At 31.9% G+C, this 50,873-nt stretch carries 50 protein-coding genes, 1 pseudogene and 2 riboswitches; of the genes and pseudogenes, 7 read left to right on the forward strand and 44 right to left on the reverse strand.

Annotated features, from left to right (window positions below; genetic code table 11):
* Nucleotides 1-181: 181 nt before the first annotated feature.
* From B3N22_RS03305 to B3N22_RS03330, 6 genes are all read right to left on the reverse strand, one after another.
* Complete coding sequence (locus tag B3N22_RS03305) at nt 182-610, reverse strand: hypothetical protein (protein WP_286904836.1); 429 nt, start codon at nt 608-610, stop codon at nt 182-184.
* Nucleotides 603-809, reverse strand: a complete 207-nt coding sequence (locus B3N22_RS03310; protein WP_286904838.1) for a helix-turn-helix transcriptional regulator — start codon at nt 807-809, stop codon at nt 603-605. Before B3N22_RS03310 ends, B3N22_RS03305 begins: the two co-directional genes overlap by 8 nt.
* A gap of 241 nt (nt 810-1,050) precedes the next feature.
* Complete coding sequence (locus B3N22_RS03315) at nt 1,051-1,704, reverse strand: hypothetical protein (RefSeq protein ID WP_286904839.1); 654 nt, start codon at nt 1,702-1,704, stop codon at nt 1,051-1,053.
* 682 nt (nt 1,705-2,386) lie between these two features.
* Complete coding sequence (locus tag B3N22_RS03320; RefSeq protein ID WP_286904841.1) at nt 2,387-2,800, reverse strand: hypothetical protein; 414 nt, start codon at nt 2,798-2,800, stop codon at nt 2,387-2,389.
* Entirely contained in the window at nt 2,790-3,668 is an 879-nt protein-coding gene (locus B3N22_RS03325) for an ImmA/IrrE family metallo-endopeptidase (protein WP_286904843.1), read from the reverse strand. The genes B3N22_RS03320 and B3N22_RS03325 overlap by 11 nt, the downstream gene beginning before the upstream one ends.
* Complete coding sequence (locus B3N22_RS03330; protein WP_238907555.1) at nt 3,661-4,008, reverse strand: helix-turn-helix transcriptional regulator; 348 nt, start codon at nt 4,006-4,008, stop codon at nt 3,661-3,663. Before B3N22_RS03330 ends, B3N22_RS03325 begins: the two co-directional genes overlap by 8 nt.
* A 203-nt stretch (nt 4,009-4,211) precedes the next feature.
* Here B3N22_RS03330 and B3N22_RS03335 point away from each other — a divergent pair, with 203 nt between their 5' ends.
* Nucleotides 4,212-5,684 carry a P-loop ATPase, Sll1717 family gene (locus tag B3N22_RS03335; protein WP_286904847.1) on the forward strand — a complete coding sequence of 491 codons (1,473 nt, stop codon included), beginning with the start codon at nt 4,212-4,214 and terminating at the stop codon, nt 5,682-5,684.
* A gap of 273 nt (nt 5,685-5,957) precedes the next feature.
* Here the strand turns inward: B3N22_RS03335 and B3N22_RS03340 are convergent, their stop codons facing one another.
* Both B3N22_RS03340 and B3N22_RS03345 read right to left on the reverse strand, forming a co-directional pair.
* Complete coding sequence (locus B3N22_RS03340; protein WP_286904849.1) at nt 5,958-6,482, reverse strand: hypothetical protein; 525 nt, start codon at nt 6,480-6,482, stop codon at nt 5,958-5,960.
* A 4-nt stretch (nt 6,483-6,486) separates the two neighbouring features.
* Entirely contained in the window at nt 6,487-7,686 is a 1,200-nt protein-coding gene (locus B3N22_RS03345; protein WP_286904851.1) for an AAA family ATPase, read from the reverse strand.
* Between the two features lie 515 nt (nt 7,687-8,201).
* Between B3N22_RS03345 and B3N22_RS03350 the strand changes: the two genes are divergently transcribed.
* Complete coding sequence (locus tag B3N22_RS03350; protein WP_047000142.1) at nt 8,202-8,570, forward strand: plasmid mobilization protein; 369 nt, start codon at nt 8,202-8,204, stop codon at nt 8,568-8,570.
* Nucleotides 8,563-8,814 carry a hypothetical protein gene (locus tag B3N22_RS03355; RefSeq protein ID WP_242849778.1) on the forward strand — a complete coding sequence of 84 codons (252 nt, stop codon included), beginning with the start codon at nt 8,563-8,565 and terminating at the stop codon, nt 8,812-8,814. The genes B3N22_RS03350 and B3N22_RS03355 overlap by 8 nt, the downstream gene beginning before the upstream one ends.
* Before the next feature lie 477 nt (nt 8,815-9,291).
* Here the strand turns inward: B3N22_RS03355 and B3N22_RS03360 are convergent, their stop codons facing one another.
* The 17 genes and pseudogenes from B3N22_RS03360 to B3N22_RS03440 all read right to left on the reverse strand — a co-directional run bounded on the left by B3N22_RS03360 (nt 9,292) and on the right by B3N22_RS03440 (nt 24,906).
* On the reverse strand, nt 9,292-10,017 hold the full coding sequence (locus B3N22_RS03360) for a TVP38/TMEM64 family protein (protein WP_047000141.1): 726 nt from the start codon (nt 10,015-10,017) through the stop codon (nt 9,292-9,294).
* A gap of 65 nt (nt 10,018-10,082) precedes the next feature.
* Complete coding sequence (locus B3N22_RS03365) at nt 10,083-11,429, reverse strand: sensor histidine kinase (protein ID WP_047000140.1); 1,347 nt, start codon at nt 11,427-11,429, stop codon at nt 10,083-10,085.
* A 4-nt stretch (nt 11,430-11,433) separates the two neighbouring features.
* Nucleotides 11,434-12,104 (reverse strand): annotated as a pseudogene (locus B3N22_RS03370) (response regulator transcription factor).
* A 159-nt stretch (nt 12,105-12,263) separates the two neighbouring features.
* Complete coding sequence (locus tag B3N22_RS03375) at nt 12,264-12,878, reverse strand: L-2-amino-thiazoline-4-carboxylic acid hydrolase (RefSeq protein WP_047000138.1); 615 nt, start codon at nt 12,876-12,878, stop codon at nt 12,264-12,266.
* 8 nt (nt 12,879-12,886) lie between these two features.
* The gene (locus B3N22_RS03380) at nt 12,887-13,543 is read right to left on the reverse strand and encodes an L-2-amino-thiazoline-4-carboxylic acid hydrolase (RefSeq protein ID WP_047000137.1); all 657 of its coding nucleotides are present in this window, start codon (nt 13,541-13,543) and stop codon (nt 12,887-12,889) included.
* Nucleotides 13,544-13,564: 21 nt separating this feature from the next.
* A complete protein-coding gene (locus B3N22_RS03385) occupies nt 13,565-14,161 on the reverse strand; it encodes a class I SAM-dependent methyltransferase (protein ID WP_047000136.1) in 597 nt (198 codons plus the stop codon).
* Nucleotides 14,162-14,267: 106 nt separating this feature from the next.
* A complete protein-coding gene (locus B3N22_RS03390; RefSeq protein ID WP_047000135.1) occupies nt 14,268-15,002 on the reverse strand; it encodes a protein kinase domain-containing protein in 735 nt (244 codons plus the stop codon).
* A gap of 322 nt (nt 15,003-15,324) precedes the next feature.
* Nucleotides 15,325-16,152: a cation diffusion facilitator family transporter gene (locus tag B3N22_RS03395; RefSeq protein ID WP_286904860.1), complete on the reverse strand. Its 828-nt coding sequence runs from the start codon at nt 16,150-16,152 to the stop codon at nt 15,325-15,327.
* A 68-nt stretch (nt 16,153-16,220) separates the two neighbouring features.
* On the reverse strand, nt 16,221-16,616 hold the full coding sequence (locus tag B3N22_RS03400) for a zinc-ribbon domain-containing protein (protein WP_047000133.1): 396 nt from the start codon (nt 16,614-16,616) through the stop codon (nt 16,221-16,223).
* A 98-nt stretch (nt 16,617-16,714) separates the two neighbouring features.
* The gene (gene flgB, locus B3N22_RS03405; RefSeq protein WP_286904863.1) at nt 16,715-17,167 is read right to left on the reverse strand and encodes a flagellar basal body rod protein FlgB; all 453 of its coding nucleotides are present in this window, start codon (nt 17,165-17,167) and stop codon (nt 16,715-16,717) included.
* A gap of 84 nt (nt 17,168-17,251) precedes the next feature.
* Nucleotides 17,252-19,771 (reverse strand): cation-translocating P-type ATPase, encoded by a 2,520-nt coding sequence (locus B3N22_RS03410; RefSeq protein ID WP_286904865.1) that lies wholly within the window; start codon nt 19,769-19,771, stop codon nt 17,252-17,254.
* A gap of 110 nt (nt 19,772-19,881) precedes the next feature.
* A riboswitch (NiCo riboswitch) is annotated at nt 19,882-19,988 on the reverse strand.
* 366 nt (nt 19,989-20,354) lie between these two features.
* Nucleotides 20,355-22,217 (reverse strand): relaxase/mobilization nuclease domain-containing protein, encoded by a 1,863-nt coding sequence (locus B3N22_RS03415; protein ID WP_286904867.1) that lies wholly within the window; start codon nt 22,215-22,217, stop codon nt 20,355-20,357.
* 6 nt (nt 22,218-22,223) lie between these two features.
* A complete protein-coding gene (locus B3N22_RS03420) occupies nt 22,224-22,376 on the reverse strand; it encodes a hypothetical protein (protein ID WP_286904869.1) in 153 nt (50 codons plus the stop codon).
* On the reverse strand, nt 22,367-22,924 hold the full coding sequence (locus tag B3N22_RS03425) for a plasmid mobilization protein (protein WP_156174272.1): 558 nt from the start codon (nt 22,922-22,924) through the stop codon (nt 22,367-22,369). The genes B3N22_RS03420 and B3N22_RS03425 overlap by 10 nt, the downstream gene beginning before the upstream one ends.
* Nucleotides 22,925-23,035: 111 nt before the next feature.
* Nucleotides 23,036-23,551, reverse strand: a complete 516-nt coding sequence (locus tag B3N22_RS03430; RefSeq protein WP_047000130.1) for a hypothetical protein — start codon at nt 23,549-23,551, stop codon at nt 23,036-23,038.
* Nucleotides 23,544-24,476: a ParM/StbA family protein gene (locus tag B3N22_RS03435; protein WP_047000129.1), complete on the reverse strand. Its 933-nt coding sequence runs from the start codon at nt 24,474-24,476 to the stop codon at nt 23,544-23,546. Before B3N22_RS03435 ends, B3N22_RS03430 begins: the two co-directional genes overlap by 8 nt.
* Nucleotides 24,477-24,627: 151 nt before the next feature.
* Complete coding sequence (locus tag B3N22_RS03440; RefSeq protein ID WP_047000128.1) at nt 24,628-24,906, reverse strand: hypothetical protein; 279 nt, start codon at nt 24,904-24,906, stop codon at nt 24,628-24,630.
* Between the two features lie 220 nt (nt 24,907-25,126).
* Between B3N22_RS03440 and B3N22_RS03445 the strand changes: the two genes are divergently transcribed.
* Together B3N22_RS03445 and B3N22_RS03450 are read left to right on the forward strand one after the other, a co-directional pair.
* Entirely contained in the window at nt 25,127-25,795 is a 669-nt protein-coding gene (locus B3N22_RS03445; RefSeq protein ID WP_052953890.1) for a helix-turn-helix domain-containing protein, read from the forward strand.
* 197 nt (nt 25,796-25,992) lie between these two features.
* On the forward strand, nt 25,993-27,177 hold the full coding sequence (locus tag B3N22_RS03450) for a site-specific integrase (RefSeq protein ID WP_047000127.1): 1,185 nt from the start codon (nt 25,993-25,995) through the stop codon (nt 27,175-27,177).
* A 195-nt stretch (nt 27,178-27,372) separates the two neighbouring features.
* Here the strand turns inward: B3N22_RS03450 and guaA are convergent, their stop codons facing one another.
* The 13 genes from guaA to groES form a co-directional block, all read right to left on the reverse strand.
* Entirely contained in the window at nt 27,373-28,914 is a 1,542-nt protein-coding gene (gene guaA, locus B3N22_RS03455; protein ID WP_286904879.1) for a glutamine-hydrolyzing GMP synthase, read from the reverse strand.
* 21 nt (nt 28,915-28,935) lie between these two features.
* Nucleotides 28,936-30,393 (reverse strand): IMP dehydrogenase, encoded by a 1,458-nt coding sequence (gene guaB, locus B3N22_RS03460; RefSeq protein WP_286904880.1) that lies wholly within the window; start codon nt 30,391-30,393, stop codon nt 28,936-28,938.
* 163 nt (nt 30,394-30,556) lie between these two features.
* Nucleotides 30,557-30,654: riboswitch (purine riboswitch) on the reverse strand.
* An 86-nt stretch (nt 30,655-30,740) separates the two neighbouring features.
* The gene (locus B3N22_RS03465; RefSeq protein ID WP_286904882.1) at nt 30,741-32,063 is read right to left on the reverse strand and encodes a DUF7305 domain-containing protein; all 1,323 of its coding nucleotides are present in this window, start codon (nt 32,061-32,063) and stop codon (nt 30,741-30,743) included.
* A gap of 15 nt (nt 32,064-32,078) precedes the next feature.
* Nucleotides 32,079-32,576 (reverse strand): PulJ/GspJ family protein, encoded by a 498-nt coding sequence (locus B3N22_RS03470; protein ID WP_286904884.1) that lies wholly within the window; start codon nt 32,574-32,576, stop codon nt 32,079-32,081.
* Nucleotides 32,577-32,580: 4 nt separating this feature from the next.
* A complete protein-coding gene (locus B3N22_RS03475) occupies nt 32,581-33,054 on the reverse strand; it encodes a type II secretion system protein (RefSeq protein ID WP_286904885.1) in 474 nt (157 codons plus the stop codon).
* Between the two features lie 25 nt (nt 33,055-33,079).
* A complete protein-coding gene (locus B3N22_RS03480) occupies nt 33,080-33,730 on the reverse strand; it encodes a type IV pilus inner membrane component PilO (protein WP_286904886.1) in 651 nt (216 codons plus the stop codon).
* Nucleotides 33,730-35,274: a pilus assembly protein PilM gene (gene pilM, locus B3N22_RS03485; RefSeq protein WP_286904888.1), complete on the reverse strand. Its 1,545-nt coding sequence runs from the start codon at nt 35,272-35,274 to the stop codon at nt 33,730-33,732. Before pilM ends, B3N22_RS03480 begins: the two co-directional genes overlap by 1 nt.
* Nucleotides 35,275-35,290: 16 nt before the next feature.
* Entirely contained in the window at nt 35,291-36,055 is a 765-nt protein-coding gene (locus B3N22_RS03490) for a prepilin peptidase (protein ID WP_286904890.1), read from the reverse strand.
* 81 nt (nt 36,056-36,136) lie between these two features.
* Complete coding sequence (locus B3N22_RS03495; protein WP_286904892.1) at nt 36,137-36,532, reverse strand: type II secretion system protein; 396 nt, start codon at nt 36,530-36,532, stop codon at nt 36,137-36,139.
* A gap of 32 nt (nt 36,533-36,564) precedes the next feature.
* Nucleotides 36,565-37,782 (reverse strand): type II secretion system F family protein, encoded by a 1,218-nt coding sequence (locus tag B3N22_RS03500; protein ID WP_286904894.1) that lies wholly within the window; start codon nt 37,780-37,782, stop codon nt 36,565-36,567.
* Between the two features lie 18 nt (nt 37,783-37,800).
* Nucleotides 37,801-39,483, reverse strand: a complete 1,683-nt coding sequence (locus B3N22_RS03505; RefSeq protein WP_286904896.1) for a GspE/PulE family protein — start codon at nt 39,481-39,483, stop codon at nt 37,801-37,803.
* A gap of 278 nt (nt 39,484-39,761) precedes the next feature.
* The gene (gene groL / locus B3N22_RS03510; protein ID WP_286904898.1) at nt 39,762-41,387 is read right to left on the reverse strand and encodes a chaperonin GroEL; all 1,626 of its coding nucleotides are present in this window, start codon (nt 41,385-41,387) and stop codon (nt 39,762-39,764) included.
* 16 nt (nt 41,388-41,403) lie between these two features.
* Complete coding sequence (groES, locus tag B3N22_RS03515) at nt 41,404-41,688, reverse strand: co-chaperone GroES (RefSeq protein WP_286904900.1); 285 nt, start codon at nt 41,686-41,688, stop codon at nt 41,404-41,406.
* Nucleotides 41,689-42,010: 322 nt separating this feature from the next.
* On the opposite strand from groES, the gene B3N22_RS03520 reads away from it, so the two are divergent.
* On the forward strand, nt 42,011-42,682 hold the full coding sequence (locus B3N22_RS03520) for a TIGR01906 family membrane protein (protein WP_286904902.1): 672 nt from the start codon (nt 42,011-42,013) through the stop codon (nt 42,680-42,682).
* 51 nt (nt 42,683-42,733) lie between these two features.
* Here B3N22_RS03520 and msrB read toward each other — a convergent pair whose 3' ends face one another.
* The 5 genes from msrB to B3N22_RS03545 form a co-directional block, all read right to left on the reverse strand.
* Entirely contained in the window at nt 42,734-43,180 is a 447-nt protein-coding gene (msrB, locus tag B3N22_RS03525; RefSeq protein ID WP_286904904.1) for a peptide-methionine (R)-S-oxide reductase MsrB, read from the reverse strand.
* Nucleotides 43,164-44,480 (reverse strand): O-antigen ligase family protein, encoded by a 1,317-nt coding sequence (locus B3N22_RS03530; RefSeq protein WP_286904905.1) that lies wholly within the window; start codon nt 44,478-44,480, stop codon nt 43,164-43,166. The genes msrB and B3N22_RS03530 overlap by 17 nt, the downstream gene beginning before the upstream one ends.
* Nucleotides 44,481-44,491: 11 nt before the next feature.
* The gene (locus B3N22_RS03535; RefSeq protein WP_286904907.1) at nt 44,492-45,190 is read right to left on the reverse strand and encodes a TVP38/TMEM64 family protein; all 699 of its coding nucleotides are present in this window, start codon (nt 45,188-45,190) and stop codon (nt 44,492-44,494) included.
* A 125-nt stretch (nt 45,191-45,315) separates the two neighbouring features.
* Nucleotides 45,316-46,806, reverse strand: a complete 1,491-nt coding sequence (locus B3N22_RS03540; RefSeq protein ID WP_181601523.1) for a 4Fe-4S dicluster domain-containing protein — start codon at nt 46,804-46,806, stop codon at nt 45,316-45,318.
* Between the two features lie 388 nt (nt 46,807-47,194).
* Complete coding sequence (locus tag B3N22_RS03545) at nt 47,195-48,094, reverse strand: DNA-3-methyladenine glycosylase family protein (protein WP_286904911.1); 900 nt, start codon at nt 48,092-48,094, stop codon at nt 47,195-47,197.
* Nucleotides 48,095-48,332: 238 nt separating this feature from the next.
* Between B3N22_RS03545 and B3N22_RS03550 the strand changes: the two genes are divergently transcribed.
* Complete coding sequence (locus B3N22_RS03550; RefSeq protein WP_286904913.1) at nt 48,333-49,382, forward strand: bifunctional transcriptional activator/DNA repair enzyme AdaA; 1,050 nt, start codon at nt 48,333-48,335, stop codon at nt 49,380-49,382.
* A gap of 645 nt (nt 49,383-50,027) precedes the next feature.
* On the opposite strand, the gene B3N22_RS03555 is transcribed toward B3N22_RS03550, so the two are convergent.
* The coding region (locus B3N22_RS03555; protein ID WP_286904915.1) for an FAD-dependent oxidoreductase at nt 50,028-50,873 on the reverse strand (846 nt) is incomplete at its 5' end.

Genomic DNA, 50,873 nt, shown 5'->3' on the forward strand with positions numbered 1-50,873 from the left:
CAATTCTTCAATAGGGATTTTCTCTTTCCAGCGATTTTTTAGCAATGTCTTTTTTAATCAATTTACTAAATAATTAGATTGATACTGAGAAATTTATCTAAGAAGTGGAGGTTATTAAATTCTGAAATAAGAAAAGAAGCCCTGCGGCTTCTTCAAAATATCCTTTAATTATTTAAGTTATCTAAAGCTTCTTCTGAAGATATAAAATCAAATACAGATCAAAAGAAACACAAACAAACATTGCTACTGATACTAGTATTGCAGCTCTTAAGTCTCCCAAAACTATTAATATACCTTCTACAATTACCATTACTACTACGAAAAGTACCATTGTATGCTCAGCTGCTTTCCCACGAATCATTTTATTTCTTTCATCATTTTCTTCAATTATTGCCTCCTCATTATTTCCTAAAATATTTCTAAGCCACAAATATACGCATCCAAAAGTTGTTAAAATACATAGTGTTACACCAATTATTGTTAGCATAATACTCCACTTACTTAGTCCTAACTCAGCTTTGCTATTAAAAGCGCCTATAGATATTAACCCAATACTGATTAAATACATAATTATAGCCATACCTAAATAAAGCCTATTTTTCTTATTCATCCCCATCCCCCTTATACATAAAAATATCCTCAATTCTTAAATTAAAAAATTCTGCAATTCTAAAAGCTAACTCTAATGAAGGATTGTATTTTCCTTTCTCTAGTGAAATAATTGTTTGCCTAGAGACTCTCATTAGCCTTCCAAATTGATCTTGACTTAGTCCTTTTTCTTTTCTTAATTCCTCAAGTTTATTTTTCATATTCCCTCACAGTAAAGTTTCCTTTACATACAAAACTATTTTTTTGCACACATACTTAATATGTGTGCAAGTCATATTGTTAAATTCTTCTATAATACTATAGTATCAAAAGATTAATGAATGTCAAGTTTCTTTTACAACACTAAATCCTCTTTCATCACAACTATATTGATCACTGTTAGTAAAAAAAGAAGAAGCTCAATGTCTTCTCCTAAATATCCCTATTATTTAATTCTAGTTTTTAAAGCATAAACATTGCACACATAAGTGGTAGTGCTTTTCGGTAGTCTTTGCCAACTACAAGATATGCAGCTCCATAAAGGAAACCTGCAAAGGCTGATAATATTCCAACTTTAATGCTTCCTTTTGATACAATGTGCATAAGTCCCCATGTTAAAGCAAGGACAATTCCTCCATAAGGAACCTTATCGTTTTTAAACCACTTTTCACAAGCTTTCTGACCAAAAATTACTATTAAGGAAATTAGGAAAGCTTCAAAAAGATAATAGATATACTGAAAAATAAATTTCAAGGCTCCTAATCTTTGAAATTCTAAAAGAGGTTTAAATCCTTCCCAACTAACATAAAAATAAAGGATGGAAATAGCCAAACATACTACAATACCTATGTACTGCCAAGGCTTCAAGTTGCTTTTATTTTCCCATAAATCAAAATCATATTTTTTCTTTGCTAGATTAATTAAAAATAATCCTACCAGTAACCATATAATGCAAGTGAGTATCCAATGAATTATGTTTTGTGTTAAAGTGTATGTCCCCATTTTCATTCCAAATAGAGGTTCAATAACCCACACCAAAACAAGTTCCATTCCTATTCCTGCAAAGGCATATAGGGCTAAGTTTAGATAATCCATACCTGTAACTTTCTTTTCCATTAATTCTAAGTCCCCCTTATTGAATTACAATTATTCACTTTAATTATATCATTATCCAATTATATTTAGCACTATATTTATATGAACATAAAAGTTGTTTATTATATGTATTCTCCTACTCTTAATGATATAAATAATTGGCTGAGTAAATGATGAGGATTGTTTTTTTATGTACTCTTTATAGTAATGTTTCTATTTCACAGTTTTCAATCAATCCATTCAATATAACTTTTGTTCGAGTTTTTTTAATTAAACAATTTGCAAAAATCTTGTATCCTGTACTCTTTTCCCTTATCCATAATATAAGCCAAAATCAAATCATACTGCTGTTGTGTGTTTTAGTTATTTTTTTATCGTCGCTTTTTATCGGCGTTTTTTTATCGCCGCCTTTTTATTTCTTTATAATTTAGATTCTTCAAAACAAGTAAAAATGAATCATTATCAGAATTAAACTTAGGTTCCATGTCTGAAATCCCCAAATTCAATGATCTACCAATTTATTCAAAAGTCAAAAAAAGAGCTCGGAATCCTAATTTATAAGGGTTCCGAGCTTTTAAATCCTTTATTCAAATTCTATCCTATATTATCAACTACATATTCAAAAAAGAACATACATAGATTGGATTTACACAAATCTATGTATGCTCCCATCATTTATGCTATTTTATTATTATTTAACTGTCTAACCACAGTATAAAATATCCATCTTTTCAATAAACTCTCCCCATGAAGGGTTTATATGTTTATCCTTTTTAGTTAAATAGTATAAATATTTATAAATAAATCTTAACTTCTCTTTATCACCAATATCATTCTTTATAAAATAATATATAACTTCATATGGCTTAATAGCAGATAATTGTTCTAAACTTGTGTCCAGCTTTTCTGCATCCTCAACCAATCTTATTGCATTTGAATCATAATAAATGTATATACTTGGCGATACATCATTTACTTTACTATCGATTAACTTTTTTATACTGTTAGATTCAAATTCCTTATAAACAGCTTCATGAATCCCTATTGGTTTAAAAGTATCAATAAATGGCTCTATCCAATAATTTTTATATTGTAAGTTTACATCTTTAAATTTCATTTTTGGCACCAAACATTTCTTCCATTTCAGCTATATCTTCAATATCAACATCTTCTATAATTCCAAATTCATGTATTTTTTTATCAAATATTTCAAGGGATTCAATAAAATCTGATAGTGATACTATTCCGTCTTCATAATTTCGAACTACGGTTTCAAGATCACTTCCATCTACCCCTTTTTTCATAGTTTTTGAATTTAACAACTTAAATATTTCAGCATTGATACTAAGTCCTATGATATAGTACTCATCATTTTTATTCCTAGTAGGCTCATTAAATAGCTCACTATACTGAATTCTTGTTATAGCATCTATTTCTAATAGTCTTTTAACAATAGCTTTATATGGTAACCTATATTCACAGTGAAGCCTAGCAATCAATCTAAGAAGAGTTGAATGTCTCCACTTATATAGTTGTAGTTGTCCATCATTTACTTCTTTTATTTCTTTTTCTAATTTATCTGTTGGCAATAGAAACTCAGCTGAAAATCTGTTGGCCTTTAATTCTCTAGTGGATTGTTTATCATTTGATATTCTACATAAATGAACACTTGATTCCTCATAATAATGATAAAGTTCATGTCCTAAAGCAAAAATTTGATTATCATAGTAATCATTTGTATTTAATCCAATGAATTTAGTTTTGCCGTTTTTCTCCTTAATACAGACATAAACTGCTGAAAAAAACAACTCATCAGTACTACTATTTTCAATAGGAACATATATTAATTTTATACCTTTTTCTCTAATAAATTTTAATATATTATCTCCCATTGGAGCAGTTCCTATATCTAATTCTCGTCTTTTCTCTTTTGCCATTTCAGATAACTCATAGATTTGTTTTAATGACAACTCATTACTATTCATTGTAAACTCTCCTTAACTGTTCATGCTTTTTTAAACAAAGCATCATGGAGATCATAGTTTCTAAGCCTTGCCTCTCTTCTGGGGTCCTAGCTTCTCCTTTCATTGCCATAAAAACATCTTCTGTTTTCTTATCTTCCAGTATACTATCAAAATCTATCTCTAATATCTCTAAAAGCTGTTGTAGTTGATTTAAAGATGGAACTGTTTTTCCTAACTCAATCCTTCCTATAACCTGTCTATTAATACCTGTCAACTCACCTAATTGATCTTGTGTAATATCTTTTTCTTTTCTTTTTTTAGATACTAATAATGATAGTTTTTCTAAATCTATTTTTTTCATATTTACGCTCACCCCACAAATAATGATATTATTTATATCATATATTATGCCTATCTTTAAGATAATGATACAATAAATATACATTTTTATCAATGATAGTTTTATTTATAACTAAAAGTTAAGCAAGTTATTTTCTTTATTTTGACATTTTTCTAACTTACTCGATATTCTATTTATACCATAATTTTACTAGGAGGTGTATAATGAATAAATTAAAAATATTAGAAAGTATTAATTTAGGAAACGAAGTAGCTGAATATGATGATGATATTGGTCATTACTATATCAATACAAACTTTGTTAATGATTTTGTTAATGATAAATATGATATTGTACGAGGAGTAAAAGGTTCTGGAAAAACTGCTATGTTAATTGCATTATGTCAAAACCAAATAAACTATCCCCAGTTAAATAACAAAATACTATTAAAAGCTATGCAACTCAAGGGCGATCCTGATTTTAGGCGTGCTTTTGATACTGTCTCTGTTGAAGCTACTGATACTCAAAAAATAATTGACGCTTGGAAAATATATATAATAAATATAATGTGGAGACAAGTCCAAGATAAATTTTCAAACTATAATTCCTTAGAAAAAATTCTAAAAGATGAAAATATTATTACAGAAAAAAATGGAGTACTTCATAAGCTTTTATATGCAATTAACAGAGTGAAATTGAAACCAAGTAACACATTTAATTCTGATGGTTCTATAACTCAAGCCTTAGAAATTTCAAAAAATGATTCTACTCTTATTGAAAAAACAACTACTATGGATTTAATAGATTTCAACAACATTTTTAATAAATTAGATAGTATTTTACAAGAGAATACCTCTTGTATATGGATAATGTTAGATAGATTAGATGATGCTTTTCCTGATAACTCAGATAAGGACAACCTAATATTAAAATCTCTTTTTTATGCATATAAGGATCTATGCTCTTATAAAGGTCTTAAGCTTAAGATTTTCATACGTGAAGATATATTTGATGAAATAACAAAAGACAGCGGATTTACATCATTAACCCATATATCTGCCAAAACAATGTACTCATTAAAATGGGATCGAGAAATTGTTGAAAAATTAATTGTAGAAAGACTCCTTTTCAATCAAGCTTATTCAGACTACATGAACGAACTAAACATTACTAACAATCCAACATTACTTACTCGAGAAGAAAGAATAAGTATCATTTTTAGATTTGTAAAGTCTCAAATTGATATAGGGAAAAATAATCCTGATTCGATTGGATGGGTCATAAATCATGTTATTGATGGAAATGGTGTATACACGCCTAGAGATATTATTAAATTATTTGATACAGCGAGAGGAATTCAGTTAAACCAGTTTAAAGAAAAAAATATAACTACTATTTCAGAGGATTATTTAGTCAGCCAGTCTGCCATTAGAGAGTCTTATAAATCCATTTCAAAAGATAAACTTATTATCCAACTTTATGCTGAATATCCTAATTATCGCCCATGGATTGAAAAATTTAAAAATCAAAAAGCTGAACATAGTGAAAATTCATTAAAGAAAATATTGGGTTCACATTGGAAATATAGGATTGAAAGGTTGAAACGTATTGGATTCATTGAAGAAAAAGCAAATTCATGGAAAATACCCTTTTTATATAGAGAGGGATTAAATATTATTCGTGGAAAGTCTCAATAGGCTAAGCCTTTTCGAATAATTTTTATAACAAAATTACACAAAAAAGACTCTACTCCTAATAACTCTTAGTCTGTAGAGTCTTTTTCCTCCATTATTTAATCTCATAGTAGTAGTTGATGGTATCCCAACACAAATATAGAATACATAGTTAATGGATTTACTTCGTTTATTATTCTTGTAGTTACTTTTCCTAGTAGTTCCCATGGAATATCTGGCCTTATTTCGTCAAGAATTCAAATTTTAGTATTAACGTACTGGCATACTTAACTACTTTCATTTTTTTATTCTCAACAAATCATACAAAGTAGTTTCTCCCTTTTTAACATCGGCTTTTTGACGATATGTTTTGATTGCAGATATTAAGGTTTTTATATTTGAAAAATACTCTTCAACAAATTTATAACTTTTAACGTCGCTATATTTTAAATTTTGTTTGCAATAGTCACTTGGTTTCTTTTTGGTTTTGTTATAGTCATCATATTTATCTTCATTATGAATTATTAGCATCTCTATTTCAGGTGCAGTTATAACATTAATAACTTTAACTTTATTCTCATATAGTTTACTCAACTTAAATTTTTCACTTCTTGAGTCCAAAATACGATAAACCGTTATCTTCTCATTAAAAGTCTTTCTTAAATAATCTTGTTCAAATTTTTGAGCTGAGCGAGTTCTAATCACCTTTTCATCTAAAAGTTGTTCCTTTTCAAAAATTATAGCATTATTCTCTAGCAAAATATCCATTATGGCTTGTTCTGCTCCACCTTCACATATGCATGCTATGATATTATCATCCATATTCTTATACCTCGCTAGCTTTTGGAATCTTTTTAAGTGCTCTTTTAAAGTTAATATACGATTTATAAGATGGAGTAGTGTTTTCTAAATAACCACTTTGAAATAATTCACTCTTTTTAACATCATTTCTTTTTAATATGGATGATAAGTTTTCAATATTAATACCATTTATATTCTTTATTATATATATATTATCGTTTCTTTCAAAGATATCTAATAATTCAACATAATGAGTTGAAAAAATCAAAACTGCTCCAGTTGTATTAACTTCACTATCCATAAAAAATCTTATCAATGTTGAAACAATTTCTTTGTTAAAATGATTTTCTAGTTCATCAATTATTAGATATCCACCTTCTTGTAAAATAAGCATAGCTGTCATAAAAACATTTATACCTTTAACAGTACCAGATGAAAGATATTTTCTTATTTCTAACAGAGAATAAATAACTATCTCTTTCTTATTATAAAACTTCAATCGAATTTCAATTTCTTTATCACTTTCAATCTCTTTACACTCTAAATATTCTATACTAGGATCTAAAAATTGTACTAAGCTAAGCGGAAAATTTCCTAATACTCTTAATCCATTAAAATTAGTCCAATCAAGTGAATCAATTACATTTAAAGAGTTATTATATTTTTTATTATATGCAATCATAACACTTACATCATCCAACAAAAACAACTCATCTTCTTTTCTTTCTTCTACTGGAGAAATATTTGAAAAATCAAATAAATCATTTTTTGAACGTACAGAATTTATTGACTTTGTCCAAAGTGTCTCATTTGAAATAAAATATTTGCTTTTCAATTCATTTTTCAATTCTGATTTAAAGCGCTTCGTTTTTATTACCGATTTTAACCTAGACAGTTTTCCACCTCTATCAATAAAGAAGATGTTGAAAATAATTTCATCATGTTCTTCCAACCCTTCTAAGATTTCATTGCATTCAATGGTATTAATTGGCTCATTATTAAGTAGTTGCAATGCAAATGAGATAACTTTTAGTGTTGATGTTTTTCCTGATGCATTTATTCCTACCATTGAAATAACGTTATTTATATAAATGTTAGAAAAAACATTTGTGAGCATTTCATTTTTATCAGAACTAACACGCTGCTTAGCATAGAAATCAATATCTATTTCTTTTTCAAACAACTTTAATCCAGATGCCTGTATTTTCAAAATTTTCATCTTCATATTCATCTCCTATTCATGTTTTTATCATACTATATTATAGGATTAAAATCAATAAAATATACATATAAAAACATAATTTCCGTTTTTATATGCTAGTTTCAGCTATATAATTAGTATATTTACTTTAAAATACCCACCAGTAGCCTTTTAACTTGTTCCCCAACTTGTTCGGTATCTGCTATTTTACTCAAAAAAAACGCCACAACCCTTTATTTCAATGGTTGTAGCGTTTTTTCTATTATTCAAACTCGTCCCGAGTAAAGTATCACGGACGGTCAAATGCTGATAAATGGCGGTTTCCAGCCCACCTATTCTTTAAAATGTTACGCTTTCCGCAACTTTTTTCATTCTTTTAGTAGCAATTTAGTAGCAGACCAAATCATCTGAAGGCTTGATATAATCTACTTTTTGTTACTACTTGGCAGTTGTTCCTTGTGGCTTTCGAGTCGCTGAAATAATTGCTGCTACTAAGAGAATTATGGCGACATGTCGCCACTTTTTGAAAGGAGTTTGCTATGAGCAACCAACATAAAAATCCAACTATAAGTTTCAGAATATCTGATGCTGAAAGAAAACAAATTGAAGCCAGAATACTTGCCAGCGGTATGATGAAGAAAGATTACTTTGTCCGTTCCTGTATCTATAACCACATCTGCGTTGTCGGTAAAAAAGAAACTATTTATCCACTTGTAGAAACCATTTACAATCTTTATCAACAATTACTTGTTATGCAGACTGCATTTCTTGATAGTACTGCTGCCGAATTACCAACTACCGAGGAAATCTCAGCACTTCAAACGGATTATGAAAATATGCTCAAAGCTATCATTGATATGCTTGATGGGGCTAAATATCTCTGGGAAGATGGTGGTTCTCATGAGTGAATTACAATTTCAATTCGCTATGTATAATCCGGTAACCGATACCGTAGAAGTAAATGCAGGTCCTGGTTCTGTGCAATATATTAGATGTAAGGAATTTAATGCTACAGTCCGCCTTGATGATCCTAATGATATTGTTTACCTGTATCGGTTGGCTGAGGAACAGCCACTTGCTTATGCTAAATTTGCATTATCTGATACTGGATTGCAGGATTATGTGGATGCTATGAATTGGTTTAATTACTAATTTAGTTACAGGTTGCTACCCCAAATTTTTCTCACAATTCTTAATATTATCTACTTATCGCTCGTTTTATCGCTCAGTTTAATGAGCGATAAATTGAGTGATATATTAATATATGAGTTCAGAAAGAGAACTGCATTTCGAGTTAATTACTAGATTTTCTTACTCATAATGAAACAGCAAATCAATTCACTTAAAAGCATACTCCTTTTTCAACAACTACCGAAACGTAAGCTCCTACACAATTTCCTTACTCAATAATCGAATACCGGCAAATCATGATTCTTGCATTTCCTCTTCTCTCGATTCTCCACAACATAGATTTGCTTCACATAGTATTCAGCATCTTCTCTGAGCTGATCCTATTATACTTTAGATAACGTCTCCTGCGTGATCACTATGCCCTTTGCTGTTTGTATACTTTCCCACCGCATCTCCCTTGTAGATACATTCTCCATCCAATTTATTTCCTACGTTTTATTAAACCCTTGAATTCTCTTCATATACGGAATTCTTATTTTCACTCATCTCGTACCTTTTGTAATATGTCTTCAAAGCAAAACTTACTATCAATAAAATTACCAGACCTATAACTGTTATTATCATACTTTTTGAACTTTTTTCATACATATTAGCTCCAACTGATACCCAAATTAATGTTCCTGGAATTCTAGAAAGCGCATATACAAAAAATAATTTTGATGCGCGAACAGGCGTTAGTCCAGCAATATACATCATCAGATCTTTTGGTATAAAAGGGATAATACAAATAATAAACATACCAATCATTCCTTGGGTTGAGTTTATTACTTTACTAACCTTCTGAATTTTCGCCTCCGGTATAAATTTAGAAATAAAATCATAACCTAAAAATCTCGAAATGTAAAATGCCATAATAGAGCCTAACATAATTCCAATGATAGATAATATAAATCCCAATGGAATCCCATAAATATAACCTCCGCAGATATTAAAAACATCTCCTGGTATAACAACCGTTAGAACATGAACTGACTGTATTAGTACATACACCATAAAGCCTGCATTACCAAATGAGCGAAGATATTCACGCACTTTTTGAGGTTCCTTTGCGTTTTCCGATACCCACGAACCATACTTCAAGGCAATACCAAGCATAATTGCCCCAAAAATAACAAGCAATATAAATTTAAGTATGTTCTTTTTTTCAATGTTAATACTTTTCATAACTATACCTACCTTTCATTTATCTGAACAAATTTTATCATTTTAAAATGAAAAGTAGATTAAAACTAACGGAAAATAAACTTAAAAATACTCCCTCTATCTATTTCAGATTTTACCGAAATTTCTATATTTAAAATGTTACAGATACCCTTGGCAATAGACAGTCCAAGTCCACTACCACTTGTTTCTTTATTTCTTGCCATATTTTCAGTATAAAATCTATCAAAAATATGTGTAAGTGTTTCTTCACTCATTCCACAACCTGTATCTTTGATTTGAAGTACCGTATGAGTATTTTCTTTATTGCATATTATCGAAACTGTCCCACCATTTAGGGTAAATTTGAAAGAGTTATCGGTAATTATTCGAATTAGTTGTCTTATCATTGCCTTATCGGAAATGATATATATATCTTCTTCAAAAGTACACTGAACCAAATGGTTTTCATTATATATCTTCATTTCCTCTACCATTTCTGATACTAGCTCAGATAAATTGATTTCTTCACATGAAACTGCTTGAGCAGCATCCATTTTTGCAAGAAATAGCAATTTATTGATAAGCTGTGTCATATTATCAGTTTCCTTTTGTATCGCTTCTATTGATTTTTCAAGTGCTACTACATCATCTTTCCCCCATCGACTGATCAAATTCGCGTATCCTTTGATTGCGGCAATCGGTGTTTTTAATTCATGAGAAGCATCAGCTATAAAGTGAGTCTGTTTCCGAAACGAAATTTCTATCCCATCTGCCATTTCATTAAATGTCTTTGAGAGCATATATATTTCGTCTTCAGACTCTGGCAGAGAAATACGCGAGGAAAGGTTATACATATTCATATTTCTTGCCGTTTTCGTAATCTCATCAATAGGTTTTAACAATCGCTTTGTAAATAAATATCCGGACAGTACAGCTATCAACATTCCCACTGTATCAATACCCGCAATAACGATAAATAATATCTTCAAGAAATTTTTTTCAATGTTTAAATTTTTAACTACATACAACTCGTAGCTTACTTCATCTACTTCAAAATTAGATTTTTCAACAAGGTAGTGCTCTTCATCCTCATCATACGTCCATATATTACCAATCGGAATCTTTGTTAAAAAAGGATAATCAAAATTTTCTGACTTAAAAATTGTCTGTCCTTCTTGTTGTACCATTATTTCAATATTTTTATTTGCTGAGAGCTTTACCGTTTTTTTCATTTCAGTAACATTTAATTTTTCTGCAAGAATTGCTTTTTTGACAATTTCAATATCATTATGAGAAGCATATGCTTGATAAAACTCCACACTATATAATACACCTGCACTAAGCAGAAATAACGTAACCGAAAATACAAAGGCATAAAACAAGGTAAACTTTCTTGTAATCGTAAGTTTTCGAAACAGTAATTTGATTTTCACCCTGTTACCTCCTAATGACGTATCCATATCCACGTACCGTAGAAATTATTCTATGTTGATTATCTCCCAATTTAATTCGCATGTGCTTAATGGTTACATCTACCACGTTGCTATCACCAAAATAATCGTAATCCCATACCGTTTGTAAAAGACGACTCCGACTCATTACAATTCCTTTATTACAGAGAAGTTGTTCAAGCACATCAAACTCTTTTTAGTCAACTCCACCTTTTTATCATTACAAATTATCTCATGCGTTTCGATATCCATTACAATTCCATCAGCAGTAAGTTTTTTTGTTTGTTCTACATTCTGAACTCTTGTTACCACTCGCATTCGGGCAAATAGTTCCTCAATATCAAATGGTTTTGTAATATAATCATTTGCACCACTATCTAAACCGATAACCTTATCAGAAATATCTTCCTTTGCGGTCAGCATGATAATTGGTATATTAGAAAATTCTCTAATACGTTTGCATACTTCAATTCCATTGATAAATGGTATCATAATATCAAGTAGAATAATATCAAACTGAATAGTTTTAACTTTTTCAATTGCTTCTCTGCCATCAATGGCAATTAAAGCCATATATCCTTCATGTTCTAGTTCCATTTTTATGAAACAAGCAATTTGTTGTTCATCTTCAACTATTAGTACATTCATATCTAACACTCCTCTTTACCATACTTTAACACCTTAAAATGAATATATAGTAATTATTCTTACATAGAAAAACAAAGGAGTAAACCGACGTCTCTCCTTCGTTTCCAAATATAATATGCTCTTATCAAAGTGAATAAATGGAATTTCATTCTTGACTTTATCCCTTAATCATATCCGTCCTTTTCTAAAACAGAAATCACACTTTGTTCCTGTTTTTGCCAGAGTTTCATTTCTCTCAAATATAACGGATGGCGCAAGCGGATCATATGTTACATGATCGGTTTTGCAAAATACTGGGCAAAGTTCCAGCGCATTTCTTTTCTTAAGTTCCTCGCAGTATAGACATGTCGTAATATTAAAACGAATGCACTGCTTATTATTTTCCATCCATTCTATTGTCCATCCTTCTTTTGGAAAACCAATTTTAAGTCCAAGCTTAAACAACACATTGAATACCTTAAATCCATATTTCTTTGTACTTAGTAATTTACAAATCTTAGCCATTTTTTGTGCAGAATTACACATTAACCTTTCTACAAAATCAATTGCTATCTTCTTTTCTATTCCAGAATTGATTAATGCTTTGTAGCAAGCATAACCGGGAAGGATACTTTTCTTTAGATGGACACCTATCATCTTATTTCCACGATCATTCATTTCATTTATTTCTTTCACAAGAATGCGACAAGCTTTTTTATAAATCTTGTCAGCACATAAAAATTGTTTATCCAGTTCAACTCTCAACCCTTTAATTTGTGTTTTTGAAAATACATCCCTCTGCAATCTAATCCCTACTTTCTATCAATAAATCCTTTTTCAGGTGACCATTCACATTTTCCTGTTATTTCATAATGACAGTTGCAACAGTCATCACCATCGCCCAACGTTTTGGTGCGTGTAAAACCGTTTTTCATAAGGCTTGCAAATAGATAATCCATTCTACAAATGCCCGGCAAAAGTTCGTCCGCAGCGAAATCATGTGCAAGTTTTTTAATACCACAGGTTTTTATATCGATTTCAAAGCAATTTACATCAATGTTACGAAACTCAATCTGCCAGTCATAAGGATGAAGTTTATTATCATTCTGCCGAATAAGGTGTTCATTAGCTTTTTTACGAAAACTATTGAAATACGTTTTTCCTGTTACATGTAGAATTGCCTTAGGAATGGTAGTTACCATTTTTTCGTTCATTGCCCAGATGTTCTTAATGGTTTCATTCTGTGATATTCCAAGTTCCAAAAAGGTTTTGTACCATGCTATGTATGCAGGAGCAAACTTGTAATTAAATGAAAAAACACTCTTCCCTATATCTGGAGTTTTTTGCAAAATCTCATGCAGTAACTCACAGGAACGTTTTTTGAATTTGTGCCAAAAATCACTGCCATATTTTGCTGTAAACAATTTTTTATTTCTGAACATCGTAAGGTTATAAATCATCTTGTACATATGCAGCGTACTCCCCTCCCTTTATTTTTCTGCTATTCCTTCATATAAATATCCAACAAGTGTTCTCGGATAAACCCTCGCTTTATGGATTTTGTATTCAACTATATTAAATTCTGCACACTTCAGTTCTTCCACATAATCCCGCGTAATGTTGCAACCATAAGCAAATATGTTATACAGGGGATTAAAAATCTTTTGCAATATTTTACAAGGTTTATTCGTTGCTTTTCCATGCTCAAGAAACAGTAGTCTGCCACCTGGCTTCAATACTCTATTAATTTCCGTTAATGCGTTAGCAAGATTATTCATACTGCAAAGGGAAAATGTCGAAACAACGGTATCAAAGGTATTATCTTCAAAACTCATTCTTTCGGCGTTTTCTGGTATTATTGTCACAAAAATACCAGATTGGGGTAATTCTCTCACATAAGGGTCAATCGCTGTGAGGTTGGAAATTACCTTTGGATATACCGTAAGATTTGTTCCCGTACCGATTCCGATTTCTAAGATATTTCCTTTTGCACTTTTCAACAAATGTTTACGGTATTTCATAATTGACGGTTTCCCAATATTTATCTTCATCAAATATGGGAAAAGCATATCACGATACCACTTCAAATTCTCACCCTCCTTCAGAACAAAATTAAGTTTAAGTAAATATCCAGTAAATATAAATCCCTAAGCGGTTCGCCAAATATTTTACGTACAAAAGCTTACATTTACTTTAAATGGTGGTCTCTTTGGGTTTAAAATATTTTATATAATCACATTTCACTTCAATTATATCGCTGTAAGGAGGCTCTAATCTTAGAAGTCTTTTTATAAATAATTTTTGATTGCAGGTAATACGTAATTCTTCATACCATGCGTACTTTTTGCTTTTTTTAGGCTTTTCAAAGGTAGAATATATAAGATATAACAACAAATCACCAAAATAAGAAAAGTCAATATCACATTTATATTGCTTGCCATCAATCCATCTGGCTAATCCAAAATCCACAAGAGAAATATTATTACCGTCATACAAAACATTGGCACACCTAATATCTCTGTGAACCACACCGTTATAATGTAAGTACTTAATAACCTCAATTAATTGAAATCCTATATTATATATCTCTGAAGCGTTGAATGTATAATTTTGCTTGAATAGCATTTCTTCAATCGTCTTGCCCGGCTTAAATTCCAAAACAAAGGCATAAAATCCTTTATTATTTATTACTCCTAACAATTCTGGAATTTTTTCGTGTTTGAGCTGTGAAAGGATGACTGCTTCGTGTATATTTTTTTCTTTATACTTCTTAAGCATTTTGGATTTAAAACGCTTAATTATTACAGGTGACCCTGATGGAGAAGATGCAAAATAGCACTTTCCATATCGACCTTCCCCTACAGAACAAACGACCTTATACCCATCAATCTGCTTTTCCAAATATTCTGAGTTAAATGCTAGTATCATAATACTGTATTTCTACTCCTTTTATGATGTCTTTTCCATGCCTATTAATTTTCAGGGATTCTAAATTATTGACACAAGAAAATCAATTAACCATAACAAAATAGCTATGAAGCCAATTATAGCGCAAAGAAAAAGGGTATATTTTGTATTACAAGAAAAACTTGTTTTTCGAAAAAAAGATTTCTTTTTAGTAAGATATTCTTTTATTTTCACAGTGGACACCTCCTACTATTTTGTTGGAATACTTTTCTCACATTACATATTGAGATAGTTTCCCAACTGGCAATATAGGGTTTCATAACATTCATAACAAATTAATTTATTAAACAGACTCGTAATATGGTTCAACATGTATTATGGCTGAAATCTGGCTACCAAATTTTGATTTAAGTACATTTTCAATTTTATGTTGCAACGCATGTGCCTCAGAAACTTTCATATCTGGGATAACCAATACATGCAGGTCTATAAATACTTCATCTTTTCTTCCTCTACTTCTTATCTTATGACACTCTTTTACTTCTTCACATGACATTGTTACTTCATATATTTCTTCACTATTCAGAACCGCTGAATCTGTTAATGTTTTGGTTGCTTCCATAAATATTTCAAAACTTGCTTTAAATATAAACAATGAAATTAATAATGATACGCATCCATCTATAATTGGGGGAACGCCCATTTGCAATAAAATCATTGTAACAATAACCCCACATGTGATAAGTACATCACTTTTTGTATGTTCCGAATCAGATACTAAAACATAACTTGATAGTTTTATCCCTTGTGATCGTTCATATATAACAACAAAAATATTTACTATCAATGTACTAATCATTACAACAAAGCTAATCATGGATATCTCAGGTGTTTTTGGATGTATTATATTAGTAATAGAATTAAATGCAACTTTACTTCCTACAACAAATAATAACATCCCTATTATCATACTTGAAATAGTTTCAAATTTCTTGTGCCCATATGGATGATTATTGTCTATAGGACGACCGGCAATAGACAAACCAACAATTCCTACAATATTGCCGCTTCCATCACTTAAAGAATGATATCCATCTGCGATAATACTTCCACTATTTGCGATTGTTCCTATGGCAATTTTAAAAATAGCAACTCCAAAGTTCAATCCCATGATAATCCATAGCACCCATATTGCTTGTTTTGTATTTCGTGTTTCTTTATTCATTGATTCTCCTTTTTCTATATCTTTGTTCCACAATTCATGCAGAATTTTGCATTTGGCAAAAGCTTTTCCTTACAATTATGGCACGTCAATTCCAAATTTACCCTTTCACCACATTCCAAGCAGAATTTCGAACCCGCAGGAATTTTAGAATTACATTTACTACAAATCAAATTGTTATGCTGACCTATGGTCTGATTTTGCATAGACTGATTCATTTGTATTGGTTGATTAGGATTCATTTGCTGATTTTGGTATGGTTGGTAATAAGGATCATGATGATTCCTTGAATGACTTCCTGAAAAAACAGTATTAAAAAGATTACCTAAAACTCCTTTTTGTCCATAATGATTGTACCCGTTATTGCCTTTTTTATAATGATGTCCTTTTGATGATTTAGAAAAAAAACTCATAGTTATCACTCCCTTTTTGAATTTATGTTGAAAGTTCACTTGCTACAATTCATAGCGAAAATGTTACAATACCAATATTATAGAGAAGTGTTTATGTTTTATTTAATACCTAAAACGAGTTTAATATTAGAATATCCTGCGCTCTGCATCAAAGCATTATAGCGAATTGAATTTTCGGCTAACGCTACAGATTCTGTATCTATATCTACGTTATTTCCATCAAGTCTATAACTAAAATTAGTATTTTCTTCTGCTACTTTTATATCAATGTTTTTTACATCACTATTTTCAAAATCACTTTTGCTCATTTCTTGATGCAATTGTTCTTCAAAGGATACTGTTTTTCTTTTATAATTAGGAGTATCAACATTTGCAATGTTTTCAGATATTGTCTGGTTACGCACCCAAGCTACATCTAATGCCTTGTGTACTATATTTTTACTCTCTAATATTTTATCAATCATTATTGTATCTCCTCTCACAGGGAAGGGGTATTGTTTTTTGAATTTGTACATTATTTTTTCAACAAAGATATTTAATTGACTAATCATAAACCCTCAATATCTGACGAAACCTTCAAAACACAATACCGTCAGATATCAAGTAAGCTATTTTATTAAATGTTAAAACATTTATCATTTTATAATTTTCTTTACTAGTTTCACAAGTTCATACCACATTACAGCTACCGCTGCAATTCCTACTGCACCAAATAACTGACTAACTGATAATGGTTCAAATTTTAAGAAATGGTTAACAGGTGTATAGAGGATAATGAGCAGTCCAAGGACCGTGAAAATATTAACCGCCCACATTACCTTATCCTTTGCAAGACGAGCAATCGATTGAAACGCAAAATCGTGATCCGAGCTATTAACCTGAACCAAAAATAGATTAGAAAGCATAATAATTGCAAGACCCATTGCACGAGCTAATGGTGCATTATCCGGATTACCACCAAGAGTGGTAAAGTAAGCGCCAAAAGAAGCTGCAAAAATAACAAGTCCTTGAATAATACTTTTAATAAATATGCCAGTATTTAACAGTTTCTCTTTCGGATTGCGAGGTTTCCTATCCATAATGTCTGTTTCAGCGGGTTGACGCTCTAAAACGATGGAACAGGTTGGATCTATAATCAATTCCAGCAAAACAACATGAAGAGGCAGAAGAAGAATCGCTGCAGGTGTTATTCCTAAAATTGGTGCTAAAAGGGATGCAAATGCTATTGGAATATGAATTGTGAAAACATATCCGACCGCCTTACGGATATTATCATATATTCTTCTACCATCTTTCACTGTTTCAACAATTGTTGTAAAATTATCATCCATTAGTATTAAATCAGCAGCTTCTCTTGATACCTCACTACCACGCTTACCCATTGCAATACCAATGTCTGCATATTTCAGTGCCGGTGCATCATTTACACCATCACCTGTCATTGCTACAATTTCTCCATTTTCTTTAAATGCTTTTACAATACGCATTTTATGCTCTGGAACAACACGGGAAAAGATACTTACGTCCTTAACTTTTTCACATAGTTCTTCGTCGCTCATTTCATTTAACATATCTCCAGTTATAATATGATCACTGTTTGGCATACCAATTTTTTTTGCTATGGAGGAGGCTGTAATACCATTGTCTCCTGTAATCATTACTACACGAATACCCGCTTTGTTGCAGACAGCTATATCACTTTTTACGCTCTCTCTCGGAGGATCGGCAAGTCCAATCAATCCAAGAAGCGTAAGCGAACAATCTGTGATTTTTTCTGGAATGTCTTTTTCGGTCTGTGGCTTCATAGTAGCTACAGCAATAACACGTAATCCTTCCTTAGACATTTCAATGATTTTCTGTTCAGCAATCTCTAGATCGTTATTAGACATATTGCAGACAGTCAAAATTCGCTCTGACGATCCCTTAGCAGCAATGATGATTTCGCCATTTCTGCGCCATACATGCCCCATCATTTTCAGTTCATTTGTAAAGGCATACTTTGTAATAAGTTCTCCGCCAAACAAATGCTCTTTCGAAATTCCATGATTATCACAATAACTTAACATTGCTTTTTCCATTGGATCATAAGCATCTGTCTCACAACCAAGTCCCATAGTTTCAATGAGAGAATATGTATCATCACTCAATGCCCATGTATTCTGCACCGTCATCTGGTTCATGGTTATTGTTCCTGTCTTATCAACGCATAGTACAGATACTGCACCTAAAGTCTCAACAGATGGTAATTTACGCACAAGGGATTGTTTTTTTGCCAAGCGCCAAGCTCCCATAGATAAAAATACGGTTAAAATAACCGGAAATTCTTCAGGTATCATTGCCATCGCAAGCGTAATGCCAGAAAGAATACTTTCAATAATTCTATCCCCAAAAACATGATCAGGAATATTAAAATAGGTAACCACTCCGACAAGTGCAAACAATACAGCTGCGATTCCTGCACAAACCTTTACCAAACCACCTGTTTGTTTCTGGAGAGGGGTATCTTCATTTGGTGCTGTGGCTACATTTGCTCCAATTTTGCCATATTCGGTCGTTGCACCTATTTTATCGACCAATACAGTTGCTGTTCCTTGTGTTACCAACGTTCCCGCATAGCAATAATCTTTACGCCAATAATCATTCGTAGGCTCTGCGTTTTCTTTAGTAATCTTCCAAACTCCTTCTGCCTCACCAGTAAGAGAAGATTCATCTACGCAAATGGCACTGCATTTTATCACAGTACCATCAGCCGGAATTTTCACTCCCTCGTAAATCATCATTAAGTCACCAGGTACAAGATCAGAACTTGCAATTACTGTTTCTTTTCCATCACGAATAACCGTGACGTGGGGCGCTGATAGATCTTTTAACGCATTTAAAGTTTTATCCGTTTTCCATTCTTGAATAACATCAATGCTGATAATACCTAAAACAAAAATCAACATGATAGCACCATCTCTTGGCTCACCAAGGATAAAATAAATAACTGCAGCAACAATCAACAGTAAAAACATTGGCTCACAAATGATATGAAAGATCTTCTTGATGAAGCTTTCTTTCTTTTGTGGAGTCAATTCGTTTTTACCATATCTGTCCTGCAGTTTCTTAGCTTCGGCGGAGCTTAGTCCCGCCATGTTTTGTTTGTAGTCTGTCATAAAATTTACCTCCGTTTAGCCTATTTGGCATTCGATTGATAGCTCTATGGCACTCCATTCAAGTTCATTTTGTTCCTTTTGGTATAAAAAAACACACCTATGGAACATACTACTGTCCCACAGATGTGTATAATATCACATTCTGCTGCCACATATTGCGGCCCAGCCCCATGACCTCATTAAAAACAAGGTTCATCGCCTGCTCAGATTGTACTGTTGATCTCGCATCTCATATAAGAAATGTAATGCAGCGCAAAGAGTATTATTATACTAACACATTACCATTTAGTTGTCAATATTTTAAAATCTTGAATTTTTATACTGAGTTTTCTATCATTTTTGCAAATTGTTACAATTTATTTAAAAACACTCCTACATTCTGTTTAAGCAGAAATAAATTCAATCGTCACTATAATGATACTTACTAGTTATGCTCCTATCTTGATTTACCATCCTTCTTTGTCTCAATATTTTTTACTTCTGGTACAATTTCAGATACATCCTTCGTGTACTTTTGTATAGGGTGCTTCATGAAAAGTTACTCAAAATCGAAAATACCCCCACAGTACCAGCCAGCTCTCTCTTATCTCCTCCATTCCTTTTCATCTTTCTTCTTATCTGTCACACTTTCCTTATAAACCTCGTCAAATTCCTCATAGACTTCCATCAAATCTTTCTGTATTCCTAGCTTTTCAAGAACTCCTCGATATACCTTAATTCCAACCTTATAATCCAGTTCATCCAGATGAAAGACCATTGCTCTTATATCCGCATTTGCCTGTTTGAACAATTCCGAAGACATACCCATTTCATCACATAAATACATTGATTTCTCAATTTCATGCTCAACCAGTTTTTGTTCCTGCATCTTATCGTAAAATTCTGATATTTCAGCAAATTCATCATATGCTTCGCTAAATCCCATATTGCTGCCAATCTCCGTCAAATAATTCATAAAATAATCAAATGCCTTATCATCCGTATATTTTTCAAATGGGAATCTTTCTGCTTTTTCTTGCAATGACAATCTTTGGTATTCATCTAGTGTCTTTGGTAATTCCCTAATTTCTTGAGCAGTGTTTTGTGGAATATATAATAAAGTTTCCTCAATCTCAAAATTTATTTTCGCCTCATTCTCTACCACATCAACTATTTCCGTTATCGGTTTAATAACAGATTCTGGAATTATCATTGACTTTGGTTCTATCATGGGTTCTATTACCGCTTCTACCACCGGTGCTATTTGTTTTGGTGCAATTACTTCTTCTACCTTCACAGCAGCTTCCTTATACGGATTCTCTGGCACATCCACATCATAGATATCACCAATATCCTCCATATCACCAACTGGTATCATTCGTTCCAGTACTTCTTCTGCCCTAGATAATTCCTTCTTATAACATCTGTCCGCAATCTGAATCTGATCTTTAATCTTGCCCTTTCGTTCCTTTAACGCTTCTAATTCACGTTTATACTCAGGCTCATTACTTCGGAACTTTTCAAAATCTTCAACCTCCTTGCATTTACGTTTCTCAATGCCATGATTAGAATACATTTGGTTTTGTTCCGTCTCCACATCTTTTAGATCCTGCTGAAGCTCATTGGTCAGGTTCAATAAATCTGTGAATGAATTCACATCATTATTTACCACCAATAGATACTCTTCTTGTAGTAAATGCATCTGCTTGATAGACTCATAATAATATGCTGATTTATAATTAAATCGCTTTTTCTCAATTAGTCTCAAGCGGTACATTCTCGCGTAATACTTCTTTTGAAACTGTGACAATTTGGCACGTTTCACATAGATTGGATTAAAGGTATTGACCTTCGGTCTAGCACTCTTACTGTCTCCATAACGAATTAATATATCTAGATTTTCTTTCGATAACTGTTCGTCTATAGTATCAATACGTTTAAAACGTTTCATCCCTGGAGCCTTAACCGCAATATGTTTACCTTCTTTTACATCATATCCCAAACTTTTTAGTAGAAATATAAAATGCTGATTACTCTCTGCCAATATTGCACAATAAAATGCATCACCTTTTATCAGTGTAGAATAGGATTGTTCCCTCTCCCACTCAGGTCTTGACATATTCTTAGGATCTTCGCTATATTCTGCCGGCATTATCTCAAGTCCATACTCCTCACATAGCTGATTTGTTATGGGTTGTAAAATGTGCTTCCAGTCTCCGTTATGATATTGGAACTTATATCCTTCTGTCATATCAATACTGTTAAATACAATATGTGCGTGTAGATGAGCTCTATCTGTATGAACTGCTACAACTGCTTCATACTTGCCTTTTAGGAAAATATCAGTAAATCTCATTGCTATATCATACATAATCTCAGGTGTTCCCTCTCCCGGCTTAAGTGAAATAATTAAGCTATACCCCTGCCTTCCACCAGTTTTTTGAAACATCTCCTTGGTTGCCTTCATCTGCTCTTATGCAATTTCCAACGGGCAGTTAATACCGCCCGCCAGATTGACCATTCCAAGTTTCATAGGATTCAAAATATAATTGATACTGTTCTTCAGATGAATGTCTTTTTGTTTTTTCTTACTAGCCTTCATACATCCGACCTTGGTTATCGCCATTTCTTTATCACCTCCATCATTAATTTTTGGATTTCTTTTAGTAAATCCACTACCTGTTTTAATATAGAATCACTAACTAGCTTATTGGTATTAGCCAGTCGTGTTAATTGGTTAATATTATTACCAACAGAAGAAATCTGATTGATAAGATTTCTTCTGTCCAACGCAAATGAAGTATCAATTGAACCACCATGAAGAATTAATTCCCTAACATACTCACTGGGGTTTAATCCATTTGCCTCGGCATCCAACTTCATCTGCTTCTCTTCTAATTCCGATAATCGAATCGTAAAATTTCTTCTCGGTTCGACCATTTGTTTCCTTCGACCTATAAGCTGCACCTCCTTTTTATCTGTGCTTTGCTTTTGTTTTGGTTCTTTTACATCCTTTACAAAACCACCTAAAGATAGATTTTGCCAGATACGTATAACGCAGGGCGTTAAACAAAATCTGGTTAGGGGACCGCAATCCCCTAATACCCCTGTTATATTGTAAGCACAGAATGTGATAATTCCATCTGTACTTATTACAATTTGTATCACTGCCACTGGGACTGTTATTACAAATTGAGATATGAATTTGTGGATGTAATACCTTTTGTATCACTGTTTTCATCCTCAAATCCAACTATTTATCATAAATATAAGCAATTCCAATCCTTAGAAGCCGTTCAAAAAGCTTAGTGCTGAAGTAGGAAGTTCGTCATTTCCATCCGCTTCTGGGAGAATACCCATTTTCGGAACAGTTACCTCTGTCCGAACTGCTTTGTTACTCTGCTCCGCTGTTGTTACTACTGGAAGAGCAACTGATACTCCACCAGCTACCACTACTTTTAGAACCTCTGTTACTGCTTTTGTTACAGCAAGCTCCACTTCTTTTTCAAGCATTCCCATAATCGACCCAGATTCTTTTTGAACTGCCTCTATGAGTTCATACTGAGCCGACTGTATGAACTCCTTTTTCAAAGAATCCAGTTTTCCCTTTGCTTCGTCAAAATCAAATTCATCTCTGGCATATTTCGCTAAAACCCATTTAATAAACTTGCTTCTGTCTCCATAGAGACTTTTCCTTGGCTCTTCGTCTATGGATAATAATAATTTCCAGACCAAAGCATCTTCGTCATGATTTAGGTTTAAGCGAAAAGGTACTGTCTGAAACATATCCTTATCACTCACGCAACCACCTGTCCGCTTTCTGTAATGCCAGATATTCATAACCAATGGCATTTGCCTTTACATCTTCTTGATAACAGATATTTGCGCCTCTAATTCTTCCAAATAATTTCATTACAGTAGCTCCGCCGCCTACATACACAATTGGCGTTAGTTCTGGATCAAACCCATTTTCTTTCAGCTGAGCTTCTACGTTTTCAGCGAAGATGCAAAGCTGATCCTGTACAATTTCCGTGATTTCTTTTGGAAGATTGGATGTTCCAGTCATCATCACATCCTGAATATCACTTTCATCCAGATAACGGTTTTTCCTTCGAAATACTGCTTTATTGACGTTAGCCATACAATTAATTAATGCTTCTGGGATGGTGATACATTCCCGTTCCACTGGAACATAATTCTTGTTATGAATAATATCAATGGTCTTAGAACCTATATCTACAATCAGCTGATTCGGTGCCAGCTTTCCTAAAATATTTGCTACTGCTGCATAACACTGTGGGTATAATAGAACTTCTTCAATTTCTATGAAATACGTTTTCCCTTCATATACAAAGGTTACAACTCCTCTTTTTAGATAATTACTAAAGCTAAGCTTCTCTTCCCCAAATCTGGTAAATGGAAGTCCTGCTGCAACTACGACCCTGATCCCATCTTCACTAGACAAACCATAATATTCGATTTCCTTTGCAATTGCCGCATAGGTGAGCAAAAGATAATCTTCATCTTCTATTTTAGTGTCTTTCATAGGAAGTCTTCCTTCTCCGATTTTATAAAAAGTATCTTTGCACTCCATGGTCTTAGCTTCTAATGTTGCTTCTGTACCAATTTCTTCTACCCCATTGTCAAATATAAAATGTGGCGTCTTAATTGTTGAAAATCCATGGTCAATGGCACATAATAAAATATTTTGTTCTTTAAAATACATAAATTCTCCTCCTGCCGTTACGGCTAATATACTGTTAATCGTTTCATTCCTATGAACAAAAGTTCTGATTGTAACAGCCGGAGTCCTTTGTTATACTGTATTTGCGAGATACATAGAACAAGTTCCGGCTTGTTACTATCAAGTCCTTTCCCTAATCGGTAAGGGCTTTTTCTTTTGCTTCATAGTTACCATCTTCTGCTACCATTGACTGATTTTTTTCAAGATCATCAGCCGGATTGTAGTAATCTGCATATCCATATACCTTCTGTTCAAAGTATTTTCTTGGACATCTGCCTCGGATAATTAAAAATCCTTTTGCAGCAAGTTCTGCATTATACTTTTTGATAATGGAATACGCCTTTGTCTTGCCAACTCCAAGCATCTGTTGTACTTCATCAACTTCAATAAAAGTCTCTTTCATTCCTACCATACGCAATCTCCTTTCATCATATCATTAAACATTTTGCTATCTTATTCATAAACACGCAATCTGTTTTCGTGTTTACAGTATATTTCATTCGTTTCGTGTTGTCAATAGATTTTCTTCCAAAACACGAACTTGACTTTCGTGTTAATCTGTTATATACTTTTCACAAAGTTACAAATAGTACTTTTAATGTAAATATATTTCGTGTAAAGGAGTGAACACAATGGCATCTCAAGCACTAAGCCCAGAACAAATTGCAGATACTATTAAGAGAAAAAGAAAAGAAAAAAAGATTAGCCAGAAAAAATTAGCGGAACTTATTGATAAAACAGAACGAACCGTTCAAAATTATGAATCTGGTCAAACTGATTTTTCAATGTCTATCATTAAAGATATTGCAATCGCACTAGACATAGATTTTCGAGAATTACTATCTACACCAGAGCATCAAGATGGTATGAATGTTGGGATTGACGGAAGAAATTCCTATAGAAACAAGTACATGTTAGAATCCTTTGCGGATGTAATCAATGTTTTATTTAAAATCCAAGAAACTTATGATTTTACTATGAAACTAGATATTGCAAAACCACCAGAAGATAAAGAATGGAAAGCTTCTATCTCCGTTGACGGAAAAGGAGCCAGCAAATACGATATGGACTTTTGCCTATTTTTAGAAAACTGGAAAGCAAAAATGGACCAGTTATATAATGGAAAATTAAGTATTGACAGATACATGGACTGGCAAGCAGAAACCATTGCTTATTACGCATCCAGTACTTTGACTCCAATGTTTGAAAGACCAGACTTAGAAGAATACACATCAGAACTGGGCAACCAAGCATATCGTTGGAAAAACCCATTTTCAACAGAAGATGATAAGAATAAATAAGAAATAACGAAAAAATAGCCCCAATGTAATTTCTTTTGCAAAAGAAATTGAGCACCGGAGCTACTATGTAAGTGATTCAACCTAAACGGCTGATGTAATCACCCTAGACAAGTAGATTATATCATAGCCTTTAGATAAATGCATTGGGAACATTTATTCGTTCCAGATGACTAATTCATTATAAAGGAGATGATTTTATGCCAGCTTACAAAGATGATAAAACTGGTAAATGGTTTGCCAAATTCTATTATACGGATTGGCAAGGCAACAACAAGCAAAAGTGGAAACGAGGATTCGCCACCAAAAAGGAAGCCTTAACATTTGAGAGAGAATTTCTAGAGAAACAGGCATGTAATCCCGATATGACATTTCAATCACTATATGAATCCTATATTGAGGATATGGAAGGAAGATTAAAAGATTCCACCATCCAGCATAAGCGTAATATCTACGAAACAAAGATTCTTCCATTCTTTAGCAAGATTCCAATTAACGAAATTAAAGCTACTGATATTCGAAGATGGCAGACAAAACTTATGAAGGACGAGTACAACTACAAGCCCACTTATCTAAAATCCATCAACAATCAAATGAACTGTATTATGAATTATGCTAAACGTTTCTATGACCTTAATACCGATCCATGTGGGAAGGCCGGAAGTATGGGACGAAGTGATGCCGAGGAAATGGACTTCTGGACATTGGATGAATATCTTGCTTTTCGGGAAGGTATTAAAGACAAAGCTGTTTCGTATTTATGCTTTGAAGTTCTTTATTGGACAGGTATGCGAGAAGGAGAATTACTTGCTCTAACAGCAGAAGATATTAATCTAGTTGATAAGACAATCCGTATTTGTAAGTCTTATTCACGTAGTCATGGGAAAGATATTATTTCTACCCCTAAGACAAAAAAGAGCAAACGTGTTGTTCCTATTCCTGATTTTCTTTGCCAGGAACTAACAGAGTATATGAATTCCATGTATATGCCTCGTCCAAAGGATAGACTATTCCCTTACACAAAATCCTATCTCGCACACGAGATGCAACGAGGATGCAAGACAACTAGCATTAAAAAAATACGAATTCACGATCTCCGCCATAGTCATGCTAGTTTGTTAATCAATCAAGGCTGTGACGCTCTCATGCTTGCCGACAGACTTGGACACGAAAAGGTATCCACAACACTCAATACTTACTCTCACCTATTTCCACACAAACAGCAGGCATTGGTGCATAGTCTTGAATCACTTGTTGGGGTCACTAATCCAATACCAGAACCACCCGTAGGTGTGCCAGGTATTCCACCAGTCATAGAATCTGAAGTACCAAAAGAAAAAGCATCCGGAAATGTTATCCAAATGCCAATTCGAAAAATTATTTAATCATTTTGTTGAAGCCAACAAGATGCTAATAACATCAATTTTGCAGACAGTATCTGCAAAATCTTATCACCAGAAAACTTGTTTTCTACTAATATCTAAAAGAATGAAGAATATTTCTTAGTAGCAAAGTAGTAGCAGAGGCAAAAGAAAAGTCCGGGAGTGCCCTATTTATAAGGCTTCCCAGACTTGTGGATGCTATTCAAACTCTATAGTAGCTGGTGGTTTCCCTGTGCAATCATAGAATACACGGTTAACGCCTTTTACTTCGTTTATTATTCTTGTAGTTACTTTTCCTAGTAGTTCCCATGGAAGATCAGCTGATTCTGCTGTCATGAAGTCACTAGTTGTTACTGCACGTAGTGCTATAGCATAGTCATAGGTTCTTTCGTCTCCCATAACTCCAACAGAGCGCATGTTAGTTAAAGCTGCGAAGTATTGATTTATTGATTTGTCTACTCCTGCTTTTACGATTTCTTCTCTGTATATATAATCTGCTTCTTGAACTATTCTTACTTTTTCTGCAGTTACTTCTCCTATTATACGGATACCAAGTCCTGGTCCTGGGAAAGGTTGTCTGTATACTAGTTTTTCAGGGATGTTTAGTTCTAGTCCTGCTTTACGTACTTCATCTTTAAATAATGCTCTTAGTGGTTCGATTATTTCTTTAAAGTCAACATAGTCAGGAAGTCCTCCAACGTTGTGGTGAGATTTTATAACAGCTGAATCTCCAAGACCACTTTCTATAACGTCTGGATATATTGTACCTTGAACTAGGTAATCAACAGTCCCTATTTTTTTAGCTTCTTCTTCAAATACTCTTATGAATTCTTCCCCAATGATTTTTCTCTTTTGCTCTGGTTCTTCTACTCCTTTTAATTTTTCGTAGAATCTTTCTTGAGCATTTACACGGATAAAGTTAAGGTCATATTGTCCTTCTGGTCCAAATATTGCTTCAACTTCATCTCCCTCATCTTTACGAAGTAAACCATGGTCAACGAATACGCAAGTTAGTTGTTTTCCTACTGCTTTTGATAGTAAAACTGCTGCAACAGATGAATCAACTCCACCTGATAAAGCACATAATACTTTACCATCTCCAACTTTTTCATGGATTTCTGTTATTGTTCTTTCAACAAAGGAATCCATTGTCCAATCTCCAGAACAGTTACAAACATTGTATACGAAGTTTGATAACATCTTAGTTCCTTCTTGTGTATGCATAACTTCTGGGTGGAATTGAACTGCATATAGATTTTTTTCTGCATTTTCCATAGCAGCTACTGGACAAACTGGAGTGTTTCCTACTATTTTAAAATTTTCTGGAGCATTTTCTATGTAGTCAGTGTGGCTCATCCAGCAGATTGTTGATGGTGATACCCCTTCAAATAGCTTAGATTCAACATTAACACTTACTTCTGTCTTTCCATATTCACTTACTGGAGCAGTTGCAACTTTTCCTCCAAGAACATGAGCCATAAGTTGTGACCCATAACATATACCAAGAACAGGAATTCCTAATTCAAATATAGCTTTATCACATAAAGGAGAATCTTCACCATATACACTGTTAGGTCCACCAGTGAAAATAATTCCCTTTGGATTCATTTCTCTTATTTCATCTACACTTAATTTGTATGGATGAACTTCACAATATACATTACATTCTCTAACTCTTCTTGCTATTAATTGATTATATTGACCACCAAAATCAAGTACTAAAACTAACTCTTTATTCATTATTTCTCCTCCAAGGTTTCCTTATTGACTAACGCTGTAGTTAGGTGCTTCTTTAGTTATATTAACATCATGTGGATGACTTTCTTTAAGTCCTGCTGAAGTTTGAACAACAAATGTTGCTGTTTCATATAATTTATCAAGAGTGCTTGCTCCTAAGTATCCCATACCAGATCTAATTCCACCTATAAGTTGGTAAATAGTTTCTGATAAATATCCTTTATAAGCGACTCTTCCTTCAACACCTTCTGGTACTAGTTTCTTATTTCCTTCTTGGAAATATCTATCCTTTGATCCTTTATTCATAGCTGCTAAAGATCCCATACCTCTATATACTTTATAATTTCTGCCTTGATATATTTCAATTTCTCCTGGAGCTTCATCACAACCAGCAAGTAAAGATCCCATCATAGCTGCTGATGCTCCTGCTGCTAATGCCTTAACTATATCTCCTGAGTATTTTATTCCTCCATCTGCAATTACAGGAACTCCATACTTTCTACCTTCTTCTGCACAATCCATAACTGCTGTTAACTGAGGAACTCCTACCCCTGCAACAACTCTAGTTGTACATATAGATCCAGGCCCTATACCAACCTTAACACAATCTGCTCCAGCTTCTATTAAATCTCTAGTAGCTTCTGCTGTAGCAACATTTCCTGCTATTATTTGAAGCTCTGGATATTTACTCTTTATAGTTTTTACAGCATTTAAAACACCAAACGAATGTCCATGAGCTGTATCTAAAGTTATTACATCAACATTAGCTTTAACTAAAGCCTCAACTCTCTCTTCCATATCTCCAGTTACTCCAACAGCTGCCCCACAAAGAAGTCTTCCTGCAGAATCTTTAGCTGCATTAGGAAATGCTTTTACCTTTTCTATATCTTTAATAGTAATAAGCCCCTTTAAATATCCTTCACGATCTACTAAAGGAAGTTTTTCAATTTTGTGTTTTTTAAGTATTTCTTTAGCTTCTTCTAAAGTAGTACCTTCTGATGCAGTTATAAGATTTTCCTTAGTCATAACCTCATCTATTTTTCTAGCAAAATTTGTTTCAAATACTACATCTCTATTTGTAATTATTCCTATAAGTTTTCCATCTGCTGAGGTTATAGGAACACCTGATATTCTATATTGAGCCATTAAATCTAGAGCCTCTTGTACACTGTGATTAGCTGATAAGAATATAGGATCTGTTATAACACCATTTTCTTGTCTCTTTACTCTGTCAACTTCTCTAGCTTGTTCCTCTATAGACATGTTCTTATGTATGATTCCTATGCCGCCTTCTCTTGCAATAGCTATAGCCATTTTTGATTCAGTTACTGTGTCCATACCAGCACTTATTAGTGGTAAATTAAGTTTTATTTTTTTAGTAAGACTTGTAGCTAAAGTTACTTCCTTTGGTAATATTTCAGACTTGTTTGGTACTAAAAGAACATCATCAAATGTGTAAGCTGTTTTAAGTATTCTTGCCATGAAAGACTCCTCCTCAAAATTTAAATTTTAAAAATAACCCAATATTTTTCTTGCATTTTCTATTTTCGTTGCAAGTTATCTTGCATTTTTGAAATAAAAAAAGCATATTAACTCAAGTGAAGTTAATATGCTCAAAATAAGCCCTTCGATGGACTCTATAATAAATACACATTAATTCACTCATAGTCAGAAATTTAAGGTTTCTGGTAGATACTCCTAGCCATATCCTAGGTATATACGAGTAATCTGTTTTGAAATTATACTTATTATAGAATATAGTTATTAGCTTGTCAATAAAGAATGATTTCTTGCATTTTTCCACACACAAGAAATTATACATTCAAAAATTAATTATTTTCATAGTTTGGATTTCCTTTTTTATAGTTACTAGAGCCTTCAACTGATGTTGGGGGATGAAAATCTATAGATTGATTTGTAAATTCTATCTTAGCACCACCTGTCAAATATATTGATTTACCTATAACTGCACCTTTAATACTTGCCCCTCCTACTAATGATATTGAAGCATTAGGTGCATATATAACTTGTAGATTATTAGATGCGCCTGAAAGTTGTATACTTGTACCAGATGTAACAATATCTCCAGTAACGCTACCTGAATTAGCTAGAACAAGACTAGCATTACTTAAATATATTGATCCATTAATTATGGTTTCATTATCAAATGAAAGAGTGTTTGAATTATTACAATATATTGCCAGGTTATTTTTATTTCCCGCAACATTTACATATCCTTTTACTCTTATACAGTTATCTACGTAAAGATAAACTTTACCTGTACCATTTATAACTATTTTTCCTTGTATCATTTCCAAGTTTGCTATTCTTATAATTGTATCGCCACCATTAGTATTTATTTGTAAAGTTCTATTTTTATCGATTGTGATTCTATCATAATAACTATTGCCACTAATTGAGAAATACGGATTTGTTTCTCCACCCGCAAGTGATACATTTGCTTTTTGATTCAAGGTAGATTTATCAGGAAATGTCGGTAAAACTAATGGTAAATAATTGATTTCTGAATCTTTTCTAACCACATTGGGTTTTTGTTTCCAATCCATTGTCCAATTAAAAATATTAAAATTACCATTGGGAGGTATAATCACAGTACCAGTTATTGTAGCATCATTTGATGCCGTAATAGAACCATTACTAAATGAACTAGTTTCTATATTACCTAAAACATATCCACCCTCAAGCGTAATGTTATTCTTACCATAAACAGCTGTATTTATAGTGATCGTACTACTTCCTTGATTCTCCATGTATACAGAAACCTTCTTGTTTCCTGCTATACTCTCTATTATGTATTTTTTATTAGAAATCACTTCCACAACTCTAACTTCCACTCTTAATGAATTTATATTATCAGAGTATATAACATTATATTTTTGTCCAAGTGAATTTGTTGGCTTTCCATTAAAGTAAGTTCCTAACCCACTTTTATTCTTATTAAACCAAGCTATACCATATTCTAAGCCTGATTCTGCTGAAAAAAGAACATCTTCTGATTTCTTTTCTTGAGCATTAGCTTTAGTAGTTTTTGAGATAGTTGTTAAAGTAACACTAGAAAAAATCATAGCTACCGCCAACACCATTAGAACTATTATTAATGAAGCCCCCTTTTTCTTTTTCCTATGTTTCATCTATCCCAATCCCCCTTATATCATTCTTCTAGTTACTACTGTTTCAAAGCTTGTTTCTATATCTTTACGATTGCTTTTTATATATACTTTATAAGACTTAGTTCCCAAAGGACTTAATTGTACATCTACAACATAATTAGCTAAAGTAGCCATTTTAGTTGCTGTACTTCCTGAGACTTTATATTTAACTATTTTTGTTGCTTCTTTTGTATAAATGTATTTTTCACTTGATGTATTAGTTATCTCAGTAAGTACTGTAATAGAACTACCTAATCCATAATTCCCAGGTATCAAAGTAGTTGTTTTAACATCGGAAGCTAACTTCATATCCTCTTCAAGTATTGAAGAAAAGTTTCTTGCTTCATCTAAAACTATACTTTCTTGTTCCTGTCTATTAAGTGTACTGTAGGCTTTATTAAAAAGAGTGTATGTTAACATTAATGTTATTGCTAAAATTGCTATAACCGCTATCATTTCTATTAAAGTGAATCCTTTTTTTCTTCCTTTATTCATAGCATCACCCTGCTAAATATATAGTTCTAGATATTTCACTAGTACTTACTTTATTTAAATTCCAAGATGTTATATCAAATTGTAAAATTCCTAAGGTTGAATCTTTCATTGTTACCTTCACTTTAATAGCATATTTTTTAGTACCACTTAATGTACTTACATCAAAACTATCTGCTTTAATTACAGAAGTTTTAGCTGGAATAAAGTCACTTGTAAAAATGCTTTGCAGCTCAGTTATATTATCAAAAGTTAAAATATACATGTTCCCAGACGTATTCACTTTATAGTCCGCACTTTTATCAGAGTTCACTAGTTCCACAAAAGCCTTAGATACACTATTTGAATCTAAATCCTTCTCATTTCTCACATTTGTTTTAATTGCCAGTAGCATCAATGAAGCTATTACTGAAAATATAAGTACTAGCATAGCCATTGACGCAATCATCTCTATTAGAGTAAATCCTTTTTTCTTTTTCATCTAAATCACCTCAATCTTAGTGATTTTAATTAAACATATTGTCTTTTCCATAACTTCCACTATTAAAATCATAATTTTCTTCCATGTCCCCTGGCGCATAGTAGAAAGTTAAATTTATAGTTGAACTTTCTTTTGTTGACGTAATGGAATTAATTTCACATATTCTTGATCCATTCTCTAAATCATTAACTAGATTTAATATGTTTGAAAAGTCACCTTTTAATGATAGTGTAACCTTCTGTGTACTTAATCCCCCCTTGTTGGAGGTTGAAGGAGTACTAGTATCTTTAGAAGCATCTCCCTGTTGATACACTTGTCCTTTCTCCATTGCTATACTTTGGAGTGTAGCTGTGTTTTTATTTGCCAAATCATTTAACTCCTTAGAAAGTTCTGGATATTTATCAATCTTTGGTAATGCTCTAGCGGATTCATTATATTTATCTTTTAATTCATTATACTCTTTTTCTTTTATAATTATTTTATTTTCTATATTTTCATAGTTTAAAGTTTTATTTCTTAAAGCTTCAACTTCTGTTTCTAAAGGGGCAAGTTTATCCATGGTTGGAATTATTAAATAATTATAATAAATAAAAAAGACTGACATTATAGCTACTATTAATAATAGTATTTTTTCTTTATGGCTTAATTTATTTAAACCTAAATCTATCTTTTTCATTAGCTTTGCCCTCCTTGAACAAGGATTTCTAAAGTAAAGCTACTTGATGCTTCCCCTTTAGTTATGCTGGCAATGTGAGAATTTTTAAATCTTGCATCTTCTCTAACATTTGCCCAAAACTCAGATATTTTATCATAATTACTACTAGCGCCGCTTATAGATATATTACTGCCTGTAATAGAAAAGCTGCTTACTGTAACTTCTCCAGGTATAAGCTTTTGAATATCGCGAATTAAGTCATCTGTCTTTTTGTCCTTTTGTTCATTTAATACTTTTACCTTTTCTATATGACTGTTATATAGACTTATATCATTTTCAAGTGTGCTTAACTTATCAACATTCTCTTGATTGCTGTTAATCTTATTTATCAACTTATCTTTCGAGGAATTTAAATATACTTCTTTCCCTTTTAAATATCCAATTCCCCCTAAAAATACTACTAATGTAAAAATTATTGAAGCAACATAAACAGCTTTTTTCTTTCCTCGTAAATCATTTAACTTTAAGTTATAAGGTAGTAGATTAAGTTCCTTTTCACTATTATTTAGCATTAATCCATAGGAGTAAAAATAATCATTTAAAGTTATACTTCTTGGAACTTTAACATTATACCTTAAGGTTTTAAAATCATCTATCTCTACTATTTCTGTATTAAAAATATTTGAGAATTCTTCTTTAACACCTTTTACTTTTGCCCCACTTCCTATTAGATATATTCTGTCTAAGTTCTTTTTTACTTTTCCAACAGAATAAAACTGAATTATGGAATTAAAATAGGAGCTTATTGTATTTACTATTCTTCTTACACTTGTGCTTTCTTCGTTAATATCTTCTTCAGTTAAATCTATTTTATATAAATATTCATTATAAGCTTCTATGCTTTCTATCTGATCTAAATTATTCCCTAATATTCCCATGCTTTGATACTTTTCTATTTCTAGCTTTCCAGAACTAGCTATATGAAAAGACGCTGTATCACTATTTAGGGTTATTAAACCTATAACATCCTCTTTATCCTTAAATACCTTTGAACTCTTTAGCATCCTTGCACCTATTGTTGCATAAGTATCTAAGGCTACTAACTCTAAATTTAATCTTTCTGCAATCTCAACATAGGCATCTATTTTATTCATTTCTACAGCTGCTATTATTACATCTGCATTTTTTGCTTTACCTTCACCTAACTCCTGTAGAATCTCATAGTCATAATAATATTCATCTATTCTATCATTAAGATATTGTCTAAGTTCCCAAGCTACAGCTTCTCTCATAGGTTCTTCTCCTAGAAGGGGAAGTATTGTGTGCCTAGTTATTATATCTTGCCCTTTTACTGTAAAGGAGACATCTTTTACTCTTATTTTTTCTTTCACTAAATAATCTTTAATTACATTAGACAATAATTCTGTATTTTCTATTCTATCTTGCAAATATGAACCTTTAGGTGTTTCTAATATAGTCGCCTTTTTTATCTTTGTTTTAGTTCCAACAACTATAACTATTCTGTCTCTAGAAATATCAATGGATATTTTGTCTTTTTCAAACATGCTTTCACCTCAAACCTTAAATAAACATTTTTAAGTACCAGTTTAATATTTCATTTCCATACATCAAGGTTATATATCCTGCTAAAGCTATATAAGGACCAAATGCCATATAATGTCCTCCTATAGACTTATATTTAATTAATAATAGTAGCCCTCCTACTATCCCACCTAATACTATAGATATAAATAACATCAATAATGCATTAGACCATCCTAAAAAGAGTCCTATTATAAATACTAATTCCACATCTCCCCACCCCATAGCTTTAGTTGTTACAGCTATTAAAGCAAGAATTCCAGCTGCTATTACAGCTCCTAATATATAATTAAATGGTGATACTCCACCTAAATATTTTTCAACTCCAATATACAAAACTCCAAGTCCAACTCCAACATAAATAGTGTTGTCATAGATATCTTGAGTTTTATAATCAATTATTCCAATGACTAAAATCAATGATATAAATAAACATATCAATATAAACTTAACACCAAACCCAAACTTAAAGAATAAACTTAAATATAAAAGTCCATTTACTAACTCAACTAATGGGTATTGGATAGAAATCTTCTCTCCACAATATCTACACTTTCCTTTTAAAAACAAAAAACTAAATACTGGAAATAAATCCTTCCATCCTAATTTATTATTACAATTACTGCAATGAGATGGAGGATATGCTATTGATTCCCCTTTGGGTATTCTATAAATACATACATTTAAAAAACTTCCTATAATAATTCCATATAAAAAAACAAAAATACTTATAACTGTATTCATTTTACTTCTCCATTTTTTATGGTATGGTAATACCTCCCGAGGTGGGAGGTATTAATAATAATAATAAAGTATACTTAATTCCTACATTGTTGCTTTTCCATCAGTTATAGTAAACCCTGCTCCATCATTTACTATTGATCTACATTGATCTATTGTTAAATCTTGAATCATAGATGTATCTTTATCAAAATTTACTGCCTCAGTAGAATCTGCATCAGTTATTATTCCGCCAGTTCCAGTTACGTCATTAACAGTTTTACTTCCACCAAATTCAGTTTCACTCTTTGCATTATATGCCTCAACTTCCATAACAGCAGTTCTTGCTTGTGCTACAACTTTAGTGTTTTTAGCTTCCCCAATATATTTAGAAACTCTTGGTACCAACACAGCTGCTAATATTCCTATAATTGCTATAACAGCGATAAGTTCAATTAATGTAAACCCCTTTTTTTTCTTTTTGTTGATTGTTTTGATCATTTTAAATCCCTCCGTATTATATAATTTATTTTTTAACGTTGAATGTTGTTGATTCCCTCCATCATACTTGTTAATGGCAGAATCATTGATAGTACTATAATTAAAACAATTGCTGATAGTATTACTATCATCATTGGTTCTATAGATGAAACTAACTTGCTAGTGGCGTTTTCCACCTCCCCATCATAGAACTTGGAGGTTCTTTCTAAAACCTCTTCCAAGGTTCCAGTTTCTTCTCCTAAGTTTATCATCTGAGTAAGCATAAGAGGAAAAAGTTGCATATCTTCTAGGGTTTTACCTATGGCATTTCCCTTTTTGATATCCTCTTTTGCAAGGTTTAATTTATTTTTTATATGAAGATTTCCTACAACCTTAGCTGATATTTCTAGTGACTGGATTACCCCAAGCCCTGAAGATATAAGTATGGATAAGGTTTTAGCAAATCTTGCTGACACTATTTGTTTGTTTATTTCTCCAAAAACAGGTATCTTTAATCTATTAAAATCCCTTTTTTCTATATAGGCTTCATCTCTATCTAACATGAATTTTTTAATTATATATATAGCTCCTACTACTAGTAGCACTAATATCCAACTTCTAGTTAGAAATTTAGATAGACCCATAACTATTTTAGTTAAGGTTGGTATATCCCCACCTATATCTACTAAGTTCTCTACAAAGCTTGGAACAACGAATATAAGTAAAAATGCAACTATAAGGATAGCAAAGGCTCCTACAAATTTAGGATAACTTAAAGCACTTTTAACTTTTTGCTCCTGTTTATAGAGACTATCATAATACTCTGCTAAGTCTTCTATGATTTTATCTAATTTTCCTGAAGCTTCTCCAGCTTCAATTAAGTTAATCATCATTTCTGGTATATCTTTTTCATACTTTAGACAATCTGATAAACTTCTTCCTCTTTGTATCTGTTCTTTAGACCTTATTAGAACCTCTCTCATTTTCTTATTACTTGATTGCTCTATACATATTTCTAAACATCTTATAATAGGGGTTCCAGAACCTAATACAAAAGCAAATTGTCTACAAAATATTGATAAATCCTTTGTGGTTATCTTATTAAAAAGTTCTATATTTAAAGCACTTCTATCTACAAATTCTTCAACAGATACTGGATAATATTCTCTTCCTCTTAAGCTTTGAATAACATCCTCCCTGCTTATAGCCTCCATAGAACCTTTTATCTTATTTCCTTGTAAGTTTCTAGCCTCATAATTATAAATAGCCATTTACATCACCTTTTATTTCTATTCCTTTAAGAAGGTAACTCTAAGAAGTTCTTCAACTGTTGTAATCTTATTTAAAACATGCTCTGTGCAAGCCATTTTAAGAGTTTTCATTCCATTTTTTATAGCTATATCTCTAAGCTCATCTGTATTTTTTTTATTATTAACAGCTTCTCTTAACTCTCTTTTAATTTCCATGATTTCATATATACCTATTCTTCCTTTATAACCTATGTTTTGGCATAAAGGGCATCCTTTTGCTCGTACAAGAGAAAGCTTTTCGTTTTTATCAACTTCCAACATCTCTTTTTCATATTCGCTTGCCTCATATTCTTCAAAACAATGCGGACAAACTTTTCTAACTAGTCTTTGAGCTATTATTCCTGTGATAGATGTGGATATTAGATAAGGTTCTATGTTCATGTCCTCTAATCTAGCTATAGTTGATGGAGCATCATTAGTATGAATTGTACTTAATACTATATGTCCTGTTATTGCTGCTCTTATAGCTATTTCAGCAGTTTCATTATCTCTTATCTCCCCAACCATTACGATATCAGGATCTTGTCTTAATATACTTCTAAGCCCTGAAGCAAAGGTTAAACCTGCTTTTGTATTTACATTAACCTGACTTATTCCTTCCATTACATATTCCACTGGATCTTCAACTGTTATTATGTTTTTATCTAAAGTATTTAACTCATTTAATAAAGTGTAAAGTGTGGTGGATTTACCACTACCAGTTGGCCCTGTTGCGAGTATTATTCCATATGGTTTATCCATGATGCTTGACAATAATTTCATATTGTAACTTGAAAGACCAAGCTCTTCTTTTTTTACTAGAAATGAACTTCTTGATAATATTCTTATAACTACCTTTTCTCCATGAATGGTTGGTAATACAGATACTCTTAAATCCACTTCCTTATTATCTATCTTAGTTATTATTCTTCCATCTTGAGGAATTCTTTTTTCAGCTATATTAAGATTAGCTACTATTTTTATTCTTGTTATAAGAGAGCCTTGAGTTTCTTTAGGTATATCAAGAACCTTTTGAAGATTTCCATCTACTCTACATCTTACTCTAACTCCATTTTCTAAGGGTTCTATATGAATATCAGAAGCTTTCATTCTAACTGCATTTTCAATTATGGTGTCTACAAGCTTAACAGCTGGAGCATCTTTAACCTCATCAAAATCTACATTAACTTCTTCTTTTTTTTCTCTCGCTTCTCTATCAGCTAAATTTTTGGCTGTTCTTTCTGCCACCTGTCTTGAATAATATCTTTTTATAGCTTCATTAATTGAGTCTGAAGAATCCATAACTAATTCGGTATCTAAACCTGTGGCTATCTTTACATCTTCTATTGCTAATATATTAAATGGATCGCTAGTTACTAAGGTGATTTTATTTCCTCTTATTTTTATAGGAATAATTGTATGTTTTTTTGCTAAAGCTTCTGAAATCCTATAAACTGCATTTTCTTCAATAGGTGTAAAATCAAGATGTATTCTTGGTATAGCCATTTGCATTTCTAAAATAGTAAGAATATCATCCTCTGTTACTAGCCTTTTTTCTACTAATATCTGTCCTAATCTCTTGCCAGTAGTTGCCTGAAGTTTCAGCGCCATAGCTAAATCTGCTTCATTAAGTTTTCCGCTATCTATAAGCAAATCTCCAAGCCTTTTTTTCTTTTCGCTCATTTAATCACCTACATATCTTATTACGATAATTTCATTATACAGTATATGTAAAACATTCAAAAGAAATATTTAGTGACTTTACCAAAAAAAATATGGTATTTTTCTTCTTAATTCGACAAATTTCTTATTATTTCTTTTTTTATATTTTTAACGAATAATCTCACTCAACAACCCATTAAAGCTATCAATAATTATTGTACCCATAATAAAATATTTAGTTGCATTAATTTTAAACATAAAAAAAGAGACAGCTTTCGCTATCTCTTAATATCTCTATCTTAGTACATTCCGTCCATTCCCATTCCTGGTGCACCTGGCATTGGAGGATTTTTTTCTGGAATATCAACTACTGCTGCTTCTGTAGTTAAGAATGTTGATGCTACAGATGCTGCATTTTGAAGAGCACTTCTAGTAACCTTAGTTGGATCAACTATTCCATCTTTTATCATGTTTACGTATTGTTTAGATAAAACGTTGTATCCTACTCCAGCTTCACTGTTTTTAACTTTTTCTATTATAACAGAACCTTCAAGTCCAGCGTTTACAGCTATTTGTCTCATTGGCTCTTCTAAAGCTCTTACTATTATATTTATACCTACTTGTTCATCAGCTTCTTCTGAAGTTAAAGTAGCTACTTTATTTATTACATTAACATAAGCAGTTCCGCCGCCTGGTACTATACCTTCTTCAACAGCTGCTTTAGTTGCTGCAAGAGCATCTTCTATTCTTAATTTTCTTTCTTTTAATTCTGCTTCTGAAGCTGCACCAACTTTAACTACAGCTACTCCACCAGCTAATTTAGCTAATCTTTCTTGAAGCTTTTCTTTGTCGAAATCTGAAGTAGTTTCTTCTATTTGAAGTTTTATTTGAGCTACTCTTGATTTAATTTCTTCTTTGCTTCCTCTTCCATTAACTATAACAGTGTTTTCTTTTGTTACTTTAATGCTTTCTGCTTGACCTAACATGTCTAAAGTAGTTTCTTTTAAATCTCTTCCAAGTTCGTCAGAAATAACTTCTCCACCAGTTAGGATAGCTATATCTTGAAGCATGTCTTTTCTTCTATCTCCAAATCCAGGAGCTTTAACAGCTACACATGTAAATGTTCCTCTTAGTTTGTTTAAAACTAGAGTTGTCATAGCTTCTCCCTCTATGTCTTCAGCTATTATTAATAGCTTTCTTCCAGCTTGAACGATTTGTTCTAATATAGGAAGTATATCTTGTATGTTTGAGATCTTCTTATCTGTAATTAATATATATGGATTATCAAGATTTGCTTCCATCTTATCTGTATCAGTTACCATGTAAGCTGAAACATATCCTCTATCAAATTGCATACCTTCAACTACATCTAATTCAGTTCCCATGGATTTAGATTCTTCAACAGTTATAACACCTTCGTTTCCAACCTTCTCCATAGCATCTGCTATTAATTGTCCTATAGTTTCATCAGCAGCTGAAACAGCAGCAACTCTTGCTATATCTTCTCTACCATTAACAGGTTTAGAGATTAATTGAATTTGTTCAACAGCTTTATCTACAGCTACTTTAATTCCATTTCTTATTTGCATTGGATTAGCACCAGCTGTAACATTTTTAAGTCCTTCTCTTATTATAGCTTGAGCTAAAAGTGTAGCAGTTGTTGTTCCATCTCCAGCTACATCATTAGTTTTAGTTGCAACTTCTTTAACTAATTGAGCTCCCATGTTTTCATAAGCATCTTCTAGTTCTATTTCTCTAGCTATTGTAACACCATCGTTTGTTATTAAAGGTGTTCCGAATTTTTTATCTAAAACTACATTTCTTCCTTTTGGTCCTAATGTAACTTTTACTGTATCAGCTAGTTTATCAACACCAGCTTGCATAGCTCTTCTTGCTTCTTCACCAAATACAATTGTCTTAGCCATTTATACATACCTCCTATTATTCAACTATTGCTAAAATATCGTCTTGCTTTAATATTGTGTACTCTTCTCCATCAAGCTTAACTTCTGTGCCTGCATATTTAGAGTAAAGCACCTTATCTCCAATTTTAACTTCCATAGGAATTCTGTTACCATCAACAACTGCTCCAGGTCCTATTGCAACTACCTCAGCTTCTTGTGGTCTTTCTTTAGCAGCACCAGTTAAAAGTATACCGCTTTTAGTTGTTTCTTCTGCTTCTAATCTTTTGATTACTACTCTGTCTCCAAGTGGTTTAATACTCATTTACAACCCCTCCTTAAATTTAAATAAAATAATACTCTGCAAATTGTTAGCACTCATTTAAGTAGAGTGCTAATACTAATATTATAATAAATAATAAGCCTCATAAATTCAAATTAATTTATTCTTTTTAAATCCCATTAATTCCTTATTTTCTTTAATTATCTTCTGTTAGTTAAGTTTTTCTTTAAAATGCTATTTTTTTCTATATATTTCTTCTTCATAACTATTTTCAAGAAATATGATACAATATTTTAAAAGCTTATTATAATTATTTACATGGGAAAACCATTTATTATTATTGACTAAAAGGAGAAACTTATTAATGAAAAAACTAAATTTTTCTACTATTTATAAGATATTTACAGAAATATGCCTATACTTTGTCTATTTTATCTTTTCTCTTACAGCAGCTTTTAAAATATTGATTAACTTTACACCTTTTTATGGTTTTTTAATCGATATATTCAAAGTTACAGAAATAGTTAAAATCAGCAAAGAAAATATCTATTCTGATTTCACTAAACTTATGGAGTATCTAAGAAGCTTTACTCCTATGAGGTTCCCCCTAGAGTACTTTAAATATTCACCATCTGGTGAATTTCATTTTATGGAGGTTAGACTTCTATTTTTAAAAATGGACATCTTGTTTTGGATTTCTGTAGTTCTTTTATTAATAATTCTCTTTATAAATAGAAAAACTTTAAAATCTATTTTTAATAACTATAAAAAATTCCTTCTTTGTGCTTCAGGACTATTGATAGCTTTCTCTATACCAGTAGTTTCTAACTTTAGCTGGGCTTTTGAGAAGTTTCATAAAATAGTTTTTAGTAATGATGATTGGCTTTTTGATCCTAAAACAGATCCAATAATCAATGCTTTACCAGAAGGTGTTTTTTTCAGCTACCTAATAAGTATATTACTACTGTTCCTAATTATATTATTAATTCCTATAATTATTAAAAAGATTTTTCCTAAACTTAATAATAAAAGATAAATATAAAATAGCTGTGGCACTAAAAAATTAGCACCACAGCCTTTTAAATATCTAATCTATAAATTTTAAATACTCTTCGTAACCTTCTTCTTTCATTTTTTCTTTAGGAATAAACTTTAAAGATGCTGAGTTAATACAATATCTAAGTCCACCCTTTTCTTCTGGTCCATCGTTAAATACATGCCCTAAATGTGAATCTCCTTCTTTACTTCTAACTTCTACTCTATGCATACCGTGAGTAAAATCTGCTTTTTCTTTAATTATTCCTTTTTCTATAGGTTTTGAAAAAGCTGGCCATCCACAACCTGAGTTGTATTTATCAGTTGAAGAAAATAAAGGTTCTCCTGTAACAATATCCACATAAATTCCTTCCTTAAACAAATCATCATATTCATTACTAAAAGGTCTTTCAGTAGCATTTTCCTGAGTAACTGCATACTGTATATCAGTTAACTTACTTTTTAACTCTTCCTTTGAAGGTTTAACATACTTCTTCATACTGACCCTCCTTATATTCAATTAATTTTTCTACTTCTTCTATCACTTTAGAATTTTGAGCTAATCCTAGCCCCATCCAAAATAATGGTGCAACATTTATAACACTTATATTAAAAAAGCTTTGAATTAAATATCCAATAAAAGTTATGCTTATTATAAAGTTTATCTTACTTTTCCACATATTTTTTATATTATTCTTAAGGGATAAAAATATAAACACTAAATATACAATCAAGGCAGGTATCCCCATGGTAGCTGCTATTTGAAGAAATTCATTATGTGCCTTGTCTATTATTGCTCCGTAAGCTTCTATATAATCTTGTCCATCTTCTGGGAAATACTTTTCAATACTATACCTAAAGGTGTCAGTCCCACTTCCAATCAAAGGATTCTTTTCTATAGTTTTTAATGCAACCTTCCATATATAAACTCTAGCTGATCCTAATGCTTCATTTGTTATTTTTCCATTCCTAAGAAGATCTCCACTAGCGGATTTAGTATCATATATTAATTGATCGCTACGACTGCTTATTTTTTCTCCAGAGGTATAATCTAATATACCGAAAATGCTAATAAAAGCAATCATAAGTATAAGGACTCTAGTTAAATACTTTTTATTAAAGTTAAGTATTATATAAACTGCCCCTAATAATGAATAAGCTATAAAGGCTATCCACCCGCTCCTTGTTAAGGTGCATAGTAATGAAGTAAATAAAACCGCGGCTATCCCTATATACAATTTTTTACCCTTCAATATATATAACACTATAGTGCAAGGTAAAAATAAGCTTATATAGGCTGACAAGAAATTTCTATGCCCTTGAGTACCTATAGAATTAAAAAGCATTCTAGCATGATAGCTATCCTTAGGTATAGGATCTATGTTATAGAATTGAAAAATAGAATATATTGAGATAATTACTGCTGGTACTAAAACAGCTAAGATTACTTTTTTATCAATCTCTAAATAATTTTTCCCACAGTAATAAGTTAATCCATAAAATAATAGCATTATTACCCCTTCATACCTAATCTCCGTACCAAATATTGATACCATAGGTTTAATTGAAAAGATAGTACTCAATAAAGCTATCCCTAAATATATAATCAAAACTCTATCATTTTTATCTAATCTGATATTTTTTCTATCTTTTAATAAGATAAATATTAAAAGAAAATACATAACATATAGAAAAACAGTCTTCGGCAAATAATAGCTGTCATCAGTAAATGGATGCATTATAAGAGGCATAACTCCAGCTATAATAGTTAATATTAATGTTATCTCTTTTTTGAACATATAATCCCGCCTTAATCGTCAATTGAGGAAATTATCTTTTTCCCTGTTATTATACTTATTACAATAACTATTACACTTATAATAGCTATTATAGCAAGTAATTTCCAATTATCAAAGGATAACTTATATCCAAAAAAACTGGACACAAAAAGGGCCGGTATTCTAGCTATGGATGAATATATTATAAAATCTTTATACTTTATCTCTGAAACTCCACAAATATAGCCCAATATATCTTTAGGTATTCCCGGAATTAAATATGTAAAAAAAACTATTTTCCTAAGTTTTTTATCTCTTTTAGGATGTTCCTTCAATTTTTCAAGCTTATGTATTATCCAGGTATCTTTCTCTGATACAAGTTTATTTACAAAGGGTTTACCCAATTTTCGCGATATAAAAAAGACAATAGATGTTCCTAAACAAATCCCCAAAAAAGACAATAAAAATCCTCTTATAGGACCAAATATAAATCCTGCACTTATCTGCATTATATCTCCAGGTATAAAGAATATAACAATCTGAACTATCTGAAGTGCAATATAGATTATAAAGCTATAGTTTCCATATCCTAATATAATTCCTTTAATACTTTCAATATCTTTAAATACCAAAACTATTTTAGAATAATATTGAATCATTAGCACAATAGCTGCAATAATCACTGGAATTAAAAGCAATTTAATTTTTTGTTTTTTAATAAATTCTTTCATATATATCATCCCTTAAAACCTTATTTAGATAATTATATAAATAAATAATCTATAAAGAAAGAGCCTGTTTATTACAAGCTCCTTAATTATTTCTTAATTATTATTCTATCCAAATATTGATGATTTTATCTCTCTAAATTAATATTATGAAATTCTTCTATCTTCTCATTAGATAATACTGTTTTTTTGCTTCCTTGTGTATTTAACTTATTAAATACAGTTTTAGCTCTCATTGGAGCTACCATTCTAGCTGCTCCATTTATACAGCCACCTTCACACATCATTCCTTCTATGAAGTTACCATCTAATCTTCCTGCTTTTGCTAACATCATAGCTTTCTTAATCTCAGCTTCTCCACTAACCTTTACAGGTTTAAATTCTATTTCTATTCCTTTTTCTGAAACAAAGTTCTCAATAGCTGAAGTTAATCCTCCATGCACTCCAAAACCTCTTCCAAATATAGATGCATCCTCTACAACCTCAGTTTCACAATTAGCTGGATCTACATCAAAGGCTTCTAAAAGTGCAAATAACTCTTCAAAGGTTAAAACATAATCAACTGCATCAGCTACAGATTCTCTTACAGCTTCACTCTTTTTAGCTGTACAAGGTCCTATAAATACCACCTTAGCTTCTGGATCTTTTTCCTTTATATATCTTCCTGTTGCAACCATTGGAGAAACTGTTCCAGATATTCTTTCAACTTGATCTGGGAATTTCTTTTCTATATAACTTAAGAATCCTGGACAACAGGAGTTAGTCATGTATTTATCTCCATTTTCCATTCTTTCAACAAATTCATTGGATTCATGAACAGTAACAGCATCAGCTCCACATGCAGCTTCAACCATATCCTCAAAACCTAATTTCTTTATAGCATTTTTGATTTGTCCATAAGAAACCTTCATTCCAAATTGACCTGATATTGCTGGTGCTACAACAGCATACATCTTTCTTCCTTTAGCTAATCTTTTAGCAACTGGCGCAATTAAGCTCTTATCTGAAATAGCTCCAAATGGACACGCAGATACACAAGCTCCACAGTTAATACAATCTTCTTCTTTTATTATAGCTCTTCTATCTTCAGTGTTTACTGCTAAAGCTCCTGTTGGGCATGATACCTTACATGGTCTCATAACTTCTGAAATAGCATTATAAGGACACGCTGACTTACATCTTCCACACTCTTTACAAGTTTCTTGATTTATATAAGCTCGTCCTCCTACCATAGAAATGGAATTAACTGCACAAGATTCTAAACATCTATGTGCCAAACAATTTCTACATTGATCTGTAACTGTATATCTATTAATTGGGCATCTATCACAAGCAGCCTCTATAACATAAATTATCTGTTCATTTGGTCGTATGTCTATTAATTCACAATTTATCTTATCTCCATCTGCTAAATATCCTGCTGCTAATTTTGCTCTTTCAGCAACTATAGCTCTTTCCTTATATACACAACATCTGTATCTGGGCGTTTCATCTGTTATTATTTCATAAGGTATTTTTTCTAATTCTTCTTGATTTAGCCTATTTTCCTTAGCTAAAATTGCAACATTTTTTAATACTTCATGTTTCAATTTATTAAGTTGGGTTTCAAACTGGAACATTCTAACACTCTCCCATTTTTTAATATTACTTTATAATTATACCACATTTCATGTTAAAATAATAACAAACTTCGACTTATAGAAACTTTCTTAATGTGCCAAAATTACCTAAAGTTTATTATATTTTTACTACAGTTAATCCTTTTCATTTTCTATATTATTATCAAATTAAAATTTTTAAGTAAAAGTTTACACTTCTAAGTTTTATTTATTGCGAAATAATATATAATATAAACTTATTTTATTGGAGGTTTTATGAACACTTTTATTTGCGCATTATGTGAAAGAGAAGTTTCAGAACTAACAGAACATCATTTAATGCAATAAAAAAGAGAGTACTCGACCCTCTTTCCAATGTATTACATATACATGTATTACAAATTTTGTATTACAATTTAATATTATTTTCTCTTGCATAATAGAATAGATACTGTTGAGCAAAACCAGAAAGTTCTTTAAATTTATCTCTCGCAAATATTCTTATTTTAGGTAAAGAAACATCTGGTGCTAAATAAAAGTGTTGCATAGCTCTTTTTACCCATACATCAACTGGGAAAGATGAGTATTTTCTCATAGAAAAAAGCATTATACAATCTGCAACTTTTGCTCCAACCCCTTGAAACTTTTGAAGTTCAACATGACACTCATCATCACTTAAATTCTTTATTCTATCTAAACTAAATTCACTATCATTTCCCGCTTCAATAGCCTCATTAACCTTTTCTACAGTATCAACTATATATTTACTTCTAAAAGAAGCTCCTGTATCTCTAATTTCATCTAAGCTTGCTTTTCTAAGCTCACTAGGAGTAGGAAAAGCGTAATAAGTAGTACCTTTATACTCTAATTCTTTTCCCCATCTTTCAGATATCTTCTTAATAGTTTTCATTATTACTGGAATAGAGTTTCTGGCAGATATTATAAAGCTCACTACCAACTCAAATGGATCTTGATTTAATAATCTTATTCCATATCCATATTCAACAGCTTTATTTAAAAGTTCATCCTTAGATAACTCTTCCTTTATACTGCCGTAGTCTCTTTCTAAATCAAAATAATCTATCCATATGCTCTCAAAATCTTCTTTGTTAGTATTATGAATTATAATGGTATCCTCTTTTTGCTCAAGCTCAATTACTTTGCCATAAACAACCCCTATGTAAGTGTTATCTTTAGTCTTTTCCCACCTAAAACATTGGCCACATTCAAAGGTCTGTTTTATATTAAAGTTTCTGCATTCTTTTAAAATCACTTTATCATCTAAAAATTCTGCATTTTTAAAATCCATTTCTCAAACCTTACCTCTCTTAATTCTATATATATATTTAAAATTCTACCTATTTCTTTATTCTTGCATGAAATCACATTAAGTATTCTACAATTTATTATATCATATTATAGCATATTTTGGCTTTTTTAATAAGTACAAAAATACTTGTTAATTTTTCGAAAGATATTTTTATAATTATTCTTTATAATGAATTTATGTAATAATTAAACTATACAAATAGAATGGAGAGAAACATATGATCACTTCAGATGATAAAAAGAAAGAATTTTATAAAGCCTTGTTAGATAAAAACCCTGAGTATGATGGGACTTTTTTTGTTGGCATTAAAACAACAGGAATATTCTGTCATGCAACATGTACGGCAAGAAAACCAAAGTTTGAGAACTGCGAATTTTATTTAACTGCGGAAGAAGCATTATTATCTGGATTTCGTCCATGCAAAATATGTAATCCACTCTCCTATCCAAATAACATCCCTGAAGAAGTAACGCTCTTAATACAAGAGGTTGAAAAAAATCCTGAAAAGAAATGGAAAGAATCAGATTTTCATGAACTTGGAATTCATTCTGCTACAGCAAGAAGAAAATTTAAGGATGTTTACGGTATGACTTTTGTTCAATATGCTCGTTCTAGGAGAATGGGATTAGCCTTTAAACAAATATTAGCTGGAGATAAGGTAATAGATCAGCAATTGTCACTAGGATATGAATCCTCAAGTGGCTTTAACGATGCCTTTACAAAGATCATGGGAAACCCTCCAAAGAAAACTAAGGCTACGCTTATAAATGCTAATATAATCTCAACTCCTATTGGACGAATGATCAGCTTATCTGATGCAAATTATCTATATTTACTAGAATTTATGGATAGAAGAGGCTTAGAGAAAGAAATTGAGAAATTGCGCAATAAACACAATGCTAGAATAATACCTGGACAAACTGAAATTAACAGTAATCTTGAAGAACAATTGAAATTATACTTTCAAAAGAAACTACAAACTTTTTCAATCCCTTTATTCAGAGATGGCTCACCATTTCAAAAACAAGTATGGGAAATCCTTGAGACAATACCTTCCGGTACAACCTGCACCTATCAAGATATTGCTAATAAATTAGGAAACAAAAACTTCGTCAGAGCAGTAGGTAATGCAAATGGCGCAAACCAACTAGCTATTATCATCCCTTGTCATAGAGTAATAAAAACTAATGGCAATTTAGGAGGTTACGCTGGTGGAATTGAACGAAAAAAATACCTATTAGAACTAGAAAAAACCTATGCCCTGTAGAGGCTTCTTCTCTAGCCTCATTAGATTCCTTTTAAGAGCATTTTTGACTCATTTTACGCTATACTTATATACTATTAAATTTGCTCTTGAAAGGATACTAATTTAATGAAATTCCTTTTAACTTCAACATAATACAATATAATTACTATATTATGATATAGCGTTATTACGACATTATGATATTAAGACATTGTGATATTACGCTATTATGACATTATGATATTAAGACATTATGATATTAAGACATTGCGACATTAAGACATTGTGCACTTCTGCCCTGTAGGAGCTTCTTCCCAAGCTCCATTAAACTCCTCTTAAAACTTTAAAATTGAAGTTTTTTCAATAACTTGTGGCAGAAATCCCACCATTTGAATATGATATAGAGTACTATTTTTATTAAAAGGCTAAAAGAATTAGACTGGCGTTGAAAAACGCGCCTACCGAATAGTAGTGCACTTCTGCCCTGTAGAGACTTCTTCCTAAGTCTCATTAAATTCCTTTTCATTATTCAATATTTCGCAAAAAAGTTGATTTATTTTAATTTTTATTAACAAAAACTTTAATTACTGAATATTTTATATATTAGGTGTAGTATTTAAAAAGACTGTAAAACCAACTTTTTAAGTTAGCTCTACAGCCTTATCTTTATTTACTACTTAAATATTCATGGATTCCTTTAGCAGCTCTTTTTCCTGCTCCCATTGCTAGGATTACTGTTGCGGCTCCTGTTACTGCGTCTCCACCTGCATATACTCCGTCTTTTGTTGTTTTTCCTGTTTCTTCTTCAACTACTAGACATCTTCTTTTATTTATTTCTAGTCCTTTTGTTGTTGAAGATATTAGTGGGTTTGGTGATGTTCCTAGAGACATTATTACTGTGTCTAATGGCATTACAAATTCTGAACCTTCTACTTCTACTGGTTTTCTTCTGCCTGAGGCATCAGGTTCGCCTAGTTCCATTCTTATGCACTTCATGCCTGTAACCCAACCTTTTTCGTCTTGTTGTATTTCTACTGGGTTTGTTAGAAGATCAAAGATTATTCCTTCTTCTTTTGCATGGTGTACTTCTTCTACTCTTGCTGGAAGCTCTGCTTCGCTTCTTCTATAGACTATATGAACTTCTGCTCCTAGTCTTAGGGCTGTTCTTGCTGCATCCATTGCAACATTTCCGCCGCCAACTACAGCTACTCTATCTCCAACTCTTATAGGAGTATCGTAACCTTCTTTGAAGGCTTTCATTAGATTGCTTCTTGTTAGGAATTCATTTGCTGATAGTACTCCGTTTGCGTTTTCTCCTGGTATCCCCATAAACTTCGGAAGTCCTGCTCCTGAGCCTACGAATACTGCTTCAAAGCCTTCTTCTTCAAATAGCTGATCTATTGTTATTGTTCTTCCTACGATAACGTTAGTTTCTATTTCTACTCCAAGTTTCTTTACATTTTCTATTTCTGTTTTTACTACTGTTTCCTTTGGTAGTCTAAACTCTGGTAT

The organism is Clostridium sp. UBA1652, from assembly GCF_002320975.1.
Lineage (GTDB): Bacteria > Bacillota > Clostridia > Clostridiales > Clostridiaceae > Clostridium_T > Clostridium_T intestinale.

Bases quoted from the DNA above. Each gene is read 5' to 3' on its own strand.
- B3N22_RS03305 (WP_286904836.1), bottom strand. From the start codon at position 610: ATGAATAAGAAAAATAGGCTTTATTTAGGTATGGCTATAATTATGTAT.
- B3N22_RS03310 (WP_286904838.1), bottom strand. From the start codon at position 809: ATGAAAAATAAACTTGAGGAATTAAGAAAAGAAAAAGGACTAAGTCAA.
- B3N22_RS03315 (WP_286904839.1), bottom strand. From the start codon at position 1,704: ATGGAAAAGAAAGTTACAGGTATGGATTATCTAAACTTAGCCCTATAT.
- B3N22_RS03320 (WP_286904841.1), bottom strand. From the start codon at position 2,800: ATGAAATTTAAAGATGTAAACTTACAATATAAAAATTATTGGATAGAG.
- B3N22_RS03325 (WP_286904843.1), bottom strand. From the start codon at position 3,668: ATGAATAGTAATGAGTTGTCATTAAAACAAATCTATGAGTTATCTGAA.
- B3N22_RS03330 (WP_238907555.1), bottom strand. From the start codon at position 4,008: ATGAAAAAAATAGATTTAGAAAAACTATCATTATTAGTATCTAAAAAA.
- B3N22_RS03335 (WP_286904847.1), top strand. From the start codon at position 4,212: ATGAATAAATTAAAAATATTAGAAAGTATTAATTTAGGAAACGAAGTA.
- B3N22_RS03340 (WP_286904849.1), bottom strand. From the start codon at position 6,482: ATGGATGATAATATCATAGCATGCATATGTGAAGGTGGAGCAGAACAA.
- B3N22_RS03345 (WP_286904851.1), bottom strand. From the start codon at position 7,686: ATGAAGATGAAAATTTTGAAAATACAGGCATCTGGATTAAAGTTGTTT.
- B3N22_RS03350 (WP_047000142.1), top strand. From the start codon at position 8,202: ATGAGCAACCAACATAAAAATCCAACTATAAGTTTCAGAATATCTGAT.
- B3N22_RS03355 (WP_242849778.1), top strand. From the start codon at position 8,563: ATGAGTGAATTACAATTTCAATTCGCTATGTATAATCCGGTAACCGAT.
- B3N22_RS03360 (WP_047000141.1), bottom strand. From the start codon at position 10,017: ATGAAAAGTATTAACATTGAAAAAAAGAACATACTTAAATTTATATTG.
- B3N22_RS03380 (WP_047000137.1), bottom strand. From the start codon at position 13,543: ATGTACAAGATGATTTATAACCTTACGATGTTCAGAAATAAAAAATTG.
- B3N22_RS03390 (WP_047000135.1), bottom strand. From the start codon at position 15,002: ATGATACTAGCATTTAACTCAGAATATTTGGAAAAGCAGATTGATGGG.
- B3N22_RS03395 (WP_286904860.1), bottom strand. From the start codon at position 16,152: ATGGGATTGAACTTTGGAGTTGCTATTTTTAAAATTGCCATAGGAACA.
- B3N22_RS03400 (WP_047000133.1), bottom strand. From the start codon at position 16,616: ATGAGTTTTTTTTCTAAATCATCAAAAGGACATCATTATAAAAAAGGC.
- flgB (WP_286904863.1), bottom strand. From the start codon at position 17,167: ATGATTAGTCAATTAAATATCTTTGTTGAAAAAATAATGTACAAATTC.
- B3N22_RS03410 (WP_286904865.1), bottom strand. From the start codon at position 19,771: ATGACAGACTACAAACAAAACATGGCGGGACTAAGCTCCGCCGAAGCT.
- B3N22_RS03415 (WP_286904867.1), bottom strand. From the start codon at position 22,217: ATGAAGGCAACCAAGGAGATGTTTCAAAAAACTGGTGGAAGGCAGGGG.
- B3N22_RS03420 (WP_286904869.1), bottom strand. From the start codon at position 22,376: ATGGCGATAACCAAGGTCGGATGTATGAAGGCTAGTAAGAAAAAACAA.
- B3N22_RS03435 (WP_047000129.1), bottom strand. From the start codon at position 24,476: ATGTATTTTAAAGAACAAAATATTTTATTATGTGCCATTGACCATGGA.
- B3N22_RS03440 (WP_047000128.1), bottom strand. From the start codon at position 24,906: ATGGTAGGAATGAAAGAGACTTTTATTGAAGTTGATGAAGTACAACAG.
- B3N22_RS03445 (WP_052953890.1), top strand. From the start codon at position 25,127: ATGGCATCTCAAGCACTAAGCCCAGAACAAATTGCAGATACTATTAAG.
- B3N22_RS03450 (WP_047000127.1), top strand. From the start codon at position 25,993: ATGCCAGCTTACAAAGATGATAAAACTGGTAAATGGTTTGCCAAATTC.
- guaA (WP_286904879.1), bottom strand. From the start codon at position 28,914: ATGAATAAAGAGTTAGTTTTAGTACTTGATTTTGGTGGTCAATATAAT.
- guaB (WP_286904880.1), bottom strand. From the start codon at position 30,393: ATGGCAAGAATACTTAAAACAGCTTACACATTTGATGATGTTCTTTTA.
- B3N22_RS03465 (WP_286904882.1), bottom strand. From the start codon at position 32,063: ATGAAACATAGGAAAAAGAAAAAGGGGGCTTCATTAATAATAGTTCTA.
- B3N22_RS03470 (WP_286904884.1), bottom strand. From the start codon at position 32,576: ATGAATAAAGGAAGAAAAAAAGGATTCACTTTAATAGAAATGATAGCG.
- B3N22_RS03475 (WP_286904885.1), bottom strand. From the start codon at position 33,054: ATGAAAAAGAAAAAAGGATTTACTCTAATAGAGATGATTGCGTCAATG.
- B3N22_RS03480 (WP_286904886.1), bottom strand. From the start codon at position 33,730: ATGAAAAAGATAGATTTAGGTTTAAATAAATTAAGCCATAAAGAAAAA.
- pilM (WP_286904888.1), bottom strand. From the start codon at position 35,274: ATGTTTGAAAAAGACAAAATATCCATTGATATTTCTAGAGACAGAATA.
- B3N22_RS03490 (WP_286904890.1), bottom strand. From the start codon at position 36,055: ATGAATACAGTTATAAGTATTTTTGTTTTTTTATATGGAATTATTATA.
- B3N22_RS03495 (WP_286904892.1), bottom strand. From the start codon at position 36,532: ATGATCAAAACAATCAACAAAAAGAAAAAAAAGGGGTTTACATTAATT.
- B3N22_RS03500 (WP_286904894.1), bottom strand. From the start codon at position 37,782: ATGGCTATTTATAATTATGAGGCTAGAAACTTACAAGGAAATAAGATA.
- B3N22_RS03505 (WP_286904896.1), bottom strand. From the start codon at position 39,483: ATGAGCGAAAAGAAAAAAAGGCTTGGAGATTTGCTTATAGATAGCGGA.
- groL (WP_286904898.1), bottom strand. From the start codon at position 41,387: ATGGCTAAGACAATTGTATTTGGTGAAGAAGCAAGAAGAGCTATGCAA.
- groES (WP_286904900.1), bottom strand. From the start codon at position 41,688: ATGAGTATTAAACCACTTGGAGACAGAGTAGTAATCAAAAGATTAGAA.
- B3N22_RS03520 (WP_286904902.1), top strand. From the start codon at position 42,011: ATGAAAAAACTAAATTTTTCTACTATTTATAAGATATTTACAGAAATA.
- msrB (WP_286904904.1), bottom strand. From the start codon at position 43,180: ATGAAGAAGTATGTTAAACCTTCAAAGGAAGAGTTAAAAAGTAAGTTA.
- B3N22_RS03530 (WP_286904905.1), bottom strand. From the start codon at position 44,480: ATGTTCAAAAAAGAGATAACATTAATATTAACTATTATAGCTGGAGTT.
- B3N22_RS03535 (WP_286904907.1), bottom strand. From the start codon at position 45,190: ATGAAAGAATTTATTAAAAAACAAAAAATTAAATTGCTTTTAATTCCA.
- B3N22_RS03540 (WP_181601523.1), bottom strand. From the start codon at position 46,806: ATGTTCCAGTTTGAAACCCAACTTAATAAATTGAAACATGAAGTATTA.
- B3N22_RS03545 (WP_286904911.1), bottom strand. From the start codon at position 48,094: ATGGATTTTAAAAATGCAGAATTTTTAGATGATAAAGTGATTTTAAAA.
- B3N22_RS03550 (WP_286904913.1), top strand. From the start codon at position 48,333: ATGATCACTTCAGATGATAAAAAGAAAGAATTTTATAAAGCCTTGTTA.